Source organism: Ruminococcus sp. 1001136sp1 (genome assembly GCF_039841815.1).
Lineage (GTDB): Bacteria > Bacillota > Clostridia > Lachnospirales > Lachnospiraceae > Blautia_A > Blautia_A faecis.
Genome location: NZ_JBDPGY010000024.1, coordinates 1 through 57,671, shown reverse-complemented (window position 1 = coordinate 57,671; position 57,671 = coordinate 1). Strand labels below are relative to the sequence as shown.

Annotated in this window: 42 protein-coding genes, 1 tRNA gene and 1 pseudogene (1 of these 44 running past the window's edge); 38 read left to right on the top strand and 6 right to left on the bottom strand. The window is 41.4% G+C overall.

What is annotated here, in order from left to right; all coding sequences use genetic code 11:
• Nucleotides 1-302, top strand: partial view of a uracil-DNA glycosylase gene (gene ung / locus ABHC48_RS17555; RefSeq protein ID WP_195699139.1) — the final stretch only. The gene continues 385 nt to the left of window position 1, outside the view; 302 of the gene's 687 nt are visible here — the last part of the coding sequence; its start codon lies off the left edge, out of view; the stop codon is at nt 300-302.
• Nucleotides 303-305: 3 nt separating this feature from the next.
• Nucleotides 306-1,925 carry a polysaccharide biosynthesis protein gene (locus ABHC48_RS17550; RefSeq protein ID WP_173717457.1) on the top strand — a complete coding sequence of 540 codons (1,620 nt, stop codon included), beginning with the start codon at nt 306-308 and terminating at the stop codon, nt 1,923-1,925.
• A gap of 176 nt (nt 1,926-2,101) precedes the next feature.
• Here ABHC48_RS17550 and ABHC48_RS17545 read toward each other — a convergent pair whose 3' ends face one another.
• Nucleotides 2,102-6,352, bottom strand: coding sequence for a 2-hydroxyacyl-CoA dehydratase (locus ABHC48_RS17545; RefSeq protein WP_195699140.1), 4,251 nt, complete (start codon nt 6,350-6,352; stop codon nt 2,102-2,104).
• Between the two features lie 453 nt (nt 6,353-6,805).
• On the opposite strand from ABHC48_RS17545, the gene tgt reads away from it, so the two are divergent.
• The 7 genes from tgt (at nt 6,806) to ABHC48_RS17510 (ending at nt 15,470) form a co-directional block, all read left to right on the top strand.
• A complete protein-coding gene (tgt, locus tag ABHC48_RS17540) occupies nt 6,806-7,963 on the top strand; it encodes a tRNA guanosine(34) transglycosylase Tgt (protein ID WP_148461836.1) in 1,158 nt (385 codons plus the stop codon).
• Between the two features lie 117 nt (nt 7,964-8,080).
• Nucleotides 8,081-8,380, top strand: a complete 300-nt coding sequence (yajC, locus tag ABHC48_RS17535; RefSeq protein ID WP_118584184.1) for a preprotein translocase subunit YajC — start codon at nt 8,081-8,083, stop codon at nt 8,378-8,380.
• A 237-nt stretch (nt 8,381-8,617) separates the two neighbouring features.
• On the top strand, nt 8,618-9,700 hold the full coding sequence (gene leuB / locus ABHC48_RS17530; RefSeq protein WP_195699141.1) for a 3-isopropylmalate dehydrogenase: 1,083 nt from the start codon (nt 8,618-8,620) through the stop codon (nt 9,698-9,700).
• Between the two features lie 68 nt (nt 9,701-9,768).
• Nucleotides 9,769-11,442, top strand: coding sequence for a dihydroxy-acid dehydratase (ilvD, locus tag ABHC48_RS17525; RefSeq protein ID WP_148461834.1), 1,674 nt, complete (start codon nt 9,769-9,771; stop codon nt 11,440-11,442).
• A gap of 103 nt (nt 11,443-11,545) precedes the next feature.
• A complete protein-coding gene (gene ilvB / locus ABHC48_RS17520) occupies nt 11,546-13,228 on the top strand; it encodes a biosynthetic-type acetolactate synthase large subunit (protein WP_173770363.1) in 1,683 nt (560 codons plus the stop codon).
• Nucleotides 13,225-14,307, top strand: a complete 1,083-nt coding sequence (gene serC, locus ABHC48_RS17515) for a 3-phosphoserine/phosphohydroxythreonine transaminase (protein ID WP_148461832.1) — start codon at nt 13,225-13,227, stop codon at nt 14,305-14,307. The genes ilvB and serC overlap by 4 nt, the downstream gene beginning before the upstream one ends.
• On the top strand, nt 14,307-15,470 hold the full coding sequence (locus ABHC48_RS17510) for a phosphoglycerate dehydrogenase (protein WP_195699142.1): 1,164 nt from the start codon (nt 14,307-14,309) through the stop codon (nt 15,468-15,470). The genes serC and ABHC48_RS17510 overlap by 1 nt, the downstream gene beginning before the upstream one ends.
• A 491-nt stretch (nt 15,471-15,961) precedes the next feature.
• On the opposite strand, the gene ABHC48_RS17505 is transcribed toward ABHC48_RS17510, so the two are convergent.
• Complete coding sequence (locus ABHC48_RS17505; protein WP_195699143.1) at nt 15,962-16,936, bottom strand: carbohydrate kinase; 975 nt, start codon at nt 16,934-16,936, stop codon at nt 15,962-15,964.
• Nucleotides 16,937-17,151: 215 nt separating this feature from the next.
• Between ABHC48_RS17505 and glgB the strand changes: the two genes are divergently transcribed.
• The gene (gene glgB / locus ABHC48_RS17500) at nt 17,152-19,479 is read left to right on the top strand and encodes a 1,4-alpha-glucan branching enzyme (RefSeq protein WP_347505885.1); all 2,328 of its coding nucleotides are present in this window, start codon (nt 17,152-17,154) and stop codon (nt 19,477-19,479) included.
• 151 nt (nt 19,480-19,630) lie between these two features.
• On the opposite strand, the gene ABHC48_RS17495 is transcribed toward glgB, so the two are convergent.
• Together ABHC48_RS17495 and ABHC48_RS17490 are read right to left on the bottom strand one after the other, a co-directional pair.
• Nucleotides 19,631-19,703 (bottom strand) — tRNA-Thr (locus ABHC48_RS17495).
• Nucleotides 19,704-19,831: 128 nt separating this feature from the next.
• On the bottom strand, nt 19,832-20,317 hold the full coding sequence (locus ABHC48_RS17490) for an ureidoglycolate lyase (RefSeq protein WP_118578965.1): 486 nt from the start codon (nt 20,315-20,317) through the stop codon (nt 19,832-19,834).
• A gap of 201 nt (nt 20,318-20,518) precedes the next feature.
• On the opposite strand from ABHC48_RS17490, the gene ABHC48_RS17485 reads away from it, so the two are divergent.
• The 10 genes from ABHC48_RS17485 to ABHC48_RS17440 all read left to right on the top strand — a co-directional run bounded on the left by ABHC48_RS17485 (nt 20,519) and on the right by ABHC48_RS17440 (nt 33,281).
• Entirely contained in the window at nt 20,519-21,475 is a 957-nt protein-coding gene (locus ABHC48_RS17485; RefSeq protein ID WP_195699145.1) for a hypothetical protein, read from the top strand.
• A gap of 449 nt (nt 21,476-21,924) precedes the next feature.
• Entirely contained in the window at nt 21,925-23,073 is a 1,149-nt protein-coding gene (locus ABHC48_RS17480; RefSeq protein WP_195699146.1) for an ABC transporter ATP-binding protein, read from the top strand.
• Complete coding sequence (locus ABHC48_RS17475; protein WP_334285728.1) at nt 23,073-24,050, top strand: ABC transporter permease; 978 nt, start codon at nt 23,073-23,075, stop codon at nt 24,048-24,050. The genes ABHC48_RS17480 and ABHC48_RS17475 overlap by 1 nt, the downstream gene beginning before the upstream one ends.
• Complete coding sequence (locus ABHC48_RS17470; RefSeq protein ID WP_334285729.1) at nt 24,047-24,952, top strand: ABC transporter permease; 906 nt, start codon at nt 24,047-24,049, stop codon at nt 24,950-24,952. The genes ABHC48_RS17475 and ABHC48_RS17470 overlap by 4 nt, the downstream gene beginning before the upstream one ends.
• Nucleotides 24,953-25,076: 124 nt before the next feature.
• Nucleotides 25,077-26,120, top strand: a complete 1,044-nt coding sequence (gene potA, locus ABHC48_RS17465) for a spermidine/putrescine ABC transporter ATP-binding protein (protein ID WP_195590438.1) — start codon at nt 25,077-25,079, stop codon at nt 26,118-26,120.
• Nucleotides 26,120-26,941 carry an ABC transporter permease gene (locus ABHC48_RS17460; RefSeq protein ID WP_195699147.1) on the top strand — a complete coding sequence of 274 codons (822 nt, stop codon included), beginning with the start codon at nt 26,120-26,122 and terminating at the stop codon, nt 26,939-26,941. The genes potA and ABHC48_RS17460 overlap by 1 nt, the downstream gene beginning before the upstream one ends.
• A gap of 9 nt (nt 26,942-26,950) precedes the next feature.
• Entirely contained in the window at nt 26,951-28,798 is a 1,848-nt protein-coding gene (locus ABHC48_RS17455; protein ID WP_195699148.1) for an extracellular solute-binding protein, read from the top strand.
• Nucleotides 28,799-28,871: 73 nt separating this feature from the next.
• A complete protein-coding gene (locus tag ABHC48_RS17450; RefSeq protein WP_187566174.1) occupies nt 28,872-29,900 on the top strand; it encodes a spermidine/putrescine ABC transporter substrate-binding protein in 1,029 nt (342 codons plus the stop codon).
• Nucleotides 29,901-30,182: 282 nt separating this feature from the next.
• Nucleotides 30,183-31,889: a phosphoenolpyruvate--protein phosphotransferase gene (ptsP, locus tag ABHC48_RS17445; RefSeq protein WP_195699149.1), complete on the top strand. Its 1,707-nt coding sequence runs from the start codon at nt 30,183-30,185 to the stop codon at nt 31,887-31,889.
• 84 nt (nt 31,890-31,973) lie between these two features.
• Complete coding sequence (locus ABHC48_RS17440; RefSeq protein WP_243284468.1) at nt 31,974-33,281, top strand: DUF362 domain-containing protein; 1,308 nt, start codon at nt 31,974-31,976, stop codon at nt 33,279-33,281.
• A 162-nt stretch (nt 33,282-33,443) separates the two neighbouring features.
• Here the strand turns inward: ABHC48_RS17440 and ABHC48_RS17435 are convergent, their stop codons facing one another.
• Nucleotides 33,444-34,325, bottom strand: a complete 882-nt coding sequence (locus tag ABHC48_RS17435; protein ID WP_195699150.1) for a homocysteine S-methyltransferase family protein — start codon at nt 34,323-34,325, stop codon at nt 33,444-33,446.
• A gap of 314 nt (nt 34,326-34,639) precedes the next feature.
• On the opposite strand from ABHC48_RS17435, the gene ABHC48_RS17430 reads away from it, so the two are divergent.
• Nucleotides 34,640-36,286 (top strand): LCP family protein, encoded by a 1,647-nt coding sequence (locus tag ABHC48_RS17430; protein WP_195699151.1) that lies wholly within the window; start codon nt 34,640-34,642, stop codon nt 36,284-36,286.
• Nucleotides 36,287-36,649: 363 nt separating this feature from the next.
• On the top strand, nt 36,650-37,516 hold the full coding sequence (locus ABHC48_RS17425) for a hypothetical protein (RefSeq protein ID WP_195699152.1): 867 nt from the start codon (nt 36,650-36,652) through the stop codon (nt 37,514-37,516).
• 384 nt (nt 37,517-37,900) lie between these two features.
• Here ABHC48_RS17425 and ABHC48_RS17420 read toward each other — a convergent pair whose 3' ends face one another.
• Complete coding sequence (locus tag ABHC48_RS17420; RefSeq protein ID WP_195699153.1) at nt 37,901-39,043, bottom strand: site-specific integrase; 1,143 nt, start codon at nt 39,041-39,043, stop codon at nt 37,901-37,903.
• Nucleotides 39,044-39,327: 284 nt separating this feature from the next.
• Here ABHC48_RS17420 and ABHC48_RS17415 point away from each other — a divergent pair, with 284 nt between their 5' ends.
• The 16 genes and pseudogenes from ABHC48_RS17415 to ABHC48_RS17340 form a co-directional block, all read left to right on the top strand.
• A complete protein-coding gene (locus ABHC48_RS17415; RefSeq protein ID WP_187566178.1) occupies nt 39,328-40,512 on the top strand; it encodes a transposase in 1,185 nt (394 codons plus the stop codon).
• A gap of 259 nt (nt 40,513-40,771) precedes the next feature.
• Nucleotides 40,772-42,838, top strand: coding sequence for a nucleoside-diphosphate sugar epimerase/dehydratase (locus ABHC48_RS17410; RefSeq protein WP_187566179.1), 2,067 nt, complete (start codon nt 40,772-40,774; stop codon nt 42,836-42,838).
• 20 nt (nt 42,839-42,858) lie between these two features.
• Nucleotides 42,859-44,133 (top strand): aminotransferase class I/II-fold pyridoxal phosphate-dependent enzyme, encoded by a 1,275-nt coding sequence (locus tag ABHC48_RS17405; protein WP_187566180.1) that lies wholly within the window; start codon nt 42,859-42,861, stop codon nt 44,131-44,133.
• A 22-nt stretch (nt 44,134-44,155) separates the two neighbouring features.
• Nucleotides 44,156-45,838: a sugar transferase gene (locus tag ABHC48_RS17400; protein ID WP_272067065.1), complete on the top strand. Its 1,683-nt coding sequence runs from the start codon at nt 44,156-44,158 to the stop codon at nt 45,836-45,838.
• A gap of 1 nt (nt 45,839) precedes the next feature.
• Entirely contained in the window at nt 45,840-47,048 is a 1,209-nt protein-coding gene (locus tag ABHC48_RS17395) for a CDP-glycerol glycerophosphotransferase family protein (protein ID WP_187566181.1), read from the top strand.
• Between the two features lie 6 nt (nt 47,049-47,054).
• On the top strand, nt 47,055-47,990 hold the full coding sequence (locus ABHC48_RS17390; protein WP_187566182.1) for a glycosyltransferase: 936 nt from the start codon (nt 47,055-47,057) through the stop codon (nt 47,988-47,990).
• A gap of 8 nt (nt 47,991-47,998) precedes the next feature.
• A complete protein-coding gene (locus ABHC48_RS17385; RefSeq protein ID WP_187566183.1) occupies nt 47,999-49,168 on the top strand; it encodes an O-antigen ligase family protein in 1,170 nt (389 codons plus the stop codon).
• A 126-nt stretch (nt 49,169-49,294) separates the two neighbouring features.
• The gene (locus ABHC48_RS17380; RefSeq protein WP_195699154.1) at nt 49,295-50,452 is read left to right on the top strand and encodes a hypothetical protein; all 1,158 of its coding nucleotides are present in this window, start codon (nt 49,295-49,297) and stop codon (nt 50,450-50,452) included.
• Nucleotides 50,439-51,356 (top strand): alpha-1,2-fucosyltransferase, encoded by a 918-nt coding sequence (locus tag ABHC48_RS17375; protein WP_187566185.1) that lies wholly within the window; start codon nt 50,439-50,441, stop codon nt 51,354-51,356. The genes ABHC48_RS17380 and ABHC48_RS17375 overlap by 14 nt, the downstream gene beginning before the upstream one ends.
• A gap of 2 nt (nt 51,357-51,358) precedes the next feature.
• On the top strand, nt 51,359-52,768 hold the full coding sequence (locus ABHC48_RS17370) for an oligosaccharide flippase family protein (RefSeq protein WP_187566186.1): 1,410 nt from the start codon (nt 51,359-51,361) through the stop codon (nt 52,766-52,768).
• Nucleotides 52,768-53,400: an acetyltransferase gene (locus ABHC48_RS17365; protein WP_187566187.1), complete on the top strand. Its 633-nt coding sequence runs from the start codon at nt 52,768-52,770 to the stop codon at nt 53,398-53,400. The genes ABHC48_RS17370 and ABHC48_RS17365 overlap by 1 nt, the downstream gene beginning before the upstream one ends.
• A complete protein-coding gene (gene neuB / locus ABHC48_RS17360; protein WP_187566188.1) occupies nt 53,397-54,437 on the top strand; it encodes an N-acetylneuraminate synthase in 1,041 nt (346 codons plus the stop codon). Before ABHC48_RS17365 ends, neuB begins: the two co-directional genes overlap by 4 nt.
• 1 nt (nt 54,438) lies before the next feature.
• Entirely contained in the window at nt 54,439-55,443 is a 1,005-nt protein-coding gene (locus ABHC48_RS17355; protein WP_187566189.1) for a GDSL-type esterase/lipase family protein, read from the top strand.
• Complete coding sequence (locus ABHC48_RS17350; protein WP_187566190.1) at nt 55,440-56,132, top strand: acylneuraminate cytidylyltransferase family protein; 693 nt, start codon at nt 55,440-55,442, stop codon at nt 56,130-56,132. Before ABHC48_RS17355 ends, ABHC48_RS17350 begins: the two co-directional genes overlap by 4 nt.
• A complete protein-coding gene (neuC, locus tag ABHC48_RS17345) occupies nt 56,096-57,277 on the top strand; it encodes a UDP-N-acetylglucosamine 2-epimerase (protein ID WP_187566191.1) in 1,182 nt (393 codons plus the stop codon). Before ABHC48_RS17350 ends, neuC begins: the two co-directional genes overlap by 37 nt.
• Before the next feature lie 41 nt (nt 57,278-57,318).
• A pseudogene (locus tag ABHC48_RS17340) lies at nt 57,319-57,671 on the top strand (glutamine--fructose-6-phosphate aminotransferase); the annotation flags it as partial.

Sequence of the window (57,671 nt, the reverse complement as noted above, 5' to 3'; positions counted from 1 at the left end):
CCCACCAGGCGTTTTCACACAGAGGAATCGGCTGGGAACAGTTTACCGATGCGGTTATCCAGACCCTGAATGATCAGGACCGCCCGATCGTATATCTTCTCTGGGGAAGACCTGCCCAGATGAAAAAAGCAATGCTGAACAATCCGAAGCAGCTGGTACTCACAGCTGCACATCCAAGCCCGCTGTCTGCGTCAAGAGGATTTTTCGGATGCAGGCATTTCAGCCAGACCAATGAATTTCTGGAGAAAAACGGGCTTGCCCCCATTGACTGGCAGATTGAAAATATCAAAAAGGAACAATAAGAAATGGGGAAAAAGAACGATAACACACTTGTAAAAAATGCTTCATTCCTGATGATCGCGGCATTGATCTCCAAGATCATCGGAATGCTTTATAAAAGTCCGCTTTCCAATACTCTTGGAAATAACAGTATGGGTCTTTTCAATTATGCCCAGAATGTTTACTTTATCCTGCTGATGATCGCTTCTTTCAGCATTCCGCAGGCAGTATCCAAGATTATGGCAGAAAAGCTGGCTTTTAAACGTTACAGAGACGCCCAGAAGGTATTTCACTGTGCGCTGTTATATGTAATCATAATGGGAGGCGTAGTAGCACTTTTTTGTCTTTTCGGCTCGTCCATTCTGGTGCCGGAATCCATGTCCGGAGCCAGACTTGCACTGAAAATGCTGGCACCAACCATTTTCCTGTCAGGAATTCTTGGTACCTTCCGAGGTTATTTTCAGGCATATCGAAACATGCTCCCTACCTCATTGTCCCAGATTGTGGAACAGTGTTTTGTAGCGGTTTTTGCAATCCTGATGTCTACTGTCATGCTGAATAAATTCAGTAGTGCGGAAGAATCTGTACGAAATGCCTGGGGGGCTGCCGGAGCTACTATGGGAACCGGTGCCGGAGTTGCATCAGCGTTACTTTTCATGCTTTTTGTATATTGGGTAAACCGAAAGAATATCAAAAAGAGACTGGCAAGGGATACCCATTCCCGTGATGAGGCCACCGGCGAGGTTATGAAGAATATCGTTCTCATCGTAATGCCGATCATCCTCAGCTCTTTTATTTACAATGTAAACGGCTTTATTAACAGTTATATGTATTCCGGCATTCAGGGCTTTAAGGGAATTGACCATGATACCATTACAAGTCTCTACGCGGAATATGGCTATTATATGACCCTGATCAATATTCCCCTTACGCTTGCAAGTACAGCACCCACATCCATGATTCCGGAGGTTTCTGCCCAGTATGCCAAGAGGAATATGGACAGTGCCAGAGATAAGATCGACCGCGCAACCTGGATCAGTATGTTTATTTCCATTCCGTGTGCAGTTGGGCTTGCAGTTCTTGCCGGCCCGATCACAAGACTTCTGTTTCCGCGAACAGAGGGGGCAGCAGCTCAGCTGATGATGCTTGGTGTCATTACCATCATCCTCAATGGAAATTCCAATATTTCCAATGGTGTGCTACAGGGAATCGGAAAGCCCAATATCCCCATGATCAATGCGGCAATTGCCCTGGTGGTGGATGTGATCGCCATGGCAATTCTGCTGTTTGCAACTGACCTTGGCGTATATGCCATTGTAGTGGCTATGATTATTTATGCGGTTGTTATGTGTCTGCTGAACGAGCGGGCGATGAAACAGTATATGCAGTACAAAAATCCATGGAGAAGTGCTTATCTGAATCCACTTCTGGCATCTGTGCCTATGGCTGTAGTGGCTGGATTTTCCTATTATGGAATTTATAAGCTGATCCATTCCAATTTCATCAGCCTTGGAATCGCAGTGGTTCTTGGAATGGCTGCCTATTTTATTGTATATCTGGCAGTGAGCAAGCCATCTGATGAGCAGTTTGCCATGATGCCAGGCGGAGCCTACCTGAAGAAAATTGCAGGGAAACTGCCGTTTTAGAACATGGTTTTTAAATATGCTATTAAAATTATAATATATTGACTTTTAGATATGCATAGGTTATAATGCCATTCGGCAAGAAAGAAGCGATATGTTCAATGTATGCAGCACGAAAGCCCTCAGAGCGGCAACTCTGAGGGCTTTCTTCTTGTATTTTTTCGGAATACGAACCGAGGCTAGTTGTTATTTTTCGCCTCTTCTGTCTTCAAATTCTTCTGTGCAGTAGAAAGCATTAATTTAATTCGGTTCAGCTGGTTTACCTCGCTTGCCCCCGGGTCGTAGTCGATGGCTGCAATATTCGCCTTCGGATACTGACGGCGGATTTCTTTGATAACACCTTTGCCAACAATGTGGTTCGGCAGGCAGCCGAATGGCTGGATACAAACAATATTCGGAACATCATCATGGATCAGCTCCATCATTTCACCGGTCAGGAACCATCCCTCGCCAGTCTGGTTACCCTCAGAAACAATGGGGCGTGCCATCTTCGCCAGATCACGGATATCTGCAGTAGGATGGAAATGACGGCTTTCCGCAAGTGCCTCATTTGCAGTCTTACGAACCCAGTCGATTGCCTTAATACCTATATTTCCAAAGAATGCCTTGGATTTCTTAAAGCCAAGATTGTCGACCTTGAAATTCTGATTGTAGAAGCAGTAGGACATAAAGTCGATCAGATCCGGTACCACAGGCTCAGCTCCTTCCGCTTCCAGAAGCTCTGCAAGGTGATTGTTTGCAGCCGGAAGGAATTTAACCAGAATCTCACCTACAATACCAACACGAGGCTTCTTCTCATCACTGATCGGGATGGTATCAAAATCGTGAACCATTTCCCGGCACATTTTCTTAAACTGGCTGTGGCTTAATGAGCTGCCGGTAAGAAATGCAATCACACGTTTTTCCCAGATCTTATGCTTACGGTTTACAATGCCTTTCTCCAGTTCATATGGGCGCATGCGGTAAATACATTTCATAAGAATATCACCAAACACAGCGGCATACACAACAGCCTTCACCAGCGGAAGAGTAAGCTTAAATCCAGGGTTGCTCTCCAGACCGCTAAGGTTAAGGGAGATAACCGGAACCTGTTCCATTCCCGCTTTCTTAAGGGCACGGCGGATAAAAGCAATATAGTTGGATGCACGGCATCCACCGCCTGTCTGGGACATGATAACTGCAGTCTTGTTCAGGTCGTATTTGCCTGATAAAAGAGCGTCCATAATCTGTCCCACAACGATCAGGGAAGGATAGCAGGCATCATTATTTACATATTTCAGACCTACGTCTACGGCATGCTTGTTGTCATTTGGAAGCACCTCCAGATGATAACCGTTTGCATTAAAAGCGGCTTCCAATAAGGAAAAGTGCACCGGTGACATCTGCGGGCAGAGGATGGTGTAATCCTTGCGCATCTCCTTAGTAAACGAAACCTTCTCGATAGAAGATGGTTTAATGGTGCGCTCCCTTTTCTGAGCATCCTTTGCACGGAGGGCTGCAAGAAGGGATCTGACACGGATCCTTGCGGCACCAAGGTTGTTAACCTCATCAATTTTCAGGCAGGTATAAATCTTGCCGCTGCCATCCAGAATTTCATAAACCTCATCGGTGGTGACCGCGTCAAGTCCGCAGCCAAAGGAGTTCAGCTGGATCAGATCCAGATCATCACGGGTTTTCACAAAGTTTGCTGCTGCATACAGTCTGGAGTGGTACATCCACTGGTCATTGACACGGATCGGGCGCTCAACAGGTACCAGATGGGAAACAGAATCCTCAGTGAGGACTGCCACACCATAGCTGTTGATCAGATCCGGGATACCGTGATGAATCTCAGGGTCAATATGGTAAGGACGACCAGCCAGAACGATGCCCCGGCGGCCTGTCTCCTTCAGATACTGAAGCGTCTCCTCACCCTTTTTCTCAATGTCCTTATGTACGGCAGCCATTTCCTCCCATGCCTTGTGGGCGGCTTCCTTTACCTCAGATGCCGGGATATCCGGGAAAACCTCAGTCAGTCTCCTGGTAACGATCTCCTCAGAGGTCAGGGCCAGGAACGGATTCATAAAGGTAATAGATGGATCGTGAAGCTCGTCCACATTGTTCTTAATATTCTCTGCATAAGAGGTAACGATGGGACAGTTGTAATGGTTGACTGCATCCGGGAATTCATTTCGCTCGTAAGGGATACACGGATAGAAAATGAATTTCACACCATTTTTGATCAGCCAGGTCACATGTCCGTGGGCAAGCTTGGCTGGATAGCACTCGGATTCGCTTGGAATGGATTCAATGCCCAGCTCATAAATCTTTCTAGTAGAGGTAGGAGAAAGCACTACCTGATATTTCAGCTCAGTAAAGAAGGTATACCAGAAAGGATAATTCTCAAACATATTTAAAACTCGCGGAATACCAACTTTTCCCCGGGTAGCTTTATCCGGAGAAAGAGGCGGATAGGAGAAAAGCCGTTTGTACTTGTATTCATAAAGGTTGGGGATATGATCCTTATTCTTCTCCTTACCAATACCGCGCTCACAGCGGTTACCGCTTACGAACTGACGCCCGCCAGTGAATTTGTTGATGGTAAGACGACAGTTATTGGTACATCCGTGGCAGTTGGCCATGGAGGTGGTATATTTCAGCTCGTTGATCTTGTCAATGGAAAGCATGGTGGTTTCACGGCCTTCTGCGTGGTAGCGCTCCTTGGCAATGAGGGCAGCACCGAAAGCCCCCATAATACCGGCAATGTCAGGACGAATAGCTTCACAGCCTGCTATACGCTCAAAGCTTCGAAGTACACCGTCGTTGTAGAAGGTTCCGCCCTGTACCACAATATGACGTCCCAGCTCTTTGGCATCGGAAACCTTGATAACCTTGTAAAGCGCATTCTTGATAACAGAGTATGCAAGACCTGCGGAAATATCAGCTACGGATGCGCCTTCCTTCTGGGCCTGCTTTACCTTGGAGTTCATAAATACGGTACATCTTGTTCCAAGGTCAATGGGGTGTTCTGCAAAAAGGGCGGCCTTGGCGAAATCCTGTACGGAGTAATTCAGAGACTTGGCGAAAGTTTCGATAAAGGAACCACAGCCAGAGGAACATGCCTCGTTCAGCTGTACACTGTCTACGGTCTGATTACGTATCTTGATACATTTCATATCCTGTCCGCCGATATCTACAATACAGTCAACCTCCGGGTCAAAGAAAGCAGCCGCATAGTAGTGGGAAACGGTCTCAACTTCCCCCTCATCCAGCAGCAGAGCAGCCTTCATCAGCGCCTCGCCGTAACCTGTGGAACAGGAAAATGCAATGTGGGCATCCTCTGGAAGAATGCTGTAGATCTCCTGGATGGAACGGATGGCAGTTTTAAGCGGGCTTCCGTTATTATTGCTGTAGAAGGAGTAAAGCAGAGTTCCGTCCTCACCTACAAGAGCAGTCTTGGTGGTGGTGGAGCCTGCATCGATACCCAGATAGCAGTTTCCGTGACACTGGGAAAGGTCGCCCTTCTTTACCTGATAGGCACTCTGACGCTTATTAAATGCCTCATAGTCTTCCTCCGTAGCAAAAAGAGGCTCCATACGTTCCACCTCGAAATCCAGTTTGATGGAGTTCTTCAGGCGGTTGGTCATATCTGTAAGGGAAACGGTTACCTCATCCTTCGCATTCATAGCAGAACCCATAGCTGCGAAAAGATGGGAATTCTCTGGTGTGATGGCGTGTTCATCATCCAGCTTCAGGGTGCGGATAAAAGCTGCCTTCAGCTGATCCAGAAAGTGAAGGGGACCGCCGAGAAATGCAACATGACCGCGAATCGGCTTGCCGCAGGCAAGACCGGAAATGGTCTGGTTTACAACTGCCTGGAAAATGGAAGCGGAAAGATCCTCCTTGGTGGCACCATCGTTGATCAGAGGCTGGATGTCAGTCTTGGCAAATACGCCGCAGCGGGCTGCGATGGGGTAAAGCGCTTTGTAATTCTTCGCGTATTCGTTCAGCCCGGTAGCATCAGTCTGAAGCAGGGATGCCATCTGATCGATGAAAGAACCGGTACCTCCTGCGCAGATACCATTCATACGCTGCTCAATATTGCCGCCTTCGAAGTAGATGATCTTGGCATCCTCACCGCCAAGCTCGATGGCAACATCAGTCTGGGGCGCAATCTTCTGAAGAGAAGTGGATACCGCAATTACCTCCTGTACAAAAGGAACGCCAAGGTGGTTGGCGAGGGTAAGTCCGCCGGAGCCTGTGATTACCGGATGAAGGGTAAGTTCTCCAAGTTTGCCATAAGCTTTCGCCAGAAGCTCTGCCAGTGTTTCCTGGATGTTGGCGAAATGACGCTGGTAATCTGCGAAAAGCAGGGTGTCGTTTTCATCAAGTATTGCAATTTTGACAGTGGTGGAACCAATGTCAATTCCTAATGTGTATTTGTTGCTCATGTAAAGAATATGCCTCCTCATCTGTTGCATATGTGCTTAAATCGTTACTGTTCACTTCGTTTACAGTAACACGCTTCGCGATGCACAGAAATCATGCTTTGCATGATTTCGCGCCGCAACTCTCGGGTTTTCTGTGAACTTTGTTCACAAAAAACACCTCGCGGAATGTTACCAGTGAACAGTAACCTTAAATCTTCTTATTTATATGTGAAAAATTCAAATGCAAATATTCCGTAATATTATACGATACCCCGGCTTAAATGACAATGTAAAAGTTTAACAAGGATTCTTTGCACAAGTGTTGAATTTTCGGTTATTTCGGGCTATAATATATGAAGTTTTCTGCCTGTGTTTTACACTCTTTTGTAAGTGTAAAAAGAAAAATGTCTTTGCAGGGCTGCAGAAACAGAAATTTTTTTGAAGATAAAGACTTAAAAAAGAAAGGATTCACATATGGCAAAATATACACTTATGAAAACAGAAGGCCGTGCCAAGCGTGCCCAGTTTGAGACTGTACATGGAACCATCCAGACACCTGTGTTTATGAACGTAGGAACTGTTGGAGCTATCAAGGGTGCAGTATCCACCATGGATCTGAAAGATATCGGTACCCAGGTCGAGCTTTCCAATACCTATCATCTCCATGTAAGAACAGGCGACAAGCTGATTAAGGAATTTGGAGGACTTCACAAGTTTATGGTCTGGGACAGACCGATTCTTACTGATTCAGGCGGATTCCAGGTGTTTTCCCTGGCAGGGCTTCGCAAGATTAAGGAAGAGGGCGTTTATTTCCAGTCCCACATTGACGGTCATAAGATTTTTATGGGACCGGAGGAGAGTATGCAGATCCAGTCTAATCTGGGTTCCACTATTGCCATGGCATTTGACGAATGTCCAAGCAGCGTGGCAAGCAGAGAATATGTCCAGGCTTCTGTAGACCGTACTACCAGATGGCTGGAGCGCTGTAAGGCAGAGATGGCCAGACTGAACGGACTGCCGGATACAGTGAATAAAGAGCAGCTGCTTTTCGGAATCAATCAGGGAGCTATCTATGCGGATATCCGTATTGCGCATGCAGATACCATTTCCAAACTGGATCTGGACGGCTACGCAGTTGGCGGTCTTGCAGTTGGGGAAACTCATGAGCAGATGTATCATATTCTGGACGAAGTCGTGCCTCACCTTCCGCAGAACAAACCTACCTATCTGATGGGAGTAGGTACTCCTGCCAATATTCTGGAAGGAGTCGCAAGAGGAATCGACTTCTTTGACTGCGTATATCCAAGCCGTAACGGACGTCATGGACATGTTTACACCAATCGGGGCAAGCTGAATCTGTTTAATGCGAAATATGAATTGGATCCGTCCCCAATCGAAGAGGGATGTCAGTGTCCTGCCTGTCAGCATTACAGCAGAGCCTATATCCGTCACCTTCTGAAGGCGAAAGAAATGCTGGGAATGCGCCTTTGCGTGCTTCACAATCTTTACTTCTACAATCACCTGATGGAGGAAATCAGGGATGCACTGGATCAGGGCAATTTTGCAGAATATAAAGAAATGCGTCTGGCTGGTTTTGAAGAGGGAAAAATTAACAGCAGATATAGTAAATGAAATTAATATAAAAAATCGGAAAAATACTTGAAGAATCAAATTATTTTGTGTATTATATACTATAATGCGCTGGTGAAAAAGACAGGGCGTGATAGTAAGATACAGGAGGAATAGCAAATGGACGCATCAAGCGGAATGAGTATGGGATTTACCATCGTATGGCTGGTTGTACTTTTCGGTATTATGTATTTTCTGATGATCAGACCTCAGAAGAAAGAGCAGAAGAGAGTACAGGCGATGCTCAGCGATATGGCTGTAGGTGACAGTATTGTAACTACAAGCGGTTTCTACGGTGTCATCATCGACATGACAGAAGAAGACGTGATCGTAGAGTTCGGTAACAATAAGAACTGCCGTATCCCTATGAGGAAACAGGCAATTGCCGAAGTTGAGAAAGCAGAGCAGGCTTCTGCATAATCAGATTCATCCGAATATGACAGAAACTAAGAACAGGCTTCATTCCATAAAGGGATGGGGCCTTTTTTCTTCGTGAATGTTTTTTGAGAATTGGAAAAAGGCAGTTTTTTGACAGTTTTTTACTTTAACATGTTGAAATATTAAAGAAAGTGCGTTATTATAATAACAATTATCCATTGGTGTCAGGCGAGAGGTGATTTTCCGCTGGCATTCAGAAACGAAGGAGAGGAAATTATTATGAATTACAACATTTCACTGATTCCCGGAGACGGAATCGGTCCGGAAATCGTTGCAGAAGCAAAAAAAGTTCTGGACAAAATATGTGAGAAATATGGACATACTTTTTCTTATTCTGAAGTACTTTTAGGCGGAGCTTCCATTGATGTACATGGAGTACCGCTTACAGACGAGGCAATCGCTACAGCGAAAGCTTCTGCTGCAGTTCTTATGGGCTCTATCGGTGGAGATGCCAAGACATCCCCATGGTATAAGCTGGAGCCATCCAAACGCCCGGAGGCAGGACTCCTTGCCATTCGTAAGGCACTGAATCTTTTTGCAAACCTTCGCCCTGCATATTTATACAACGAACTTCGTGCAGCATGCCCTCTTCGCGATGAGATCATTGGAGACGGATTTGACATGATCATCGTACGAGAGCTTACAGGCGGTCTTTATTTTGGCGAGAGAAAAACAGTAGAAGAGAACGGCGTAAAGAAAGCCATCGATACCCTTTCCTACAATGAAAACGAGATTCGCAGAATTGCCATCAAGGCATTTGACATTGCCATGAAACGCCGCAAAAAAGTAACAAGCGTTGACAAGGCAAATGTTCTGGATTCCTCCAGACTTTGGAGAAAAGTAGTAGAAGAAGTAGCGAAGGATTACCCGGAAGTTACTCTTGAGCATATGCTGGTTGACAACTGTGCAATGCAGCTGGTAAGAGATCCGAAGCAGTTCGATGTTATTCTCACTGAGAATATGTTCGGTGATATTCTTTCTGATGAGGCAAGTATGGTTACCGGTTCTATCGGAATGCTTTCCTCTGCCAGCCTGAACGAGACAAAATTTGGTCTTTATGAGCCAAGCCATGGCTCTGCACCTGATATTGCAGGTCAGAATAAGGCCAACCCGATCGCAACCATCCTTTCCGCAGCCATGATGCTTCGTTTTTCCCTGGATCTGGATGAGGAAGCAAATGCAGTTGAGACTGCTGTACAGAAGGTTCTGACTGCCGGATACCGTACCGGTGACATTATGTCTGAGGGATGCACTCTGGTTGGAACGAAAGAGATGGGTGACCTGATCGCTAAGGAAATTTAGAATTCGAAATAAACAAAAAGCAAATGGATCATTTTTCCCGGCTATGAAGCAAAAAGGAGATACAAGTTATGAGAAGTGACGCAGTAAAAACAGGCACACAGCAGGCACCTCACCGTTCCCTGTTCAATGCCCTTGGAATGACAAAAGAAGAAATGGAGCGCCCATTAGTAGGAATCGTTTGTTCCTACAATGAGATTGTACCAGGTCACATGAACCTGGATAAAATCGCACAGGCCGTAAAGCTTGGCGTGGCAATGGCTGGAGGAACTCCGGTCATGTTCCCTGCAATCGCTGTCTGTGACGGTATTGCAATGGGACATATCGGTATGAAATATTCTCTTGTAACAAGAGACCTGATCGCAGATTCCACAGAGGCCATGGCATTGGCTCACCAGTTTGATGCTCTTGTTATGATCCCGAACTGTGACAAGAACGTACCGGGACTTCTGATGGCAGCAGCCAGAATCAACGTTCCTACTGTATTCGTAAGCGGAGGCCCGATGCTGGCTGGTCACTTAAACGGACACAAGACAAGTTTATCCAGCATGTTTGAGGCTGTTGGTGCTTACGCAGCAGGCAAGCTTACAGAGGAAGGCCTGACTGAGTGTGAGAACAAAACATGTCCGACCTGCGGTTCCTGTTCCGGTATGTACACTGCAAACAGTATGAACTGCCTTACTGAGGTTCTTGGTATGGGACTGAAAGGAAACGGAACCATCCCGGCTGTATATTCCGAGCGTATCCGTCTTGCAAAGCATGCAGGAATGCAGGTTATGGAAATGTACCGCCGCAACATCCGTCCAAGAGATATTATGACAAAAGAGGCACTTCTGAATGCCCTTACGGTAGATATGGCTCTTGGCTGTTCCACAAACAGTATGCTTCATCTTCCGGCAATTGCACATGAGATTGGCTGGGATTTCGATATCAGCTTTGCAAATGAAATCAGTGCAAAGACTCCGAACATCTGCCACCTTGCACCGGCAGGCCCGACTTACATGGAAGACCTGAACGAAGCAGGCGGCGTATACGCAGTTATGAACGAGCTGAATAAGAAGGGACTCCTTCACACAGAATGCATGACTGTAACCGGAAAAACAGTAGGCGAGAATATCAAGGACTGTGTAAACCTGAACCCGGAAGTAATCCGCCCGATCGACAATCCATACAGCACCACAGGCGGACTTGCTGTACTTCGGGGCAATCTTGCACCAGACGGAAGCGTTGTAAAACGTTCTGCAGTTGTTGCGGAGATGATGGTTCATGAAGGACCTGCAAGAGTTTTTGACTGCGAGGAAGACGCAATCGCAGCAATCAAAGGCGGCAAGATCGTAGAAGGTGACGTTGTTGTCATCCGTTATGAAGGACCGAAGGGTGGTCCTGGAATGAGAGAAATGCTGAATCCTACCTCTGCAATCGCAGGTATGGGACTTGGTTCTTCTGTAGCCCTTATTACAGATGGACGTTTCAGTGGTGCATCCAGAGGCGCTTCCATCGGACATGTTTCACCAGAGGCAGCAGTAGGCGGTCCCATCGCCCTTGTTGAGGAAGGGGATATCATCAGCATCAATATTCCGGAACTGAAGCTGGAACTGAAGGTTTCTGATGAAGAGCTTGCAGCAAGAAAAGCAAAATGGCAGCCGAGAGAGCCGAAGGTTACAACCGGATACCTGGCAAGATATGCAGCAATGGTTACTTCCGGAAACCGCGGTGCGATCCTCGAGGTTCCGAAAGCGAAATAATAAGATTCTTATCCGGACATGTGAATAGAATTATGGTTCATGAAAGCATGGTTCTTTCATAGCAAATGTCCGAGATTTTTACAGTATAATATACCAGGAGGAAATGAAATTGCAGCTTACAGGAGCGGAGATCATCATAGAATGTTTGCTGGAGCAAAGTGTGGATACCGTTTTCGGATATCCAGGCGGAGCTATTCTGAACGTTTATGACGCCCTTTACCGATACAGTGATAAAATTAAACATGTACTTACTTCCCATGAGCAGGGAGCTTCCCACGCGGCAGACGGTTACGCCCGTGCGACAGGAAAGGTCGGAGTGTGTCTGGCAACTTCCGGCCCAGGTGCAACCAACCTGGTAACCGGAATTGCCACCGCGTGTATGGACTCTGTTCCTGTGGTAGCAATTACCTGTAATGTTGGAACTGCCCTTCTTGGAAAAGATTCCTTCCAGGAAGTTGATATCGCAGGCATTGTAATGCCTGTGACAAAACACAGCTATATTGTCAAAGATGTAACAAAGCTTGCAGACACCATCCGCAAAGCTTTTATCATCGCCAAAAGCGGTCGTCCTGGTCCGGTACTCGTAGATGTGCCAAAGGACGTAACCGCAGCAAAATGTGAATATATCCGTCACACCATCACAGCCGTAGAGCCGAAGGTTGACACCATCCGTCCGAAGGATGTGGATACAGCAGCCCAGATGATCGCAGCAGCGAAAAAGCCATTTATTTTTGTTGGCGGCGGTGCTGTGATCGCAGATGCATCTGAAGAAGTCCGTGCACTTGCCCACAAGATCCAGGCTCCGGTCTGCGACAGCCTTATGGGAAAAGGGGCTTTTTCCGGAGAGGATGAGCTTTACACAGGTCCGGTTGGAATGCATGGAACCAAAACTTCCAACTACGCAATGTGCGAGTGTGATCTTCTGATCACTCTTGGTGCACGCTTCAGCGACCGTGTGACAGGAGATACCAAGACCTTCGCACCGAAGGCAAAGATCCTGCAGATTGATGTAGATGCAGCGGAGATCAACAAGAATATTGCAGTTGATGCCTCCGTGATCGGAGATCTGAGGGAAGTGCTGAAGCTTCTCCTTGTGAAAATCCCGGAGAAGCGCCATGATGAATGGGTACAGCATATTCAGGATATGAAAGCTAAGTATCCGCTGAATTACGATCATTCCCAGCTTACCGGACCTTACGTGATCCAGAAGCTTTATGAACTGACAGGTGGAGATGCAATCGTTTCCACAGATGTAGGACAGCACCAGATGTGGGCTGCCCAGTATTTCAAATTTAAGGAGCCGAGAACCTTCCTGACATCAGGAGGGCTTGGTACCATGGGTTACGGCCTTGGCGCAGCAATCGGAGCAAAGATGGGCTGCCCGGACAAAACCGTGGTAAATATAGCAGGAGACGGCTGTTTCCGTATGAACATGAACGAGATCGCCACGGCAGTTCGCTGCGGCAAACCTCTTGTCCAGATCATTCTGAACAATCATGTTCTGGGAATGGTACGTCAGTGGCAGACTCTGTTCTATGAACAAAGATATTCTCAGACCATCTTAAATGATGGTGTGGACTTCGTGAAAGTTTCTGAAGCAATGGGAGCAAAAGCAATCCGTGTTACGAAGATGGAAGAAGTAGAGCCTGCACTTAAGATGGCGCTTTCATCAGAGGGTCCGGTAGTTCTCGATTGCTGGATCGACCAGGATTTAAGCGTATATCCTATGGTTCCTGCAGGAGCAAGTTTAGACGAGGTATTTGATGAGGAGGATGTGAAGAAATGAGCAGAGTGTACAATTTTTCCGCAGGACCGGCGGTCCTTCCAGAAGAGGTGTTGAAAGAAGTCGCAGATGAAATGATGGATTACAATGGTACCGGCATGTCCGTTATGGAAATGAGCCACAGAAGTGCTGCATTCCAGGAAATCATTGACACAGCTGAGAAGGATCTTCGTGAGCTGATGAATATTCCGGACAACTATAAGGTACTTTTCCTTCAGGGCGGCGCTTCCCAGCAGTTTGCCATGATCCCAATGAACCTTATGAAAAATAAGGTGGCTGACTACATTGTAACCGGTCAGTGGGCAAAGAAAGCATACCAGGAAGCACAGAAATACGGAAAAGCAAACAAGATTGCTTCTTCCGAGGATAAGACTTTCTCTTACATTCCGGATTGCAGCGATCTGCCGATCAGCCCGGATGCAGACTATGTTTATATCTGTGAGAACAACACCATTTATGGAACCAAGTTCAAAGAGCTTCCAAATACAAAGGGCAAAACACTTGTGGCAGATGTATCCTCCTGTTTCCTTTCCGAGCCGGTTGATGTAAGCAAATATGGTATTATCTATGGCGGCGTTCAGAAGAACATCGGACCTGCAGGTATGGTAATCGCCATTATCCGCGAGGATCTGATCACAGAAGATGTTCTTCCGGGAACACCTACCATGCTTACCTATAAGACACATGCAGACGCTGGTTCCCTTTATAATACACCGAATGCATATTGCATCTACGTATGCGGTAAAGTTTTCAAATGGCTGAAGAAAATGGGCGGTCTGGAAGAGATGAAGAAACGCAACGAGGAGAAAGCAAAGATCCTTTACGATTTCCTTGATTCCAGCAAGCTTTTCCATGGCACCGTTGTTCCGAAAGACCGTTCTCTTATGAATGTTCCTTTTGTAACAGGAGATAAAGAGATGGATGCGAAATTCGTTGCTGAGGCTGCCAAGGCAGGTCTTGTGAACCTGAAAGGCCACAGAACTGTTGGCGGTATGAGAGCAAGTATTTATAACGCAATGCCAAAGGCTGGTGTGGAAGCGCTGGTTGCATTCATGAAAAAGTTTGAGGAGGAAAATGCCTGATGTTTCAGTATCATTGCCTGAATCCTATTGCCCAGAAAGGCCTGGACATTTTTGATGATAATTATAAAAAAGCAGATACTCTGGATGACTGCCAGGCAGTTCTTGTAAGAAGTGCCAAGATGCATGACATGGAGCTGCCGGAAAGTGTTGCTGTGATCGCACGTGCCGGAGCCGGAGTCAATAACATTCCGGTGAAAGAGTGTGCAGAGAAAGGCATCGTTGTATTTAATACTCCTGGAGCCAATGCAAATGGTGTAAAGGAGCTGGTTCTTGCCGGTATGCTTCTTGCTTCCCGTGACATTGTGGGAGGTATTGAGTGGGTACAGAGAGAAAAAGACCAGGAAGATATTGATAAGCTTGCTGAGAAACAGAAGAAACAGTTTGCAGGCTGTGAGATCATGGGCAAAAAGCTTGGTATCATCGGTCTTGGTGCTATCGGAAGCATGGTGGCAAATGCAGCAGCTTCCCTTGGGATGGAGGTTTATGGATATGATCCATACATTTCCATCGATGCAGCATGGAACCTTTCCCGTACTATTAAGCACAGCAAGAGCTTAGATGAGATTTACAGCAAGTGCGATTATATCACTGTACATGTACCGCTTCTGGATTCCACAAAGAAGATGATCAACAAAGAGGCTTTTGATAAGATGAAAGAGGGTGTTGTACTTCTGAACTTTGCCCGTGACCTTCTGGTTGACGAGGATGCGCTGATTGAGGCGCTGAACAGTGGCAAGGTGAAAAAGTATGTAACAGACTTTGCCAACCATACAGTTGCAGGTCATGAGGGCATTCTGGTAACTCCTCATCTTGGCGCCTCCACAGAGGAATCTGAGGAGAACTGTGCAGTTATGGCTGTGAAGGAGGTTCGTGATTTCCTTGAGAATGGTAATATCAAAAATTCTGTAAATTTCCCGAACTGTGATATGGGTACCTGCGTAGCAGTTGGACGTATTGCCATTACACATAAGAACATTCCAAACATGATTAGTCAGCTGACCAAGATCCTTGGTGCTGAGGGCCTGAACATTGCAGACATGACCAACAAGAGTAAAGGTGAGTATGCGTATACTCTGATCGATCTGGAGAGTGCAGCTTCCGCAGAGGCGCTGGATGCGCTGAAGGCCATTGAAGGTGTTTCAAAAGTTCGCGTGGTGAAATAAATTCAAATACAGATAATTGACATTAAGACAACAGAATGTTAATATAAGTATAGAAAAAGAGTGTTGCCGATAGACGGTTAGTCCATATACTTGTTAGCAAAAATTGCCGCTTAGTTTACAGACAGGGCGGCTATTTTTGTGTATTATTTACATCTTTACCCAATGTGTATCCTATTGTAAAGCAGGTTAAGCCGAAGCTTACAACTGCTATAAAGTCAATAATACTCATTGGCCTAGCCCTCCTTTCCACTGAATTCCCTTTCAGGGTTTCTATGTAATCAGAGGGTCACAGTCCCTCTGTTGAAGGACTAACCGCCTACCGTTATGGCAACACCCATACGATGATTATAACAGTTATGATAGAAGAACACAACTGAGAAATTTAACAATAATATATAAAATATTCTAATAATAAAACAGGAACCACTAAATTTCAGATTAGCGATTCCTGTTTTTGCTTTAATTAAAAATTGCGATTCAAAGCTACATATTTATCTGCCGCTCTTTGCAATAAATTCCTTAACTTCTTCGCGAGTTGGCATGACACGGAGAGCACCCTTGCGGGTAGTAATAAGGGAAGCGCCTGCGTTAGCAAAGGTAAGCATTTCCATAAGATTCTCATCTGTAAGATCCTTAAGACCGTGCTCCAGAACATAGTTCAGGATGCTGGCACAGAAGGTGTCTCCGGCACCTGTGGTCTCAATGGTGTGCTCCTGAAGGAATGGAGCGCATTCTACGCGGCGTCCCTTATAATAAGCGCGGCTTCCGTCTTTACCCATGGTGATAAGAACCAGCGGAATGTGATATTTCTCTTCGATCAGTGCAGCACCCTTGTCGTAGTCTGTGGTATCGAAAAGGAATTCCACTTCGTTGTCAGAAATCTTCAGAACGTCACATTTGGTAAGACCGTACTCAATCTCGACACGGGCATCCTCAAGGGATTTCCAGAGTGGCGGGCGCAGATTGGGGTCAAAGGTGATGATACAGCCGGCTTCTTTTGCTACCTCAATGGCATGACGTGTAGCTTCACGTACGCCCTCATGGGTAGAAGAGAGAGTTCCGAAATGGAAAATGCGGGAATCGCGGATCAGGTCGTCCGGAACCTCATCCATAGTCAGCATCATGTCAGCACCTGGATTACGATAGAAAGAGAAGTCTCTGTCTCCATCCGGATAGGTGTGGACAAATGCCAGTGTGGTATGTACTTCTTCATCCATAATAAGAGCTCTTGTATCAATTCCAACTTCTTCAACAGCAGCCTTCAGCTGGTTTCCGAACATATCCTTTCCAACTTTTCCGATAAAAGCGGTCTTCTTGCCAAGGCGCTCAAGCATAGCCAGAACATTACATGGAGCTCCGCCCGGGTTCGCTTCCATGATCGGGTTGCCCTGCGCGCTGGTTCCATTCTCTGTGAAATCGATGAGAAGCTCGCCAAGTGCAGTTACGTCGTAGTTTCGATTACTCATTGAAAAATCCTCCTTAGGTGTTTTCAAAATCATATACCAATAATTTAACGCAGAGGGGTGTATTTGTCAAACAAATTTCTTTCTTTTTCCCGCTTAAAATGGTAAAATAGAAATATCAAAATTATGGTCGGATCGATGGGAAAAATATAACAATATTAACATATTTTCCGGAAATCCGACAGTCCGTGAAAATTGGCGGGGAAATGGAGAGACTTATGAGCAAAACAGTATATGATTATATGGACTGGCCAGAAATTGAAGCGGTTGTATATGGGGAAGAGACAGCGCCAAGAGATGTGATGGGACCGAGACTGACACCGGATGGTGTGCTGATACAGGGCTTTTTTCCGGAAGCCAGAGCTGCGGCAGTGGTTACAGGGCGCACGAAATATGAAATGGAGCTGGAGGACGAGGCTGGCTATTATGCAGTGCTGATCCCAGGCAGAAGAATTCCGGATTATGAATTTCAGGTAGAGTTTGAGAAGGAGACGAAGAACTTTAAGGATGCCTACGCATTTGGCGGACTTCTCACAGAAGAGGATGAAAGAGCCTTCCTTGGCGGCGTATATTATGAAGCCTATAAGAAAATGGGCGCACATCCCATGGTGATGAATGGGGTAGCAGGCACTCATTTCGCAGTGTGGGCACCCAATGCAGTTCGGGTAAGTGTGGTTGGCGAATTCAATAATTGGGATGGCAGAGCACTCCCCATGCACAAGATGCCCATGTCAGGCCTTTTTGAACTTTTTATCCCGGGAGTAAAGGCGGGAGATGCCTATCGTTATGAAATTAAGGCGAAAGGGGATGTGCTCCTTCAGAAGGCAGATCCTTATGGAAACAGAACCCAGCCTGCACCGTTGTGGAATTCTGTTGTGGCAGATGTTTCTGATTTTACATGGAACGACAGCAGCTGGATGGCTGAACGTAAGAAATACGACGACCGCAGGCAGCCGGTTTCCATTTATGAGACAAGCCTGGGACAGTGGGAATCAGGGAAAGAGCTGGTGACCTTTGCGAAAGAAAAGGGATATACCCATGTGGAACTTCATCCGGTTATGGAATTTCTGGAGGATGGTTCAGATGGATATCCTACATCTGCATATTTTGCAGTCAGCACACGTTATGGCACACCAGCAGATTTTGCAGCACTGGTAGATGAGCTTCATCAGGTGGGAATAGGCGTGATCCTTGACTGGTCACCGGCACAGTTCCCGAGATACGCAGGCGGTCTGGAGAAATTTGACGGAACAGCCCTTTATGAAGTGAAAGACCCGGAAATGGCAGTCCACCCAATGTGGGGCACCATGCTTTATAATTATGACAGTCCTATGGTAATGGATTTCCTGATTTCCAATGCCTGTTTCTGGCTGGAGGTTTTCCATGTGGACGGTCTTCGTATGGATGATGTGGATGCCATGCTTTATCTGGATTATGGAAGAAAGGATGGATGGACGCCGAATATGTATGGCTCCAATGAGAACCTTCCTGCCATTGAATTTCTGAAGCATCTGAATTCCATTGTGAAGAAGCGTGATCCAGGAGCACTTCTGATCGCACAGGAGGATGGTCTGTGGCCGGAGCTGACTGACAGTGTGGAGAATGATCACATTGGGTTTGATTATAAGTGGAGTGGCGGATGGACAAGAGATTTCCTATTCTATCTGTCAGTAGATCCGATTTTGCGGAAGAATTATCATGACCAGCTGACTTTGTCCACCTTATATGCATATTCTGAGCATTATATTCTTACACTTGGAAGCAGAGACGTAGGAAGTCTGGAAGAATTTATGGCGAAGCTGCCAGGAGATGAGAAGCAGAAGCTGGCTCAGGTGAGAGAGGCTTATTCCTATATGATGGTGCATCCTGGCTGTAAAATGATGGCACCGGGGACTGATATGCCGGAGGGACTTGCCAAATGCATTCAGGCGTTGAATACCCTTTATAAGAGTTCGCCTGCTCTTTATCAGATGGATGATGAGTATGACGGATTTGAGTGGGTTCAGCTGATGAAATACGAGGAGAATGTGATCACTTTCCTGCGTAAGACAGAGAAACCAGAGGAAACGCTGCTTGTAATCTGTAATTTCGCCGCAATACCCTACGAGAATTACCAGGTGGGCGTGCCCTTTGCAGGGAAATATAAAGAAATCTTTAATAGCGATGCAGCAGAATTCGGCGGCGAGGGTGTAGTAAATTCTCGTGTGAAGACAGCAAAAGCAGAAGAGTGCGACGAACGTGAGCACTCTATTAAGGTGAAACTGCCGGCACTTGGTGTAAGCATCTACAGCTGCACTCCCGGGAAAGCCCCAGCCAGGAAGAAAGTGACCGCAGCGAAAACTGCGAAAGATAAGACTGCGAAAGATAAGACTGCAGGAAAACTGGTAAGGACTGTGAAGGCAAAAACTCCAGCAAAGAAGTCAGTAAAGGAAGAAAAAGCTACGAAAGTAGAAGAAGCTGTCAAGGCAGAGAAAAAGGCAGAAACAGTGAAGAAAAGAGCCACAGTAAAAAATGACAATAACAAAGCAGACAGAAATAGCAAATGAGAAATAAATAGCCAATAAGTAATAAAATAGCAAAAAAGACTGTATTTACATATCTGAATTTCAGATGTGAGGAATGCAGTCTTTTTGAATCTTTTTACAATAAGCAAGTAGCGAAGCAGATCAGAAATATCCGATTGATGCAAATAAAAAAAGCTGGAAATGAGACTCGAACTCACGACCCCTTCATTACGAGTGAAGTGCTCTACCGACTGAGCTATTCCAGCTTATGGAATGATAAGTGTATAAAAATTTATACACTTATCAGACACAAAAGATATTTTAAGTTATAAGCAGCCATTTGTCAAGAAAATCTTGGGTAAAAATTCTGATTTATCGTGGGTGAAAATTCTGATTATACGATTTTAAACCAGTCTTTTTCCTCAAACTCAACTACCGTACAGTCATTGGCATAAGTACATTCCGGTAAAATGATCATTGCATGAAGGACATCGTTGTTTACTGGCAGAGGACATAAATGCCAGATAGCGGCATTGATCTTTACCATACATCCTTTGGGAACAAGGAAGGCCTTTGTAAGTTCCGGGACTGGCGTACCGGCAGATGCAGGAGCAACATGAATGATCATATCATCATCCAGAGCTACAATGCCTTCCCAGGTGGTTGTGTGGTATTCTGCCATCTTAACGATTCGCTCATCTTTGCGTACGGCAATGGGAGAAAATCCCATACTTCCCATACAGGTACCTGAGATACGATCCGGATAAAATTTGTGGATTTCGCCCTGTAAAGGATAACCTTCCGGTTCAGTCATGGAACAGTAGGTGCCAAAGGGCGCAAAATCTGTTGGATTAATTTTTACAGCTGTAATTTCTTTCATGGTAAACCTCCTCAAATGTAGTAAAAACCCTTGAAGCTATTGTATCATGGTGTTGGAAAAAGCTCAATAAATATCTTTAAATGGATAGTGTGAATAAAGAAAGGCAGTTAATATTTTTAATAAAAGTTTTATAGATTTAAGAACGCAGTATGTGTTATTATAAAAATGTAGATAAAGTTCATAAAGAAAGGCTTGTGGTGAATGAAAGTACCAAACAAATTGTCAAAAATGCTTTCTACCGCAGGAGAAAAGGCAGCGTATGATAACGCATGTAAGAAATTATTGTCAAACAAGATTATTCTTGCATGGATTATGAAAAGCTGTCTGCAGGAGTACAGGGAGTGTGCAATACAGGAAATTGCAGAGAAATACATAGAAGGAGATTTGTATGTTTCTGAAATTCCAGTATATCCGGATGAAGAAACTCCCGAATTGATAAAAGGACTATCTACTGAAGATACGACCATAGCGGAAGGAACAGTAACCTATGATATTCGCTTTAGTGCATTGATACCAGGTACTGACAATCGATTGAGTCTGATCATTAATGTGGAACCTCAGAATAATTATTATCCTGGGTATCCCATCATTAAGCGTAGCATTTATTATTGCTGTAGGATGGTTTCTTCACAGTATGGAACAGTTTTTACAAACTCACATTACGAAAAGATAAAGAAGGTATATAACGTATTCATATGTATAAATCCTCCAAATTACCGAAAAAATACAATTAATCGGTATTCTGTAAAAGAAGAAAATATGATAGGAAATGTACATGAAAAAGAAAAAAATTACGATCTTCTGACAAATGTGATTATATGCCTTGGGGATGCATATGATAAAGAAGCGTCTGGCATCCTGCGAATGTTGGAAGTTTTACTTTCAGATAAACGGAATGCTTCAGAGAAAAGGATGATTTTGCAGGACGATTTTGGAATCCAAATGGAAATGGATTTAGAAAGTGAGGTAACAGATGTGGGACATGTTCTTGACGATGTAGCACAGAGAAATTATGAAAAAGGAGTTTGCGAGAGTTTGGTTTCTTCAATTAAAACTCTTACAGAAACAATGAACTGGTCTGTGGATCAGGCTATGGATGCACTTAAAATATCTGAAGAAGATAAAGAAGAAATACGTAAAAAATATAATATTGGATAACATTTTGCAAGGGAGCAGAGCCAATTTGGTTCTGCTCCTGATCTGTTAAATGAAAATGAAAAAATATGTTATCAATGGGAAAATAACTGTTTTCAAATGATTCATTCTATGATAGAATACACCTTGATTGCAAACAAAGGAGATGAGGTACATGTCAGGTTATTCCGCCCCAGGCTTTTTAGAAAAGTTGTACCTTTTTTTGAAGAATTATATGGGAATACGGGTTACCGATATAGCAATATACAGTAATGGCGCTATATAAACATGCACCGTGTTTATATAGAGATTTTCTGAATGTATGGCTATAGGGGTATCCTGTTTTTTTTTTTCGTACTTCACTTAACATTACAGCCGAGCGTGTTAAAAAAGGCTTTCTTCAAAATGCGTGTCACAATTTGTGGAAGCCTGCAGGAATAATTTTCAAACACGCTCCAGAAAGGAGGAGACAAATGTCTGACTCATTTCTTGAATTAAGAAATCTGAAAAAAAGTTTTACATCAGAAGAATATGTTCTACAGGGAATCAATCTGCAAATTGATCAGGGGGAATTCGTCACCTTGCTGGGTGCTTCCGGCTGCGGCAAGACGACCACTCTTCGCATCATCGCAGGACTTGAGCAGCCGGACAGCGGAAGTATATGGCTGGAGGGGAAAGATGTGACGAATCTGGAGCCAAACCAGAGAGATGTGAACACGGTATTTCAGAATTATGCCCTTTTTCCCCATATGAACGTGGCGGATAACATCGGGTATGGTCTGAAAATACGAAAAGTACCAAAAGCGGATATAAAGAAAAAGGTTAAGGAAATGCTGGAGCTGGTTCAGCTGGAAGGCTTCGAGAAACGAAAACCTGCGGAGCTCTCCGGTGGACAGAAGCAACGTGTAGCCATTGCAAGAGCATTGGCAAATAATCCACGTGTACTGCTTCTGGACGAGCCTCTCGGAGCTCTGGATCTGCAGCTTCGGCGGACGATGCAATTGGAACTGAAGCGACTGCAGAAGAAGCTTGGAATTACCTTTATCTATATCACCCACGACCAGGAAGAGGCCATTAATATGTCCGATCGGATCGTGGTAATGAATCAGGGGCAGTTTGAGCAGATCGGCACTCCGGATGAGATTTACAACTATCCGAAAACAAGCTATGTGGCAACCTTTGTGGGAAATGCCAATATTTTAAAAGGAAAAGTTGCAGAAATAAATGGTTCTTATGCACAGGTTGAAATAGGAAATGACACTGTTTCCGTTTATACAGAAGAGACTGTAAAGGTGGGAGAGCAGCTTACCCTGGCTGTGAGAAGCGAAAATATTCTGCTGGATGAAGCTGAAATGGAAAATGTAGTTGAGCAAAATGAAGCTGAGGGAACTGGCAGACATCTTCACGCAACTGTGAAGGAGAAGAATTTCGCTGCAGGTCAGCTGCGAGTTCTGCTTGCTTTGTCTGACGGCACAGAAATCACAGCCAGCCGGTTTGGCATGAATGCAAACATTCAGCCAGGTCAGCAGATAAAATGGTATTTTGATCCGCGAAATGCAGTTGTAGTAAATCGGGAGTTTAAGACGAAAGAGCCTGCTGATATGTCAGGAGGAAATCAGTGATGGGCGGTCTCAGTAACAGCCGTGGCAACAGCCGGAAATCTGCACCTGCAAAGAACAGCCACGGCAATAGCAAGGAATCCGTGCCTGTAAAAAAAGTCCGAGGCAACAGCAAGAGTGCTGCATCCGCCAGACACACCCGCGCCACCATCTGGATGATCCTGCCATTATATATTTTCACTTTGATCTTCGTGGCATGCCCTCTTATCTACATGGTAGCCTTAAGCTTTGCCACCCCTGGAGAAGTCCACGGCGTGCAGTGGATCTTTACCCTGGATAATTACCGGAAGCTCCTGGAACCAGTGTATCTGGACACCTTTGTCCAGTCCTTCCAGCTGGCCATTACAAGTACTGTTTTTATTACCCTGATCGGGTATCCCTTTGGCTATTTTATGGCGAAATTACCAGCAGGCGGTAAAAAGAAAGCTATGCTTCTTCTTATGCTTCCCTTCTGGGTGAATTCCCTGATCAGACTTTACGGCTGGATCATCATCCTTCAGAAAAAAGGCGTTCTGAATTTTGTGCTGAAAAAGCTTGGCCTGATCGAGAAGTCGCTGAAAATCATGTACAGCTACCCGGCAATCATCATTGGTATGATATATGTACTGCTGCCATTTATGATTTTATCAGTATATTCCAGTGCGGAAAAACTGGACTGGTCACTGGTAGAAGCCGCCCGTGATCTGGGGGCAGGTAAGGCAAAGGCCTTCTGGACAGTCAGCTTTAAGCTGACCCTGCCAGGACTTTTGTCCGGTGTGATCCTTACCTTTATTCCATCTATGGGACTGTTTTTCATAGCAGATATCCTGGGCGGAAACAAAGTTGTGCTGGTAGGAAGCCTGATCCAGGATCAGATGACCCGGGGAAATAACTGGCCCTTTGCGGCTGCACTGGCGGTGATCATGATGATCCTTACCACTTTGATGATCCTTCTATACCGTAAGGTTACCAATGCGAAAGAAGTGGAGGGGCTGGGATGATAAAAACACAAAATAATGAAATAGAAGTGCTGGATCCGAAAATGCAAGGTGAAGGTGCCGAGGCTAAAAACGGTACATTAGTTAAAAAATTTGGAAAGAAGAGAAATACAGGCTCTGGCATGAAACGGAGCACCCGCTTTGAGAAGATATACCTTGGTATCATTTTCTTCTTAATGTACCTCCCAGTAGCCGTAGTCATCATTTTCTCCTTCAACGAATCCAAGCTTCCCGTACGTCTCACCGGATTTTCCCTCCAGTGGTACGAGAAATTATTTGCAGACAGTGCCATGATGGAAGCACTGGTAAACAGCCTGATCCTCGGCGTTGCAAGCTGTGCGGTTTCAGCAGTTATCGGAACTTTAGGCGCTGTAGGCCTGTCACGGATTCACTGGAAAACAAAAGGCGCATTGGAGTACATTTCCATTTTGCCCCTTATGATACCGGAAATTATTCTGGGTATGGTGCTGATGGCATTTTTCTACATGCTGAACCTGCCCTTCGGAATGCTTACTCTGCTGATCGGACATACGGTATTTTGCATTCCTTATATATTGATGGAAGTAAAAGCCAGACTTGTGGGCATGGATCCTTCCCTTGAGGAAGCTGCCCGGGATCTTGGAGCTACTTCCATGAGAGCCTTCAGGGATATTACACTGCCCCTGATCATGCCTGCTGTGGCATCCGGTTCCCTGCTTGCTTTTGCCATGTCCATGGACGATGTGGTAATCAGTATTTTTATCAATGGACCCAGGCTGTCCACTTTGCCCATTAAGGTGTACACACAGATCAAGACCGGAGTAACCCCGGAAATCAATGCGCTGTGTACCATTATGCTGGCTTTTACGGCAGGAATTCTACTTGTATATTCCCTTGTGAAAAAGTTGCGCCGGAGATCGCAGTAGATTTGCGGATTGAATATTTCTTACTGGACTGTATCCATGGAATCAAGGCGAGATCAGATACATTCCGGGGAATGGAAAGGGTTGCTGGACGTTATGCAGACAGTGGCCGGAAAGGAGCACACGAATGAACAAACTCATAGAGTTGAAAAACCTCACAAAAAATTTTGATGACCAGCAGGTTCTCCGCGGAATCAATCTGGACATCTATGAGAACGAGTTTCTCACCCTTCTGGGACCAAGTGGCTGTGGAAAGACCACAACCCTTCGTATTATTGCAGGCTTCGAGGAGCCAAGCGGCGGCGAAGTATTGTTTAACGGAATTGAGATTTCCAAGTTGCCTCCATATAAGAGAGAGGTAAACACCGTTTTCCAGAAATATGCCCTTTTTCCCCATCTGAATGTGGCAGAGAACATTGGATTCGGTCTGAATCTGAAAAAAGTGGACAAGGACGTGATCGCCCAGAAAGTCACCAAAATGCTGAAAATGGTAGGTCTGGAGGGTTTCGAAAAAAGAGATGTCACCCTGCTCTCCGGTGGACAGCAGCAGCGAGTTGCCATTGCCCGTGCGCTGGTAAATGAGCCGAAAATCCTTCTTCTTGACGAGCCTCTTGGCGCCCTGGATGCGAAAATACGAAAACAGATGCAGATTGAGCTGAAAAAAATCCAACGGGAGGTTGGAATTACCTTCATTTACGTTACCCATGACCAGGAGGAAGCCCTTTCCATGTCTGATACCGTGGTCGTTATGAATAACGGCGAAATTCAGCAGATCGGTTCTCCTACTGATATTTACAACGAGCCCGAAAACCGTTTTGTAGCAGGCTTCATTGGAGAGTCCAATATTATAGAAGGAATTATGATCAGAGATTATCTGGTTCAGTTCGACGGATTTGAATTCGAATGCGTGGACAAAGGCTTTGAGGATAATGAAGAAATCGAGGTTGTGCTTCGTCCTGAGGACCTTGACATTGTGGAACCATCTCAGGCGAAAATCAACGGTGTTGTCCGAAACGTCACCTTCAAGGGCGTTCATTACGAAATTCTCGTAGAAACAGAACTGCGCACCTATAAAGTTCAGACCACCGATTATGCGGAAGTGGGCCGCCAGGTAGGACTGAAATTCGGACCGGAAGACATTCACGTCATGTACAGAATGGGAGCTTATTGATGAAACAGTTTAAGCGCCTGATCATTCCTTACTTTATCTGGGCAATTGTTATCCTTGTGATCCCACTGTTTCTCATTGCCCTGTATGCGTTCACCACAGAAGGAAATGAAGTAATGACACTTTCCTTCACCTGGGGGAATTTTGCCAAATTCCTGGAAGCTACCTACCTAAATGTGATCCTGAAATCCTTCTGGCTGGGACTTCTCACCACCTTTATCTGTCTGGTGCTTGGATATCCCCTTGCCCTGATCATTGCGAGATGCTCTGAGAAAGTCCAGGGACTTCTCATTATGCTGGTAACCATTCCAATGTGGATCAACATGCTTCTTCGTACCTATGCGTGGATGAATCTTCTTGCAGATAACGGAATCATCAATAACCTTTTGGAAAAAATCGGACTGGGACCTATCAGTATGATGTATACGGATTTTTCCGTAATGGTAGGCCTGATCTGCAACTTTATGCCCTTTATGATCATTCCTATCCATACATCCTTAAATAAAATGGATAAATCCCTGATCGAGGCAGCCTACGATCTGGGAGCCAACCGTTTCCAGACCTTCTGGAAGGTAATCTGGAAGCTGTCCCTGCCAGGGGTGGTAAATGGTATTATGATGGTTTTCCTTCTTGCCATTTCCTCTTTCGTTATCCCGAAGCTTCTGGGCGGCGGACAGTACATGCTCATCGGTAACCTGATCGAGTCCCAGTTTATCTCCGTTGGAGACTGGAATTTCGGAAGTGCCATTTCCATGATTCTGGCGGTGATCATTTTGATTTCCATGAGTCTGATGAAGCGGATGGACAAGGAAAAAGGAGAGTAGGAGGATAGCATGCAGAAAAAAACAAGCTTTTTTCAGAGATTTTATGTGGCCATCTGTCTGGTATTCTTTTACCTGCCAATCCTGGTGACCATGATTTTTTCCTTTAATTCCTCCAAATCCCTGACCAGGTTTACGGGATTCTCCATGAGGTGGTATACAGAGTTGCTGCACAATACAGAAGTCAGCAAAGCGGTTTACGTGTCTGTGACCATCGCCATCCTGGCAACTGTGATCTCCACAGTGCTGGGAACCATCACTGCAATCGGTCTTTCCAAGTCCAGAAAGGTGTTAAAGGAAACACTTTTAAATATCAACAACCTGCCCATTTTGAACCCGGATATTGTTACCGCAATCGGACTGATGCTTCTGTTTTCTTCACTGGGCTTTCGGAAAGGGTACTTTACCATGCTGCTGGCGCACATTTCCTTTTGCACGCCATATGTGATCACCAGTGTTTATCCCAAGGTGCGAAGCCTTGACCCGAACCTGGCAAATGCAGCCATGGATCTTGGAGCAACCCCGTTCCAGGCGTTGACCAAGGTAATCGTGCCCATGATCAAGGATGGCATTTTCGCCGGTGCGCTGCTGGCATTTACCATGTCCTTTGACGATTTCGTAATTTCGTACTTTGTATCCGGAAACGGTGTAAAGAATATTTCCATTGTGGTCTATAATATGACCAAGCGAATCAACCCTACCATCAACGCCCTGTCCACAATTGTAATCCTGGTCATTGTGCTTGTCATGGTTTTTGCCAACGTGCTTCCAAAGCTTCTGGAAAAGCATGCCAGCAAGCATGCGAAAAAGATTCAGCGCGTGATTGCCCTTCTGCTGGTTTTCGCCCTTGGCTTCGGACTGATTAAGTGCGGAGGCAGTGCAGCGGAGAACCATGTCCTGAAGGTTTATAATGCAGGAGAATATATGGATCTGGATCTTCTGACACAGTTTGAGCAGGAATATAATTGTACAGTAGTTTACGAAACCTTCGAATCCAACGAAATGATGTACACCAAGCTTTCCGGCGGTGAGTCCTATGATGTGCTGATCCCTTCGGATTATATGATCGAGCGTCTGATTAAAGAGGATTATCTACAGTATATTGACTGGGATCTGATCCCGAATAAGGGCAGCCTGATGGATGAGGTCATGAATAAAAGCTATGATCCAGGAAATCGTTATTCCTGCCCGTACTTCTGGGGAACGGTTGGTATTCTTTATGATACGTCTGTGGTTGATCCGGCAGATCTTCAGGAGGGCTGGGATCTTCTCAGGGATACCAAATATAAAGGAAATATTTACATGTATGATTCTGAGCGGGATTCCTTTATGATAGCACTGAAGGCTCTTGGATATTCCATGAATACTACAGATGAGAATCAGATCCAGGAAGCTTACCAGTGGCTGGTTGACCAGAGAAATACCATGGATCCGATTTACGCCGGTGATGACGTCATTGACAATATGATTTCCGGAAACAAGGCTATGGCAGTTGTTTATTCCGGAGATGCTTCTTATATTATAAGCGAAAATCCGAATATGGATTACTTCACACCGAGTCAGGGAACCAACAACTGGTATGATGCAATGGTTATCACAAGGGACTGCAATGAGACAGAGCTTGCCCATCAGTTTATTAATTTTATGCTAAATGAAGAATCTGCTCTTTCCAATACGGAAGAAGTAGGTTATACTTCTCCTGTAAAGAGTGTTTACGAAACTATGATCACCGGAGAGTATGAGGGCGTTTCCTCCTACATCCCGGATTTTGAAAATCCAAACAGCGAGATCTTCCGTTATCAGGAACCGAAAATTAAGCAGAAATATGCGGAGCTGTGGACGAAGATCAAGGCAGAGTAAACATGGAAATTTATAAAAACGGAAACGTGGTTGGCAGAAGCCGGCTGTGTTTTTGAAGAAGAGGAGAATGATTATGAAGAAAAAGGTATTTGCGGTAATTCTTGCTGCAGCAGCAATCTGTGGCAGCCTGTCACCTGTATACGCAGCTGACTCCGAGCTTGTCCTTTATACCTGGGAAGGAATGTTCCCGCAGGAGGTTCTGGACGGATTTGAGGAAGAAACCGGCTGTAAGATCGTGTATTCCAACTTTGACACTGACGAAACCATGCTGGAGAAGGTTTCCATGGCAAAAGGCGGAGACTATGATGTGGTAATCGCAGATGACTACATTCTCGAGAAAATCGTGGAAGAAGGTCTTGCCACCAAGCTTGACAAAGACAAAATCTCCAATTGGGGAAACATCAATCCTCTTTATCAGGGACAGTTCTATGATGAGAAGGACGAGTACACCGTACCATATGGTGCAGGTATTCCGCTGATCGTATACGATCCGGAGGAGGTTGATCTTGACATTAAGGGCTATTCTGATCTGTGGGATCCGTCTCTGGAGGACAGCATAGCGCTGATCGGCAACTACCGTGTGATCAACGGCATTACTCTTCTTACCATGGGTAAGAGTATGAATGAAGAAGACGTGGATACCATTGCAGAAGCTGGTGAAAAGCTGGTAGAGCTGGCACCCAATGTGCGTATGATCCAGGATGACAACACTCAGAATGCGCTGCTGAACGGAGAGGCTTCTGTAGCGTTCCTTTACACCTCCCAGGTAACTGCAGCTCTGGCAGAGAATCCGGATCTGAAAGTGGTTTATCCGGAGGAAGGTCTTGGCTTCGGTGTTATGGGAATGTTTATTCCAAGCGAGGCTCCCAATGCAGATGCAGCTTACCAGTTTGTAGATTACATTTTAAGACCAGAGGTTGCGGCGCAGTGCTTCAATTATATCGGTTACTACTGCACCAACAAGGCAGCAGACGAGCTGGTAGACGAGAGCCTGGTGGTTCCGGACAGCGTAACAAGTGGAGAGAGTATTAAGAATGTAAGCCAGGAAGCTGAAGAACAGTATAATAAGAACTGGACTGAGTTTAAGGCTGCCTGTGATTAATTGAATTAATTCAGTAAAAGGATAACATTAGAAAAGAGCCTGTGAGTGAGCTGTTCGGGAGAAAAACGGATAAATCACTGTGCAGGCTCTTTTTTTATATAATAGAAAAGTCCTACCGGGCAGGATTGCACTGCAGCGGAAGGAGAGAGGTCGCTGGAGGTGGAGAATGCTTGCACATATATGTTTCCGGGGACAGAGCGAACAACACGGATATTGACAAAGCTTCGCCAGTGTGTGATTATTATTTACAGAAATAAATGAGTTTTTTAGAGGAGAAACAAAATGGAAATATACAAGGGAGCTTCCGCCTTTGCGGGGATTGCCATTGGGAAAATCAGGTTTTATCGGAAAGGTGAATATCAGATCCGACAGCATCAGGCAGATGATGTAAAAAAGGAACTGAAGAATTTTGATGTGGCCCGTCGGCATGTGATGCAGACTTTGAAGGAAGAGTATGACAGAATGTCAGAAAAGCAAATGGACACAGCTGATCCTGAATTGGATATGGAACCCAAACCTTTGGATAGAATTGTGAAAGTGAATGGGGAAAATGGAACAAACCAGATCCTGGAGCAGGCAGAGCTTCTGGGCTCTGGCAGCTTTCTCCGTGCGGTACAGAGTATGATCACAGGGGAAAAGGTGACTGCTGCTTATGCAGTGCAGACCACAAGAGATGAGATGCAGAGTACTTTTTCCAGGCTGAACGATCCGACCATAAAGGAACGAATCCACAATGTAAGCCGCATCTCCAGTCTCCTTCTGGAAATTCTCGGGGAAGATGAGAACAAAATTGATCTGGGAGAGGAACCAGTCATTCTGGCAGCAGATGCCCTTTCTCTTGCAGAACTGATGGAAATGGATAAGGAGAAGCTTCTGGGTATTGTCACCCGCAAAGGTTCTGCTACCTCTCACGCTGCGATCCTTGCGAAAAATATGGATATTCCCTGTGTTACAGGTATTGGGATTCCACAGTCAGAAGAAGAGTGGGAAGACAGCATTGCCATTATTGACGGATATACGGGAACCATCTATCTGGAACCGGATAATGAGGTACGAAAAGAATACGAGATTCGCCGAAAAGCAGATCTGGTAGAGCGGGAATCCCTTTTGAAGCTGAAAGACAAGGGCGATATTACGAAAGATGGACGTGAAGTGGGAATCTACGCGAATATTGGCAGTCTGGATGATTTAAACAGCGCCCTTTATTATGGGGCAAAGGGAATCGGACTGCTGCGAAGCGAGTTCCAGTATCTTGGCAGGGAGAATTATCCCGGGGAAGAAGAACTTTTTCAAGCATATAAAAAAACTGCTGAGACTATGGGCGACCGCCTGGTAGTTATCCGCACCGCCGATCTCGGGGCTGATAAGCAGGCTTCCTACCTTGAAATTCCGGTAGAAACCAACCCTCTTATGGGAAATCGGGGAATCCGTCTCAGTCTGGACCGGAAGAACCTGTTTAAAACCCAGATCCGTGCCATTTACCGTGCGAGCTGGTATGGCAATCTGGGGATGATGTACCCTATGATCTGTTCGGAAGAGGAAATGGATGAGGTTGAAGCTCTGGTGTTGGAAGTAAAAGAAGAGCTGAAGGCAGCAGGTATACCCTTTAAGAAAATCCGGACTGGAATTATGATGGAGACTCCGGCAGCAGTGATGATTGGGGAAGAGCTGGCGAAACGTGTGGACTTTCTGGGAATCGGAACCAATGACCTGACCCAGTATACTTTGGCCATGGATCGTCAGAATCCGCTTTTACAGAAGAAATATGATGATCATCATCCTGCAATTCTGAAAATGATAAAGATGATTGTAGATGCAGGACACGCGCAGAATTGTAAAGTATGTCTCTGTGGGGAACTGGCAGCGGATACCAGATTGACGGAGACATTTTTGCAGATGGGGGTAGATGCATTGTCTGTGGTACCGGCATGTATATTGCCAGTGCGGAAGGCACTGAGGGCGGTTTGCATCGCGGAAATGAGATCTTAGCTTATCCTCTGCGACTGTATTGAGGCGTGCATGTATGTGTGAAGAATTGCAGAATAATTACAAAATAAAACGAGAGCACCAGACATGCAGATACAGATTACAGGCTGTATGTTTGAAAATATGGGTAGAAACATGAACACAAAAAGCAAAGTAATTGTGCTTCCCTGTGAAGCTTACGACGAAGAACGAATTTATACACTTATGAAAAATGGTCTGTCTCAGCTGGGAGGTCTGGACAACCTTATAAATAAAGAAGAAAAAATCCTTTTGAAGCCTAACCTTTTGAAAAAAGCAGAAGTGGAGAAAGCGGTCATTACTCATCCGGTTGTGGTGGGGGCCTTTGCCAGGATTTTACGTGAGGAAGGTTATAAAGATATTGTGCTTGCAGATTCCTGTGGTCACGGGACTACGAAACAGGTGATCCAGGGTACCGGAATGGACACTTATCTGGAAAAATACCAGATTCCGGCTATTGATTATACGAAAGGCGTGCGTGTGGAAAATCCGGATGGTGTCCAGGCGAAAGAATTTATCCTTCCGAAAGAACTGCTGGAGGCAGAGTGTGTGATTTCTCTTTCCAAAATGAAAACCCACGCTCTGGAGCGAATTACAGGAGCAGTGAAGAACAGCTATGGATTTGTATATGGGAAAAATAAGGCCATTGGTCATACCAAATACCCCAGTGCGGACAGCTTCGCCCGGATGCTTATTGATCTGAACCAGTATGTGAAGCCAAGATTATATATTATGGATGGAATCACTGCAATGGAGGGAAATGGACCGGGCTCCGGAGATCCGGTAGCCATGAACCTGATTCTGATGTCCACAGATCCGGTGGCACTGGACAGTGTGTTTGCAAGACTGGTTTATCTGAAACCGGAGATGGTTCCTACCAATTACCATGGAGAGAAGATGGGACTGGGAAATTGCAGGGAAGAAAATATTGAGGTTGTGGTAGTTGAGGAGAATCCTTCGGCATCAGCAGTGCGTGATGAAGGAAGTGAAATAACTGGGCGAGAGAAGCAACGCCAGAATGCAAAGGTTTCTGTAGATAAAAAGCAGATTGGTATTGACGTAGTTTGTAATGTGATTTCGATGGAAGCATTAATAGAAAAATATGGCAATCCCAATTTCAATGTGGACCGCACGAAAGTACGAAACAATGTCTGGACAAAGCTTGCCAAGGCTCTGAATATTTTCCAGAAGAAACCATACATTGAGCCTGACAAATGTATCCGTTGTGGAATCTGTGTAAACAGCTGCCCTGTGCCCGGCAAAGCGGTAGATTTTCGAAATGACAAAAATAATCCGCCTGTTTATGATTATAAGAAGTGTATTCGTTGCTTCTGCTGTCAGGAAATGTGCCCGAAGAAAGCGGTTAAGGTGAAGTGAGTGTAAAATACTCCGAAGGGAATATCGGAGAAACATCGGAGAAACATCGGAGAAACATCGGAGAAAATATCGGAGAAACATCAGAGTAATTTCGGAGATAAAGAAGAAAAGCCACTACCGAGCGTCAACTAAGTTGTGACGTTCTACAGTGGCTTATGTATTTTATCGTCCAATCATCTTCGCCACTTCCCTGATATATTCCGGTGTAGTACCGCAGCAGCCCCCTACAATACCGGCGCCTGCATCAATCAGAGCTTTCACATGTCTGGCAAAATCCGGCGCTTTCATGGAATAAACGGCGTTTCCATTATCATCAATGAACGGCATACCGGCATTCGGCTTGGCAATGACCGGGATGGAGACATTTTCCTTAATATTGCGGATAACAGAAACCAGCTGATCGGGACCAACAGAGCAGTTCACGCCCACAGCATCTGCACCTGCAGCCTCCAGGGAAACTGCAGCCTCGATAGCATTTCCACCGCTGAAAATACTTCCATCTGCATCTACCGTCATGGTACACATAATCGGCAGCTCGCAAACTGTAGAAGCAGCATCCACAGCTGCCAGAGTCTCTTCAATATTGATCATGGTCTCAGCAACGATCAGATCCACGCCGGAATCCTTCAGAATTCCAATCTGCTCCTGATATATTTCGAAAGCTGCCTCATAGGTCATCTCCCCGGCAGGAGCCATCATTTTACCACTGGTGGTAATATCCGCAGCAACGTAAACCTTATGGTCTGCCGCATCAGCGACTTCTCTTGAATAGGAAACCAGAGTGCGGTTGATCTCCTCCATACGGTCCTGCAGACCATGCATGGTAAGGCTTACACGGTTGCCGCCAAAAGTAGGAGCGTAGATAATATTGCTTCCCGCTTCGATATAAGCTCTCTGAAGCTTTTGGATCACATCCTTATGTGCCAGCACCCATTCCTCTGTGCATACACCCTTCGGCATACCGGCAGCCATCAGGTTGGAACCTGTAGCGCCGTCCAGAAGAACAATATTCTGTGCCAGTTCCTGAAACTCTTGTTTTGTCATATTGTAATTCCTCCTTAAATTGGCAGAATATTGCATTCAAATGATATTTGCATAACATGCCGCCCATTGTGGTCTGCAACCATCTGGCGAACATTTATCCTGCCGGATACGGTTGATTTCGTCATATTCCTGTCCGCGTCCTGGAAGTTATAACGTTTTCATAAAAAAATTTTATAAATCTTTCGTATTATAACACTATTTAACTTGATTTTCCAGTTGTCAGCGTATAAAATATAAGATATGATTTTGATGGGGCTGGCTATAAAGTAAGCAGCAGCCCTTAATGACAAAAGAAATAAAAAAGGAGCTAAAAGATGAGTAGAAGGAGAAGAAGAAACGACTGGATACCAGGCGCGGTGATCACCATCATCGTCATTATGCTTTCTGTTGTTTTTATGGGACTTCTGGCAATGACCAAGATGATCCCGACCATTTATATGCTGATCATCGGCATTGTACTTGCGGTGATCGCAGCCATTATCTGGCTGTTGGTATGGCATACCAGATACACAGGCCGCTTTATTGGCGGAACTGTTTTGGCAGTGATCATGATTGCCATTCTGGCATTCGGCGGTTTCTATATTAATAAGACAAGATCTGCCATCAGCAATATTTCCGGTGAGACTACAGAGGTCACACAGATGGCTGTTTACGTAAAGAGCGATGATGCCGCTGATTCTGTAGAGGCAACTGCCGGATATACTTATGGTATTCTTTCCTCACTTGACCGTGAGAATACAGATGGCGCTGTAGCACATCTGAACAGTCAGTTTGGTACAGAAGTACAGACTAAGGAATACGCAGGTCTGACAGAGCTTGCTGACGGAATCCTGAACGGTGAAGTAAATGCCATGCTACTGAACAGCGGATATCTCAGTGTATACGAGGATATGGACGGATACACAGATTTCAGCACCAAGATAAAAGAGGTTGGAACAGTAGACGTTGAATCCACAATTCAGTCTGCAGAAGAGTCCACCCCTATAGAGCCGATCACCACTGCTAATGGCGGTAAGGTTTACACCATCTATCTCAGTGGTATTGATACCAGAGGTGAGATGACAGCTAAGAGCCGAAGCGATGTAAATATTATTGCCACTGTGAATACAGATACACATGAGATCCTGCTGGTTTCCACACCTCGTGATTACTTTGTACCGCTTTCTATTTCCGGAGGTGCACCGGATAAGCTGACACATGCCGGTATTTATGGAATCGATGTGTGTATGGATACTCTGGGAATGCTGTATGATATTGACATTAATTATTACTTCCGAATTAACTTCGGTGGATTTGTGAAGGTAATCGATGCACTTGGCGGAATTACCGTTAATTCAGATTATGATTTTGATTCCAAGAATATTCTGGGTTATCATTTTAACAAGGGTGAGAATTATCTGAATGGTGAACAGGCACTTATCTTTGCAAGAGAGCGTTACGCATTCCAGGAGGGTGACCGCCAGCGTGGTAAGAACCAGATGGAGGTTATCCGTGGTGTTGTGAAGAAGGCACTTTCTCCGGAAATCCTTACCAGTTATTCCTCCATTCTTTCCAGTCTGGATGGATGCTTCGGTACTAACATCACATATGAAGAGATCGCACAGATCCTTCAGCAGCAGCTTACCAATGGGGGCGACTGGACAATCGTTTCCTACAGTGTAAATGGTACCGGTGCTACTGAGAAGCCATATTCCATGAGCCAGAAGGCATATGTTATGGTTCCGGATTATAACACTGTTGATAAGGCTAAGAGCCTTATGGAAAAGGTTCGCAACGGCGAGGTGGTAACGCAGGAGGAGGCTGATTCACCGGTTAGTGGAAGCACAAGCACTGACAGCACCTCTACAGAAACTGTGACCGAGCCAGGTACAGTAGCATCTGAGACACAGGCTGCGACAGATACCACTGCTGCAGATGGAACTACAACCGAAGGCACAGCTGATACTACTACACAGCAGTAAAGAGAATGAGATTCCTCTGGTGAGAGGAATCTAAATATAGAAAGAAGCAAATCATTATATAACGTGGTTTGCTTCTTTTTTGATAAATTTATAAACTTTTAAGATGATTTTTATATTATATTGTGATAAAATGGGAATATAGAAGAAGGAAAGGCGGGTGAATCTGAGCTTACATTCTTGGATTTTACAGAAGATGACATCTGCATAGAGAGTAGATATCAGAGCGTGTCTTTCAATTCATTTTTATAATCTGCACGTTCTAGATTTTTTACATGCTCTGGCAGAGATAAGAAGTATACATTCCGAGGACACTTACAAAGCACATGAGATGACGATACTGGAAATGAAAAAGGAGAAATCTCATTGCAGAACAGCAAACATGAAGATGCTTTCATGAAAATGGGCGTAGAATATTTTCGGGAGCATATTTTGAAGTTACTTGGAATAAACTATAGTTACGAAGAAATCGGACCAACGGAATTGGTGGCACTTACGATTAACGAGCTATATATGGATTTTACATTTAAAACAACGGAAGAAGACCTATACATCCATATTGAATTCCAAACCACCAATAAATCGGAGAAAAAGGATTTAAAACGATTCCATTCTTACGAAGCCCTGTTTTCCCACAATATGGACGCGAAAGTAATCACTTACGTAATTTATACTGGTGGAATCGAGGAAACGAAAGGCGAACTGGATTGTGGTGTGTATACATACCGTGTGGTTCCTGTTTATATGGGAAAGAAGAATGCGGATGAAGTGATCCAGAGGTTAAAAGAGAAGAAAGCCACTGGCGAAGCCCTGACAGAAGATGACTTCGCACAGCTTAGTATGACACCACTTATGGGCGGCCAGATGAGCCGTAAGGATAAGATTAAAGAAGGGATTTTTATAGCGAAAGAAGAGCATAATGACATGGCGGATAAAGTGATGGCTATGTTGTATACTCTGGCAGATAAATTTCTGGATGGAATAGAGCTTGATGAGATTAAGGAGGCGATGGTTATGACGAGATTGGGACAGATGATATTGGATGATGGAATTAGAATTGGAGAGTTGCGCGGACGTGAAGCTGGTATAAATGAAGGAAGCGAAGAAACTCAAAAGAGGATGGATTCTTTGATTAATATTTTGTTGACATCGAATCGAACAGATGACTGTCTGAAAGCTTCAAAAGATGCTGCCTATCGGAAAAAACTTATGGATGAGTTAGGTATAAAATAATATTAGAGCCTGTTTGAAAAGGCTACTGAAAGATGATTTAAACACAAAAGGCCGGGACATCACTTACCTGATCGTTCCCGGCCCTAACTATGTTAAATGGGTAGTTTAAAAGCAAATTTGCATAACCCACCACCCAACCGGAAACAATAAAAAAAGATGACCTCCAAGTCGCATTATTTCAGTAATGCGGATTTGCGCTGCAAACAAGCAGAAAATCAGTACAATTTGGACTATCGACCACGAATAAAGACCCCTTATTTTGGAAATTGAGATTTTTCAGTATCCGGTCACCTTTTCCAGACAGCAAAAAAAGACAGTCACACCAGAGGTCTCTCAAAAGAGAATTCTCTGGCATAACTGCCTTTTCTGAAATTGTTCATTCTGTTATATTGCCTGCTCCATCATCTGATTCATATACTGCCGTTTCGTTTCCGCCTGGATATGCACATACAGATCTAGTGTGGTTCGCACGGAAGTATGTCCAAGTATTTCGGACAGGGACTTGGTATCGAAGCCATGCTCTACCCAGCGACAGGAAAACTGATGCCGGAGAGCATGGATTTTAATGGGGGGAATTCCACATGTTTTCAGCAGTGCTGCATATCTGCGCTGGATTACCCGTGGCTCCATGCATCTGGCAGTTCCAGACAAAATATATGCGGAGCCATCTTTGCGAAAACGTTTCGCATAAAACAGCAGCTTGTCTGGCAATGGAATTTCCCTGTTGGAATGCTCTGTCTTCGGCGGACCGATATACAGAATGGTTTTTGGAATTTTTCCAGTGTCCGGATTAGCGGTCTGATCTAGATTTTTGATGCGGATCACAGTACGCTGTATGCGGATTTTGTGCTGGGTGAAATCCACATCTTCCCAGCGCAGGCCGCTGAGTTCGCCTACACGGATGCCGGTATGCATGCAAAGCAGCAGACCGAAATGGAAATCGCTGATATTGTCAATAAGAAATTTCTCCAGCTGGTTATAGTTTGCAAGCTTCATAATCTGCACCTCCTGGCTGGTGCCAGCCAAATGGGGGTAGCGGATTGGTTCACTGGTATAGACGCCTCCCTTTGCTGCAAAGTTCAAAATGCTGCGGAGTACGCTTAAAATTACATGAATGGTTCCTGCAGACAATGCCAGCTCTTTTTTCTTATGAATAAGCTGCGTGATCTGAGAATTGCTGATTTTCCGTATCTGGGTGCTGCCAAGCTCCGGAAGAAGCTGGTTCTTCAGGATTGCTTCATAATTGGAAAAAGTACTGTCCTTGATGGTATAGCGGATTTCCTGCTTCCAATGTTCTGCGGCTGTTTCGAAGATAGCCTGGTAATTTAAAATGCCAGGATTTCGCACCAGATGTCCATAGCCTGGCACTTCTGCAATTTTTTTGTTTCGTTTGTCCTTTACTTCGCCATATGTTTTGCCATAGAGGGAACCGTAGTGGATTTTTCCCTCCGGATCGCGGTATTTGATATAACGGGCTTCCCAGCGCCCATCCTTGCGTTTGCGTATGTTTTCACCTTTTCTGCACATAGCTGCCTCCTTATTCTATAAGTATGTACCAATTATTTGACCACGCAATTATTTTATATCGAAAAAATCCCTTTGAAAAACTAATGGGAAAAAGGTGAATTTGGAACAAATTATGGTATAATTCGACAAAAAGAGTCTATAGTCGCTATAATCGGTTGACTTTCCCTGTTATTCGCGATAGAATGTAAAACGATGATGGAAAAGAAAGCAGAAAAACTGCCTGGATAACCGTCGCATTACTGAAATATTACGAAAGAAACCAGCAGAAATCACAGACAAAATTTATGAAAACAGGATACAGCATCCGAACCTGGCGCATGCGCCTGGTATGTCCGGAGCCTATATGGCTGGACAGAACAGAAGAATATTTTCAGAACGTGGTGGAGTTTTACTACCACCTTCTGAGACAGCATGAAGAACTGTGGAACAGCAGCCTCTTCGACATCCAGCGCAGCCTGGAGCTCCTGACCCTGGCCGGTCGGGACGGCAGACAGCCCACCAATCCCTTACCAATGGGGAAAGTACCTGTCTACCTGAGACGTGCTGCCATCAACAAAGCATCTGCCACAGTGAAAAGCACCCAGGAACTTCAGTCCGGATTCCCTGAGAAGCTGGAAGCCAAGGTTACTTTTTTCAAAGGAATGTATTCCGACCTCACCGACAGATCCATCTGCCTGAAGCTGTGGAACGGTGAGAAATGGATCTGGACAGACTGCAAGCTGAAAGGACGCCCCTTTCCCCAAGATGGTCAGCTGATGTCGCCCACCCTGGTAAAAGAGGGCAGGCGCTACCTGCTGAATATCCCGGTGAAACAGGAGAACAGCGACGCCCGCACTGCCAAAGAACGAATGGCAGAAGGCACGAGCCTGTGCAGTGTCCGCTTTACAAACACAGACACCTTCGCAGTGTGCTGCATTCTGGATGAGCAGGGAAATCAGCTGGCTGTACACACCTGCCGGGGCGGAGATGCGTACCGCCACCGCTGCAAGCTGCTGGAGACCAGAATACAGAAATCCAGACCAAACACAGTGGGAGACAATAGTCCCCAGCCCAACCGGAAGTACTACATGCACCTGAAGAACCTGTCCGAGCACTACGCCCATCAGGTCAGCCGTGAGATCCTGAACTTCTGCAAAGAGAATCAGGCAGGAATCATTGTCCTCCCCGATTACGACCGGAACTTCACCCGGATGGCAATGGTAAAAAGCGGCAATTTTTCCCCGCTTCACTTAAGCAGCAAGATCCGGACCAACCTGCAGTACAAAGCCTGGGCAGAAGGAATTCTGGTGCTGGAAACCAGAACAGACGGACTGAAGGACAAATGCGCCATCTGCGGCGGCAAGGTTCGCCGGAAGGGAAATGAATTCCTCTGTGAAAATGGTCATCAGGGAAACCGCTTCCTGAATGACGCCAGAAATCTTGGCAGGAAATGCCAGGACAGTTTTTTTCGCAGTAATAGAACAAAATAATTATTGACAACAAAGATAAAAATGATAATAAGCAGCGTTACGAACGCTCTTATCTATAAAACCGGGTAACCGGGCAAAGAGGCTGCGCCAGTGACGCAGGCTTTTCGGCAGACCACCGCCGGTGCGGGTTCCGGACTTCCCCAAGATATCCTGGGAGTCGCCGAAGCACCAGACAGAAAGCTATCTGGTAAGTGGTCAAAGTTATGAAAAAATGGGAGGAAGGGACTGGGGGGGGTAACTCCGTCCATATGATTAAGAAATGACAACGAAAAAACAAAAAACCGAACGCAAAAAAAGAAAGTTGGAGCATTGGCAGGTAATCGCACTTTACCTAATGATTTATGATGTGATCGCCGTAAACGCCGCATACTTTCTCGGACTGTGGTTCCGCTTTGATTGTACATACTCCGCAATACCCGGAGAATATTTGTCTGCCTATCTGAAATTTGCACCATGGTATACAGTATTCTCTGTTTTTGTCTTTTGGGCATTGCGTCTCTATAACAGCGTATGGCGCTTCGCAAGCTACAGTGAGCTGTTAAGAATTTGCTTATCTACTGTAATTACATTCCTGTTCCAGATAATTGGAATCACATTTGTCATTCAGAGAATGCCAATGTCCTATTATCTCTTCGGAACCATTATTCAATTTTGCATGATTACAGGAATCCGTTTTTCATATCGATTTGTTCTTCTCGAAAGAACACGGAAACAGAAGGAAGAGGAAGGTCCGCTGCATCACATTATGCTGATCGGTGCCGGCCAGGCAGGACAGATTATTCTCCGCGACGTGGAACGTGCCAAAGAGCCAAAGGGAAAGGTCTGCTGTATTATTGACGATAATCCGAACAAATGGGGACGTTATATGGAGAGTGTGCCCATTGTAGGCGGTCGTGATGACATCCTCGCAAGTGTAAAGAAATATAAAATCGACCAGATACTTCTGGCCATTCCAAGCGCAAGTGCAGCTGAGCGAAGAGATATCCTGAATATCTGTAAAGAAACAAAATGTGAAATGAAAATTCTTCCAGGTGTGTACCAGTTTGTCACCGGAGAAGTGTCTCTTAGCAAAATGAAAGACGTGGCAGTGGAAGACCTTCTTGGAAGAGACCCTATTAAGGTAAATATGGAAGAGATTTTCCGCTACATCAGTGGAAAAACCATTCTGGTAACTGGTGGTGGCGGCTCTATCGGAAGTGAGCTTTGCCGCCAGATCGCAGCCCATGCGCCGAAGCGACTGGTAATCTTCGATGTATATGAGAATAATGCATACGACATCGAACAGGAGCTTCGATCCAGATATCCACATCTGGATCTGGTGGTGCTGATCGGTTCCGTGCGTGATACCAGAAAAATCAACAATGTATTTGAAACGTACAAGCCAGACATTGTTTATCATGCAGCTGCACATAAGCATGTACCACTTATGGAGACAAGCCCATGTGAGGCAATCAAGAACAATGTGATGGGAACTTATAAAACAGCTCATGCAGCTCTGAAAAATGGATGTCAGCGTTTCGTACTGATCAGTACAGATAAAGCTGTTAATCCAACCAACATTATGGGAGCCAGCAAGCGTCTCTGCGAGATGGTTATCCAGACCATGGATAAGATCAGCAGAACCGGAAGAGAAGATCTGCTTCCATTGCTGGGAAGTCATTATGAGGACAGTGAGGAAGTACTTGCCCAGGTGGCAGCGACTTGTGAAAATCCAGGAGCAAATGGCGAAAGAAAATACAGGACTGAGTTTGTGGCAGTGCGCTTCGGAAATGTGCTGGGAAGTAATGGATCTGTTATTCCGCTGTTTAAGAAACAGATTGCCAAAGGCGGTCCGGTGACGGTTACCCATCCGGATATTATTCGTTACTTTATGACCATTCCGGAGGCAGTAAGTCTGGTGCTTCAGGCTGGAACCTATGCCAAGGGCGGAGAGATCTTTGTGCTGGATATGGGAGCTCCGGTGAAGATTGATACACTGGCAAGAAACCTGATCAAGATGTCAGGACTGACACCGGATGTGGATATTAAAGTGGAGTATACAGGACTTAGACCCGGCGAAAAGCTTTATGAAGAAAAGCTGATGGCTGAGGAAGGTCTGACTAAGACAGATAATGATCTGATTCATATTGGTAAACCGATTCCGTTTGATACAGATGAATTTTTATATCAGCTTGAAAATCTGGCTGTTGTGGCTTATGGAAATGATCCGGATATCAGAAGTTATGTGGAAGAGATTGTACCGACTTATCATGCGGCGAAGGATGATTTGAAACTGCATGGGGAGACATACAAGAAATTATTTAATAAAGCAACAGGAAATAATTAACAGGAAAAGAGGAAAATATCATGTTTAGCAACAAAAACAATTTTCAACCTTTCGAATCTAAAGTCTGGTTGAGCAGTCCGACAATGTATCCAGACAGTATGAAATATGTAATGGAAGCATATGAGGCAAACTGGATGTCCACTGTTGGTGCAAATATTAATGAGGTAGAACGCTTAGCCTGTGAAAAAGTTGGCTGTAAATACGCAGTGGCGTTGTCTGCGGGAACCGCGGCACTTCATATGGCTGTGAAACTTGCAGGTGTAAAATCTGGTGATAAAGTCTTTTGTTCAGATATGACATTTGATGCTACTGTTAATCCAGTTGTATATGAAGGCGGAGTACCAGTATTTATTGATACTGAGTATGATACCTGGAATATGGATCCTGTTGCCTTAGAGAAGGCATTTGAAATTTATCCAGAAGTAAAAGTTGTAGTAGTAGCTCATCTTTACGGAACTCCGGGAAAAGTGGATGAGATTAAAGCAATCTGTGAAAAACATGGTGCAACAATTATCGAAGATGCAGCAGAATCCCTTGGTGCAACTTACAAAGGAGTGCAGACCGGAACATTTGGCAAATATAATGCAATTTCCTTTAATGGAAATAAAATTATTACTGGTTCTTCAGGCGGAATGCTCCTTACTGACGATGAAGAGGCAGCTAATAAAGTTCGTAAATGGTCTACTCAGGCAAGAGAAAATGCACCTTGGTATCAGCATGAAGAACTTGGCTATAACTATAGAATGAGTAATGTAATCGCTGGTGTAGTTAGAAATCAGTTCCCTCATCTGGAAGATCATATTGCACAGAAAAAAGCAATTTATGAAAGATATAAAGAAGGATTCAATGGCCTTCCAGTAAAAATGAATCCATATGATGAAAATAACAGTGAACCTAATTTCTGGTTATCCTGCATGATTATTGATGAAGGTGCAATGTGTAAACAGGTCAGGGGAGAATGTGATGTACTTTACACACCAGAAGAGGGAAAAAGCTGTCCAACAGAGATTCTAAATGCAATTAGCAGTATTAATGCAGAAGGTCGTCCAATTTGGAAACCGATGCATATGCAGCCAATTTACAGAATGAATGGTTTTGTGACAAGAGAAGGAAATGGTAGAGCAAAGACAAATGCTTATATTGTTGGCGGAATGCTGAACAAAGTGGATGGAAAACCGATTGATATTGGAATGGATATTTTTGCTAGGGGGCTTTGTTTACCAAGCGATAATAAGATGACGTTAGAGCAGCAGCATGAGATTATCACTGTAATTAGAGCTTGTTTTGAAAAATGATATTTAATTAGAGGAAAAGTGTGTGTTAGAGAATATAATTAAATATATTGGAATCTTTGTTGTTATTATAGTTATTGCGGTTAGCATATTGAAAAAACGAGCTAAACAAACCGCATATAAAGCGGAAATGATGAAGCCTATTGTTGTTCGAAAGATGGGATTTTATGAAAAATATATTAAGCGAGTATTAGATATAATTTGTGCTAGCTGTGCAATTATATGTTTTAGCCCGCTTTATATAATAATAGCAATATTAGTTAAAACAAAATTGGGTAGTCCGGTGTTATTTACGCAGGATCGTCCTGGATTAATTGCTGAAGACGGAAAAGAAAATATATTTAAAATGTATAAATTTCGAACAATGACAAATGCAACTGACAAAGACGGGAATTTGCTTCCTGATGACATTAGAATGACGAAATTTGGAAAGTGGCTTCGGAATACTAGTTTAGATGAGCTCCCAGAAGCTTTTAATATTTTAAATGGGACTATGTCAGTAATTGGTCCACGGCCACAATTAGTTCGTGATTTAGTTTTTATGTCAAAAGAGGAAAGAAAAAGACATACTGTAAAACCTGGCTTAAGTGGCTTGGCGCAGGTAAAAGGAAGAAATGCAATTAGCTGGGAGGAGAAATTTAAGTGGGATTTACAGTATGTAGAGAATATAAGCTTTTTTCAGGATATACGAATTATTATGCTGACAATTAAAACGGCAATTTTTAAACACGAAGGAATTACACAAGATAATATGGAGACTGCTGAGGATTTAGGTGTTTATCTTTTAAAAAATGGGAGAGTAACCGAAAAGGATTTTGTAGTTAAAAATAAAAAAGCACAAGTTATTATTGGACAACAAAAAAATATAGGAGTTGTTACGGATAGATATAGTGTCTTAATGTCAGTGTATGCAAATGAAAATGCGGAATATTTCGAGAAAGCAATTAATAGCATGGTAATGCAAACTCTTCCACCGGATGAAATTGTTCTTGTCGAAGATGGACCGCTTAATGAAGATTTATATTCAGTTATTAGACGATTTAAAGTGAAATATCCGAGGTTGATTACAAGCGTAGTAAATGAAAAAAATATGGGGTTAGGGATTGCACTCCAAAAAGGATTAATTGTCGCACGAAATGAACTTATTGCGCGAATGGATACTGATGATATTGCGAATAAAGAGCGTTGTGAAAAGCAGTTAAATTATTTAAATGCTAATCTTGATTGTTCAATTGTCGGAGGACAGATTGCAGAATTTATTGATGTCCCTAATAATATAGTTGGAAAAAGAGAAGTTCCGCTTTCTGATAAAGAAATAAAAAAGTTTATGCGTAGACGTTGTCCTTTCAATCATATGACGGTGATGTTTAGAAAAACTGAAGTTTTAAAGGCTGGAAATTATCAAGATTGGTATTGGAATGAGGACTACTTTCTTTGGATAAGGATGGCGTTAGAAAATGAAAAATTTGCTAATCTTGCAGATGTATTGGTTAATGTAAGAACTAGCCGTGATTTGTACCAGAGACGAGGGGGAATAAAGTATTTTGTAAGCGAGCGAAAAATTCAAAAATTAATGTTAGAAGAGAAAATGATAGGGTACTTTCGATATAGTATTAATGTTATTGAAAGGGCTATTTTACAAGTTTTTATGCCTAATTGGTTAAGGTCAATTGTGTTTAAATGTTTTGCGAGAAAACGGGAGAAATAGAATGATTAGTTTCAAATACTTAATTAGTAGGTTAAAAGATGTAAAAATAAAAGACATTGTTTCAGTTTTTCCTATGATAGCGGCAGGCGCGGCAAGTGTTTTTTTTAAAAGAAAATATGAAAACACATGGTTGATATGTGAAGAGCCTGGGGAAGCTAGAGATAATGGATACAATTTCTTTGGTTATATGAGAAAAGAGCATCCTGAAATTCAGACTGTTTATGCAATAAGAAAAAAATCTGTTGATTATTTGAAAGTATCTAAGGTTGGAAAGTGCGTTGAATATGGAAGTATAAAACATTGGCTTATTTATTTTACATGTAAGTATAATATTAGTTCACAAAAAGGTGGAAAACCAAATGCAGCATTATGTTCTTTTATGGAACTCAATGGTATATTTAAAACAAAAAATATTTTTTTGCAACATGGCATTACAATAAATAATGTTAGATGGTTGTATAGAGATAGATCAAAAATTGATTTATTTATTACATCTACACTTCCAGAGTATGAGTACATAAAAAAGAATTTTGGATATCCTAGTGAAACTGTAGTTTTGACTGGAATGCCTAGATTTGATTCTTTGCATAACATTGAAGTGAATAAGAAGAAAATTGTTATTATGCCTACGTGGAGATATTGGTTCAATTTAAAATCAAAAAGAAATGCCAATGTTGATTCAAAAATTGAGAATTCAGAATATTTAAATTGTTGGTTGGAGCTTTTATCAAGTAGTGATTTAAAAGATATAATAAATAAATACAAGCTGGAAGTGATTTTTTATCCTCATAGAAATATGCAACAATATATAGAGGTATTTGATAAGGTAGGACAATATATTACGGTTGCTGATTGGAGAAAATTTGATATACAAGAATTGCTAAAAAGTTCAGCTATGCTTGTTACAGATTATTCTAGTGTTTTTTTTGATATGGTTTATATGAAAAAACCTGTAATATTTTATCAATTTGATGAAGAAAAGTATAGAAAATATCAATATGATGAAGGATATTTTGATTATCATAATACTTCTTTTGGAAATAGTTATAAAAAATATTTGGATGTATGCAATAAAATTGAAGAATATGCAAAAAGAAATTTTGAAGTAGATCAAAACTTTATTGATGAACATAAAGCTACATTTAAATATTGGGATGTAAATAATTCAAGACGTGTATATGAGGCAATACAAAATATGGAAAGGAAATAATAGCTAATGGAAGATATACGACATAAGATAAGTGTTGTTTTGCCAATATATAATGAATCGGTTGAAATGGTTTCAGAGGCGTTAAATTCTATTCAAAAACAATCATTTTCAGATATTGAAATATTGGTCATCTTAGACAATCCCATGAATTATAATTTGATTGATTATATTGAAAAATGCTGTAAAGAAGATAAGCGCATTAAGTTTATTATTAATGAAAAAAATTTGGGTTTGCCATTAAGTTTAAATAAAGCTATAAAAATGGCCAAGTATGATTTAATTGCAAGGATGGATGCTGATGATATATCTTACTCGAATAGGCTTGAAGTGCAACTCGGAGAGTTATTGAGGAGAGATTTGGATTTGATTGGTTGTAATATTGTAAGATTTACAGAGAATAAAATATTAGATTTCTCTAACTATCCAACATCTACAAAAGCCATTAATAAATCAATTATGTATACGTCAGTTATAGCACATCCTACATGGTTAATAAGACGTGATGTTTTTAATCGTGTCGGTTTGTATCGTGATTTTTATTCTTGTGAGGATTATGATTTTTTACTTCGTTCCAGAAAAAAAGAAATTAAAATGGGAAATGTTAAGGATGTTTTATTGAAATATAGGGTAAATCAATTTAGTATTTCAAATTCAAATAAATCATATCAACGTTTAGTATCTAATTTTCTTCGAAAGAATTATGAGAGAGTTGAAGACATAACAAAGGAAGATATTGTTGATTACATTGATTCAAATATGGGAAGAAAAAATTACCAGTCAATTGAAAACTATTATGAGAAACGAGAAAAATCAAAATTACTTCAAGGAAAAAATGAATTGCTGTCTAAAATAAATCTGTTGTCTTATATGTTTTCAAAAGTAGCTTGGGATAATTTGATTGCATCTATAATGCCCAATATTTATCGTAGATTATACAAGTAGGTAAAAAAATGAATATAAAGGTTAGTAAAAATCCAATTGTTTTTTTATTATTATTTTCGTTACTTATATATTCCGGGAGATATTATATTCTTATATTTAGTTTGTTGATGATTACGGCTATGATCCTTTTTGGAAATTGGCACATTAATAAGGAAAATATAGTAAATACATTTGTAATAATATTATTTTTTATAGTAGAAAGTGTGTATTTGTCTCATCAAAGGTCATTTTCAATAAAAGAGTTTTTAAATTGCTATTGTATACTATTTTTCTGTAGTTTACTTATGCTGTTTTCGGATTATATAAAAATAGATTTTAAAGCATATATGTCTTTTTTATCTATATTTATGAGTTTAGTTAATTCAATTAGTTTAATCCAGGTATTAGGAACATCATATGATAGAAATTATATTTATATATTAGGTGCATCGATTAATTTATTAGCGGGAATAAATGGAATCTATTTTGTAACTTTATTATATGTAATTATGTTTGAAAATTTTGGAGACAAAAAAAAATGGATTTCTGGAATTTTATCTATAGCTACATTATTAGTTTCTTTCTCTAGAATTGTTATACCAATGGTAGTGATTTGTTCCTGTGTTCTTATAATAGCTTATTTAATTTCAATCGGAAAAAGAAATAATAAGTATAAGCATCGAAAAAAAGTATTACCAATACTTTTAGTAGGAATTGCGGTAACTGGTTTAATATTTAAAAACCTACTTCAAGATAATGCAAATTTTTCTCAATACGTTAATAATGTTTTTAAGTTTTATCAAAATGCAAATTCAAATAATTTGGGGGCAAGGAGTATAATTTGGGAAAGGTGTAGAGCGATTATTTCATTAAATCCTATTTGGGGAACCGGAAACAATAGTATTGATACAATTTATGGAGTAATGGCTGCACATAATTTTGTTTTGGAAATTTTTTTGTTATGTGGAGTTTTGGGATTATGTGTTTATTTGGTGGGGGTTGTAGTTCCAATTATAGTGAAGATTAAAAGGTCCACTCATGATAAGGTTGAAGTCTTAGGATTGAGCTGTCTTGTTTGTATTTATTTTGTTATTTGTATTTTTCAGCCATTTATAACTACAAGTTATATGTATAATTGTATATTTATATTAACTTTTATTAATTTATCAGCATATCTCGAAAAACGAAAGAAATTGTAAAGGTTAAACATTGTCCTTTTTATTTTAAGAAAAATTGATATAAAAATAGGGCACTTGTTGTTTCATTGATGAAAATATTTAGATTTAAAGACTAGTAATGAAATATATATGGAGGCATGGGGGTACGTGAAAGTAGTTTTTATTTGTCAAACACCGTATCATCTATTTAATAGTTTATATTATGCTACATTTTTAAAAAAATACAATATAAATAGTATAATAATAAATGACTCGGATAAAGAATATGAGGGTGTTGAGTTTGAAGATAAAAAAATTGTGAAGGTTCATTCTGAGAAAAAAACAAAACTTTCAAATTTGAATGAAGGGTATTTCTTTTGGAAAAAAAATAACCATATTAAAGTGTTGTTAACAAATATTGAATTGGTAGTATGTTTCAATGATCAGACGAATTGCTCAGCTAAGGTTATTGAATTTTGTAAAAAACATAATAATGCTAAAATTGCTTTGATCGAAGATGGGTGTGGGATTTATAACGAAGAAAGGAAGAATGTTACTATAAAAAAAAATGTAAAAAAATTTCTATTTGGAAGTGTAATAGTAAAACAATTAGGAAAGAATAGATATATTGATATTATTGTATCAAAGGATCCTAAGTTGTTACCAAAGTGGATTACTCGAAATAGGGAATTGTTGCAACAACAAGATGTGTTTGAAGATAAAAAGTTTATAAATTCTTTCCTTTATAAAAATGAATATTTGGAAGAATTAGAAAAAACTATAAGATCCAAAAAAGTAATACTTTTTTTGGGACAACCTGTTTCAGAGCTAGGAATTGACGAAAGTAACCAAATTGCCTTTTTAAAAAAGATTGCAACGGAATTATCTGAATATATTATTGTTGTGAAACCACATCCTCGAGATGCAGATAATAAGTATGTTAATCTTGCAAATTTATCAAATATAATAATATATGAAAACAAGTTATGGTATCCGGCAGAAGTATTATCCTATGTTTTACATCCCATAGCGGCAATTAGTGTATGTTCATCTGCAACAGAAAGTTTTTTAGCAATAGGTAATTCAGTTGTAATATATTTATATGATATGTTGGGAGTGAAATTGGAGAATACATACATTAACGCGTCAAGATATAAAAAGGGTATTTTTTTTCCGGAGAATTTTAGAGATGTCGTTACTGTAATAAAGAATATTTCGAATTGTGTTGTTGATCAATGTAGTAAATGTAATATTGAATCAGGAGACACGTTTATTGAATATATAAAAGAAATGGTTGAAGGGAATATAAAAAATGATATATGCTAGATTACAAGGCCGAGCAGGTAATCAATTTTTTCAATACTATTTTGGTAAAAGGCTTGAAATGGAATATAACGATAATCTTGTTCTGGATTTCTATAAAGTAAATAGAAAAAATTGGAGTAAAGATATACTGAAATTTAATGTGGATTTTTTTTCTCTGCTTGAAGATAAATTTACTTATTTTAAGAACATGAATATATTACAATTATTAGTTGTTCTTATTTATAGATTATTTACACCAAGAAATGCTTCATACCAAAAAATATACATGTATGAAATAAAATGGCAGCCATTTTTAGATTTTATGGGGATTTATTGGTTATCTAATGGTTATTATGAATATGCATTTAAATGTCCATTTAAAAATAAGTTTATCAATGGATATTATGAAGATAGGCGTTATTTTGATAATTATATATTGGATGAAAAGAATAAGAGTTTGATAGTCCCAAAACCTGATAATATTGATAATGAGTTTTTAAATTATATTTTAAATGAAAATTCTGTTTGTGTATCTATAAGGAGAAAGGATTTTGTAAATGATACTACAATCTCAAATGATAGATATATTTGTACCCCTCAATATTTTTATTCTTCAGTAAATGTTGCTTGCGAGAAAATTTCAAATCCTTGTTTTATTATTTTTTCTGATGATGTCGAATGGGTAGAAAAAAATATGAATATTAAAGGGAAAAAAGTATATGAAATTCCTGGTTTAAGTATTACTGAAAAGATGTTTTACATGTCAAAATGTAAGCATTTTATTATTTCTAATAGCACGTTTAGTTGGTGGGCGCAATATTTGTCCTGTTCGAAAGACAAAATTGTAATCAGTCCAGATAAATGGATGAAAGTTGATAATCCAATTGAACTTATTGAAAATAAGTGGATTAAAATTAAGGTGTAAATATGAATAATAACATTAAAGCATTGAAATCAGGGGTATGGTATACGATTGCAAGTTTTGCGACAAAATCTATTGGATTTATAACCACACCTATTTTTACAAGAATATTAACACATGAAGAATTTGGATTGTACAATAATTATACATCTTGGTTAAGTATACTTACGATATTTGTTACATTAAATTTAGAAAGTACATTTATAAGTGCAAGATATGATTATGAAAATCGATTTGATTCATATATATTTTCATCATTGGTATTAAGTACTTTATCTGCTGCTTTTTGGTTTATACTTTTGAATTTTGGAAATTTTTTTGAAAGAATCAGTGGGGTTGATAAAAAGTATATTAATTGTATGGTAGTGTATTTGATTTTTTTACCTGCAATTAATATGTTTCAAGCACGAGAAAGATATTACTTCAAATATAAAATGTCTGTTTTAATTAGTACAGTGGTATCTGTTGGGACTGCTTTATTATCCGTTGTGCTGGTTGTTTTTTTTGAAAATAAATTGTCTGGAAGAATATTAGGAAGTGCTATTCCAACTGTTTTTATTGGAATTATTATTTATATTTATATTTGGAAGCAGGGAAAAAGGGTAAATTTAGACGATTGGAAATATGCGTTACCAATATGCGTTCCTTATATTCCTCATTTATTGTCACTTACAATACTAAATTCAATGGATCGAATTATGATTACGAATATTTGTGGTTCAGAAGAGAATGCATTATATAGCTTAGCCTATACATGTGGTTCGATGATTACAATTTTAATTGGTTCCATGAATAGCGCATTTGCACCTTGGCTAGGAGAAATGTTATCTGAGAATAAATTGAAAGAAATACAGGTGGTGTCAAAGAAATATATAAGTGCTTTTTTCTATTTGGCGATTGGAATAATGCTTTTTGCTCCGGAAATTTTATTACTTTTTGGTGGAAAAAGTTATATGGAAGCTATATATGTAATGACACCAGTTTCTATGGGATGTGTTTGTCAGTTCCTTTATACGTTATTTGTTAATGTAGAACAATTTAAGAAAAAAACTATAGGAATGGCTTGTGCTAGTATAACTGCAGCTGTTATTAATTTTATTTTAAATTGGATATTTATCCCTAAATTTGGATATTTGGCTGCAGCATATACTACATTAGTAGGATATTTATGTTTATTATTAATTCATATGTTTTTGGTTAAAAGAATAAAATTAAACAACGTGTATAGTTATAAGTTTGTGAGAGAAGTTGTAATATTGGGAATTGCTGCGATGGTTATTATTACATTATTATATTCTCATGCAATATTGAGATACATATTTATTGGAATATATGGGGGTACATTTATTATTATTTTACGTAATAGTAGTGAAATAAAGGGATATTTTAATAGAAAAAAGAGGGGGGGATTTTAATGGAAAAATTAATTGTAATTGGTGCTGGGGGATATGCTAAATCTGTTCTTGACTCAGTAGATATATATAATTATGAGATCGTAGGATTCATTGATGAGTTTACAAATGAAAAGGTACATATGGGATACCCAATAGTAGCACATAGTTTAGATGAGTTATCAAATAATAATCATTATGTTTATTTTATTGCTATTGGAAATAATGAAAAACGAAAAAAATGGTATGACAAATTGAAAGAACGAAAACTGCGAATTATTAATGTAGTTGATAGAACAGCAATTGTTTCACCCAAAGCCATTTTGGGAACAGGTTGCTTTATCGGAAAGTTTGCAGTAGTGAATAGTAAAGCAATTGTGGGTGATGACTGTATTATAAACACAAGAGCATTGGTTGAACATGGTTGTACAGTTTCTGATCATGCTAATTTGTCTACCAATTCAGTAATTAATGGTGATGTTTGCATTGGAGAGGGAAGTTTTATTGGCAGTTGTTCAGTAACAATTGGACAATTAAAAATTGGAAATTGGTCCACTGTTGGCGCTGGTGCTGTTGTTATTCATGATGTTGGAAATCACGTTACGGTTGCAGGTGTACCAGCTAAGGTTATAAAGGAAGGGGCAATGTTAGGATGAAGCATGTATTCATAGTTGCGGAAATTGGATGTAACCATAATGGAAGCAAGGATCTTGCAAGAGAGATGGTTATAAAGGCAAAAGAATGCGGTGTAGATGCTGTTAAATTTCAGACATTTAAAGCAGATGCTCTGATTTCGTGTTATGCTCCAAAAGCAGAATATCAGAAAGAAACTACAGGAACTGTAGAATCTCAATTAGAAATGACAAAAAAATTGGAATTGTCACATGATGATTTAATTGAGTTAAAAGCTTATGCCGAAAGTCTTGGACTAGTGGTATTTTCAACTCCGTTTGATTTAGATTCTGTAGACTTTTTAAATTCAATAGGACAAAGTTTGTGGAAAATTCCGTCTGGTGAAATTACTAATCTTCCATACTTGAAAAGAATAGGAGCTATCAAAATTGATAATAAAAAAATAATTTTGTCTTCTGGTATGGCTACAATTGATGAAATAAAAACATGTATAGGTGTGTTGGTGGAAGCAGGAACTAATGAAAATGATATTATTCTGCTTCATTGCAATACAGAGTATCCAACTCCTGATAAGGATGTGAATATTTTAGCGATTAATGATCTAAAAGAGCAGTTTCCAAATGTATCTATTGGATTTTCAGACCATTCTGTTGGATATGTTGCTGCTGTTGGAGCTGCGATTTTGGGTGTTTCATTGATTGAAAAACATTTCACATTAGATAAAAATTTTGCAGGACCAGATCATAAAGCTTCTGCAACGCCAGAAGAGTTAAAGGCTTTAGTTGAAAATGTTAGAAGAATAGAAGTCATGGCTGGTAGTTCTAAAAAGATAGTTACTGAATCTGAACGAAAAAATAAGATTGTTGCAAGAAAATCTATTGTAGCAGCGAGAAATATAGTTAAAGGTGAAATTCTCACTGAAGAAAATATTACATGCAAAAGGCCTGGAAATGGAATTAGTCCGATGAAATGGTATGATATTTTAGGAAAAGTAGCAGAAAAAGATTTTAGAACTGACGAGTTAATTGAACAAAGTGGATTTGAATGGCAGGAATGCTAAAATGAATTGCTTTATTGATGGTACTGTAGATGAAGAGTTTTTATCATTAGGTGTTTGGGGAATACCGGTAATTGCGTATCCTATTAAGAGTGCACTCGAAAGTGGCGTTTTTGATCAGGTTATTGTAGTTACTGAGAGTTCATACATTGATTATTTGGTAAGAGAATTTTTTGGCGTTAAAATTAAGCTAACAAAACAAATGCCCATGATTGGAATTAGAATTGATGGAAGAGCTGCTAATATTATGCCTGAAACTATTAGGAAAATTGCAAATCTTGTGGATTTAAAGGAACTGAAAAAAATAAATATTATGCAGTTTGTTCAGAACCCAGAAGAATTAGTTCTAGTTGATTGCTCAAATAATTTTGAGCTTACATTAGTTTTGTGGAGAAAGCGAAATAAAAATGTTTGGCTAAAAAAAATGATTATAAATAGAATTAATGATAAACAGAGCATACTTCTTAATCCGATAAAAAAGAAAGAAATATGTTTGATTGGACACTCTCAATGGGATCAATGGAATATTACTTCATTACATGGGTATTCTGTAAGAAATTGTGGTATTAGTGGAATTACAATTAAGGAATATATAAATGAAATTTTAAAAAAAAATTGTATCAATTTATCATCTGGAATAATTTTAGTGCTGATAGGAATCAATGATTTGGAAAAAAGTACAAATATATGTGAACTTGTTAATGGAATGATTGATTTACTAGAATTAATTCATAATAAGACGGATGCACATATATATGTTGTTCAGACGCTGCATATTAATGGGAGGATTGATCGTAATAATACTATAATTTCACAATATAATAAGAAATTACATAAGTCTCTTCCAAATTATGCAAAGTGGATTAATACGGCAGAAATGAATGATTCATTTGGAAATCTTGATTATCATTTTACGACAGATGGATTACATTTAAATGGAGCGGGATACAAGAAGTTATATGATATTTTAGATTGTGCATTAGAGGAATGCGATGGAGATGAATTATGAAGAGAATAGCAATTATTCCAGCAAGGTCTGGATCAAAAGGGTTAAAAAATAAAAATATAATTGATGTATGCGGAAAACCTTTAATGGCGTATACGATTGAAGCGGCGTGCAAAAGTAATTTGTTTGATAGAATTATTGTATCGACGGATTCTATAGAGTATGGAAGACTTGCTCAAAAATATGGAGCAGAGGTCATGTATAGAGGTGAAAAAATTTCGAATGATAAAGCGACGACATTTATGGTTATAGAAGATCTATTGTCAAGAATTAATTGTAAAATCAATTATTTTGTTCTATTGCAGCCAACTTCGCCTCTAAGAACAGAAAAACATATACAAGAAGCAGTTGACTTGTTTGAAAGGCAGATGGACAAATATGATTTTTTGGTTTCTGTTAAAGAGGCCGAGCATGGTTCTGTGTTAGTAAAACCAATAAAAGGGGATGGAAGTCTTAAGTATTTTGATACAGATTTTTCAAACTATAGACGTCAGGATTATAAAGAATATAGTCCAAATGGTGCTATTTTTATTGGAAAACCAGATCAGTATCTTCAGAAGAAACATTTTTTTGGAGAAAAGAGTTTGGCATATATTATGAATGAATTTGATTCAATTGATATTGATAATGAATTGGATTATGAGTTTGCGTGCTTGTGTATGAGAAAAAGATTGTTAGGGGAGAAATTGTGAGGAAAATTGCGTTTGTTACAGGGTCTAGAGCCGATTATGGGATAATGCGGAGATATCTTGCGCTTTTAAATGGTGACAAGGATATAGATTTGAAAATTTTAGTAACTGGTGCACTTTTAAGTGATGTATATGGTCATCAGGTAGATTTGATTTATAAAGATGGTTTTGAGGTTTCTGCTGAAATAGAGGTAGAATTGGATTCTTCTTCTAACAAAACAGTTCTTCATACTATGGCAGAGACTATGGATAAATTTGGCGGATATTTTGATGTGAATCGGTTTGATTTGCTAATTATTTTAGGCGATCGTTATGAAATGCTTTCAATAGCTACGGCTGCTGCAATGCATAGAATTCCTATTTTACATATTCACGGTGGGGAAGCTACATATGGTAATTATGATGAATTTATTCGTCATGCAATTACCAAAATGAGTTTATATCATTTTACTGCAACTGAAGAATACAGAAAAAGAGTCATTCAATTAGGAGAAAGCCCTGACCGAGTATTTTATTTAGGCGCTTTAGGAGCTGAGAATTGTCTTTATATAGAACAAGAAAATGTTCCAAAAGAAATTGAGTCTATACCTAAAAAAGAATATTTTGTTATTTTGTTTCATCCGGAAACTTTAACTAATGTAAGTACACTAGATCAAATAAACACCTTATTACATGCCTTGCAGGAATTTTCAGATTATTATTTTGTCTTTTTGGGGACAAATGCTGATACCAATTCAAATATTATAAGAAAAACTGTAAAAGATTATGTAGAAAAGACTGATAATACGTGTTATTTTGAAAATTTACATACGGATGCATATCATTACTTAGTGCAAAACAGCATTTGTCTTATTGGAAACTCCTCTTCTGGTATAATAGAGGCGCCAAGTTTAGGGGTATATACTGTTAATATCGGAGATCGTCAAAAAGGAAGAGTACGAGGAAATAGTGTAATAGATGCAGTGTGCTCAATAGAATCAATTAAAAATTCGATTAATAAAGTGTTAAAATATTATAATAGTATAAAACCTATTAATCCATATTATAAAGATAATTCAGCAAAATTATATTATCATACTACAAAAACATTATTAGAAAGAATTGAAAAAGATATTGAAGAACCTAAAATTTTTTATGATCTTCAATAAATGATAGGTAATAAACAGCTATAGAGGAGAGAACAAATTTTATGTGTGGTATCGTATCCTACACCGGCCATTCCCAGGCTGCGCCCATCCTTCTGGATGGTTTATCGAAACTGGAATACCGCGGCTATGACTCAGCCGGTCTTGCCGTTCGTGACGGGGAAAATAAGACGAAAATTGTAAAGGCGAAAGGCCGCCTAAAAGCGTTGGCGGAGAAAACCGATCATGGCCATGCTCTGGCTGGTACCTGTGGTATCGGTCACACCCGTTGGGCGACCCACGGCGAACCTTCTGAGACAAATGCCCATCCCCATACCTCTGATGATGGAAATGTGGTCGGCGTTCACAATGGTATCATTGAGAATTATCAGGAACTGAAGAATAAGCTTCTTCGCAA

Excerpts from the sequence above, each read along its gene's own strand:
- ABHC48_RS17410 (WP_187566179.1), top strand. The coding sequence starts at position 40,772 with ATGACAACGAAAAAACAAAAAACCGAACGCAAAAAAAGAAAGTTGGAG.
- ABHC48_RS17460 (WP_195699147.1), top strand. The coding sequence starts at position 26,120 with ATGAAACAGTTTAAGCGCCTGATCATTCCTTACTTTATCTGGGCAATT.
- ABHC48_RS17545 (WP_195699140.1), bottom strand. The coding sequence starts at position 6,352 with ATGAGCAACAAATACACATTAGGAATTGACATTGGTTCCACCACTGTC.
- neuB (WP_187566188.1), top strand. The coding sequence starts at position 53,397 with ATGAAGCATGTATTCATAGTTGCGGAAATTGGATGTAACCATAATGGA.
- ABHC48_RS17375 (WP_187566185.1), top strand. The coding sequence starts at position 50,439 with ATGATATATGCTAGATTACAAGGCCGAGCAGGTAATCAATTTTTTCAA.
- ABHC48_RS17510 (WP_195699142.1), top strand. The coding sequence starts at position 14,307 with ATGTTTCAGTATCATTGCCTGAATCCTATTGCCCAGAAAGGCCTGGAC.
- ptsP (WP_195699149.1), top strand. The coding sequence starts at position 30,183 with ATGGAAATATACAAGGGAGCTTCCGCCTTTGCGGGGATTGCCATTGGG.
- ABHC48_RS17440 (WP_243284468.1), top strand. The coding sequence starts at position 31,974 with ATGCAGATACAGATTACAGGCTGTATGTTTGAAAATATGGGTAGAAAC.
- ABHC48_RS17415 (WP_187566178.1), top strand. The coding sequence starts at position 39,328 with ATGAAAACAGGATACAGCATCCGAACCTGGCGCATGCGCCTGGTATGT.
- ABHC48_RS17355 (WP_187566189.1), top strand. The coding sequence starts at position 54,439 with ATGAATTGCTTTATTGATGGTACTGTAGATGAAGAGTTTTTATCATTA.
- yajC (WP_118584184.1), top strand. The coding sequence starts at position 8,081 with ATGGACGCATCAAGCGGAATGAGTATGGGATTTACCATCGTATGGCTG.
- ABHC48_RS17420 (WP_195699153.1), bottom strand. The coding sequence starts at position 39,043 with ATGTGCAGAAAAGGTGAAAACATACGCAAACGCAAGGATGGGCGCTGG.
- ABHC48_RS17395 (WP_187566181.1), top strand. The coding sequence starts at position 45,840 with ATGATTAGTTTCAAATACTTAATTAGTAGGTTAAAAGATGTAAAAATA.
- ABHC48_RS17475 (WP_334285728.1), top strand. The coding sequence starts at position 23,073 with ATGGGCGGTCTCAGTAACAGCCGTGGCAACAGCCGGAAATCTGCACCT.
- potA (WP_195590438.1), top strand. The coding sequence starts at position 25,077 with ATGAACAAACTCATAGAGTTGAAAAACCTCACAAAAAATTTTGATGAC.
- ABHC48_RS17390 (WP_187566182.1), top strand. The coding sequence starts at position 47,055 with ATGGAAGATATACGACATAAGATAAGTGTTGTTTTGCCAATATATAAT.
- ABHC48_RS17505 (WP_195699143.1), bottom strand. The coding sequence starts at position 16,936 with ATGAGTAATCGAAACTACGACGTAACTGCACTTGGCGAGCTTCTCATC.
- ABHC48_RS17435 (WP_195699150.1), bottom strand. The coding sequence starts at position 34,325 with ATGACAAAACAAGAGTTTCAGGAACTGGCACAGAATATTGTTCTTCTG.
- ABHC48_RS17385 (WP_187566183.1), top strand. The coding sequence starts at position 47,999 with ATGAATATAAAGGTTAGTAAAAATCCAATTGTTTTTTTATTATTATTT.
- ABHC48_RS17455 (WP_195699148.1), top strand. The coding sequence starts at position 26,951 with ATGCAGAAAAAAACAAGCTTTTTTCAGAGATTTTATGTGGCCATCTGT.
- ABHC48_RS17405 (WP_187566180.1), top strand. The coding sequence starts at position 42,859 with ATGTTTAGCAACAAAAACAATTTTCAACCTTTCGAATCTAAAGTCTGG.
- ABHC48_RS17350 (WP_187566190.1), top strand. The coding sequence starts at position 55,440 with ATGAAGAGAATAGCAATTATTCCAGCAAGGTCTGGATCAAAAGGGTTA.
- ilvD (WP_148461834.1), top strand. The coding sequence starts at position 9,769 with ATGAGAAGTGACGCAGTAAAAACAGGCACACAGCAGGCACCTCACCGT.
- ABHC48_RS17485 (WP_195699145.1), top strand. The coding sequence starts at position 20,519 with ATGAAAGTACCAAACAAATTGTCAAAAATGCTTTCTACCGCAGGAGAA.
- ilvB (WP_173770363.1), top strand. The coding sequence starts at position 11,546 with ATGAAATTGCAGCTTACAGGAGCGGAGATCATCATAGAATGTTTGCTG.
- ABHC48_RS17450 (WP_187566174.1), top strand. The coding sequence starts at position 28,872 with ATGAAGAAAAAGGTATTTGCGGTAATTCTTGCTGCAGCAGCAATCTGT.
- glgB (WP_347505885.1), top strand. The coding sequence starts at position 17,152 with ATGAGCAAAACAGTATATGATTATATGGACTGGCCAGAAATTGAAGCG.
- ABHC48_RS17490 (WP_118578965.1), bottom strand. The coding sequence starts at position 20,317 with ATGAAAGAAATTACAGCTGTAAAAATTAATCCAACAGATTTTGCGCCC.
- ABHC48_RS17550 (WP_173717457.1), top strand. The coding sequence starts at position 306 with ATGGGGAAAAAGAACGATAACACACTTGTAAAAAATGCTTCATTCCTG.
- serC (WP_148461832.1), top strand. The coding sequence starts at position 13,225 with ATGAGCAGAGTGTACAATTTTTCCGCAGGACCGGCGGTCCTTCCAGAA.
- ABHC48_RS17480 (WP_195699146.1), top strand. The coding sequence starts at position 21,925 with ATGTCTGACTCATTTCTTGAATTAAGAAATCTGAAAAAAAGTTTTACA.
- ABHC48_RS17470 (WP_334285729.1), top strand. The coding sequence starts at position 24,047 with ATGATAAAAACACAAAATAATGAAATAGAAGTGCTGGATCCGAAAATG.
- tgt (WP_148461836.1), top strand. The coding sequence starts at position 6,806 with ATGGCAAAATATACACTTATGAAAACAGAAGGCCGTGCCAAGCGTGCC.
- ABHC48_RS17370 (WP_187566186.1), top strand. The coding sequence starts at position 51,359 with ATGAATAATAACATTAAAGCATTGAAATCAGGGGTATGGTATACGATT.
- ABHC48_RS17430 (WP_195699151.1), top strand. The coding sequence starts at position 34,640 with ATGAGTAGAAGGAGAAGAAGAAACGACTGGATACCAGGCGCGGTGATC.
- ABHC48_RS17365 (WP_187566187.1), top strand. The coding sequence starts at position 52,768 with ATGGAAAAATTAATTGTAATTGGTGCTGGGGGATATGCTAAATCTGTT.
- leuB (WP_195699141.1), top strand. The coding sequence starts at position 8,618 with ATGAATTACAACATTTCACTGATTCCCGGAGACGGAATCGGTCCGGAA.